Annotated in this window: 54 protein-coding genes (1 of these 54 cut by a window edge); 15 read left to right on the forward strand and 39 right to left on the reverse strand. The window is 69.2% G+C overall.

What is annotated here, in order from left to right; translation table 11 throughout:
• Window positions 1-101: 101 nt before the first annotated feature.
• The 4 genes from AC1RTC_RS04530 to hisD form a co-directional block, all read right to left on the reverse strand.
• Window positions 102-389 carry a GIY-YIG nuclease family protein gene (locus AC1RTC_RS04530; protein WP_493154284.1) on the reverse strand — a complete coding sequence of 96 codons (288 nt, stop codon included), beginning with the start codon at window positions 387-389 and terminating at the stop codon, window positions 102-104.
• A 186-nt stretch (window positions 390-575) separates the two neighbouring features.
• A complete protein-coding gene (locus tag AC1RTC_RS04535; RefSeq protein WP_493154773.1) occupies window positions 576-1,583 on the reverse strand; it encodes a quinone-dependent dihydroorotate dehydrogenase in 1,008 nt (335 codons plus the stop codon).
• A 2-nt stretch (window positions 1,584-1,585) separates the two neighbouring features.
• Window positions 1,586-2,059 (reverse strand): transcriptional regulator NrdR, encoded by a 474-nt coding sequence (gene nrdR / locus AC1RTC_RS04540; RefSeq protein ID WP_493154285.1) that lies wholly within the window; start codon window positions 2,057-2,059, stop codon window positions 1,586-1,588.
• 20 nt (window positions 2,060-2,079) lie between these two features.
• Window positions 2,080-3,387 carry a histidinol dehydrogenase gene (gene hisD, locus AC1RTC_RS04545; RefSeq protein WP_493154286.1) on the reverse strand — a complete coding sequence of 436 codons (1,308 nt, stop codon included), beginning with the start codon at window positions 3,385-3,387 and terminating at the stop codon, window positions 2,080-2,082.
• A 69-nt stretch (window positions 3,388-3,456) separates the two neighbouring features.
• On the opposite strand from hisD, the gene AC1RTC_RS04550 reads away from it, so the two are divergent.
• Entirely contained in the window at window positions 3,457-3,966 is a 510-nt protein-coding gene (locus AC1RTC_RS04550) for a flavin reductase family protein (protein WP_493154287.1), read from the forward strand.
• Here the strand turns inward: AC1RTC_RS04550 and dnaE are convergent, their stop codons facing one another.
• The 19 genes from dnaE to AC1RTC_RS04645 form a co-directional block, all read right to left on the reverse strand.
• Window positions 3,967-7,500 carry a DNA polymerase III subunit alpha gene (gene dnaE, locus AC1RTC_RS04555; protein WP_493154288.1) on the reverse strand — a complete coding sequence of 1,178 codons (3,534 nt, stop codon included), beginning with the start codon at window positions 7,498-7,500 and terminating at the stop codon, window positions 3,967-3,969.
• A 73-nt stretch (window positions 7,501-7,573) separates the two neighbouring features.
• Window positions 7,574-8,494, reverse strand: coding sequence for an RluA family pseudouridine synthase (locus AC1RTC_RS04560; protein WP_493154289.1), 921 nt, complete (start codon window positions 8,492-8,494; stop codon window positions 7,574-7,576).
• Between the two features lie 81 nt (window positions 8,495-8,575).
• On the reverse strand, window positions 8,576-9,382 hold the full coding sequence (locus AC1RTC_RS04565; protein WP_493154290.1) for a DivIVA domain-containing protein: 807 nt from the start codon (window positions 9,380-9,382) through the stop codon (window positions 8,576-8,578).
• Between the two features lie 141 nt (window positions 9,383-9,523).
• Entirely contained in the window at window positions 9,524-9,832 is a 309-nt protein-coding gene (locus tag AC1RTC_RS04570) for a YggT family protein (RefSeq protein WP_493154291.1), read from the reverse strand.
• Between the two features lie 43 nt (window positions 9,833-9,875).
• Complete coding sequence (locus AC1RTC_RS04575; protein ID WP_493154292.1) at window positions 9,876-10,340, reverse strand: cell division protein SepF; 465 nt, start codon at window positions 10,338-10,340, stop codon at window positions 9,876-9,878.
• Window positions 10,341-10,373: 33 nt separating this feature from the next.
• Window positions 10,374-11,042, reverse strand: a complete 669-nt coding sequence (locus tag AC1RTC_RS04580) for a YggS family pyridoxal phosphate-dependent enzyme (RefSeq protein ID WP_493154293.1) — start codon at window positions 11,040-11,042, stop codon at window positions 10,374-10,376.
• Window positions 11,039-12,184 (reverse strand): cell division protein FtsZ, encoded by a 1,146-nt coding sequence (gene ftsZ / locus AC1RTC_RS04585; protein ID WP_493154294.1) that lies wholly within the window; start codon window positions 12,182-12,184, stop codon window positions 11,039-11,041. The genes AC1RTC_RS04580 and ftsZ overlap by 4 nt, the downstream gene beginning before the upstream one ends.
• A gap of 177 nt (window positions 12,185-12,361) precedes the next feature.
• On the reverse strand, window positions 12,362-13,390 hold the full coding sequence (locus AC1RTC_RS04590) for an FtsQ-type POTRA domain-containing protein (RefSeq protein ID WP_493154295.1): 1,029 nt from the start codon (window positions 13,388-13,390) through the stop codon (window positions 12,362-12,364).
• 5 nt (window positions 13,391-13,395) lie between these two features.
• Window positions 13,396-14,832, reverse strand: coding sequence for a UDP-N-acetylmuramate--L-alanine ligase (murC, locus tag AC1RTC_RS04595; protein WP_493154296.1), 1,437 nt, complete (start codon window positions 14,830-14,832; stop codon window positions 13,396-13,398).
• Complete coding sequence (gene murG, locus AC1RTC_RS04600; protein ID WP_493154297.1) at window positions 14,829-15,941, reverse strand: undecaprenyldiphospho-muramoylpentapeptide beta-N-acetylglucosaminyltransferase; 1,113 nt, start codon at window positions 15,939-15,941, stop codon at window positions 14,829-14,831. The genes murC and murG overlap by 4 nt, the downstream gene beginning before the upstream one ends.
• The gene (gene ftsW / locus AC1RTC_RS04605) at window positions 15,938-17,302 is read right to left on the reverse strand and encodes a putative lipid II flippase FtsW (protein ID WP_493154298.1); all 1,365 of its coding nucleotides are present in this window, start codon (window positions 17,300-17,302) and stop codon (window positions 15,938-15,940) included. Before ftsW ends, murG begins: the two co-directional genes overlap by 4 nt.
• Complete coding sequence (murD, locus tag AC1RTC_RS04610) at window positions 17,241-18,785, reverse strand: UDP-N-acetylmuramoyl-L-alanine--D-glutamate ligase (RefSeq protein WP_493154299.1); 1,545 nt, start codon at window positions 18,783-18,785, stop codon at window positions 17,241-17,243. The genes ftsW and murD overlap by 62 nt, the downstream gene beginning before the upstream one ends.
• Before the next feature lie 2 nt (window positions 18,786-18,787).
• Entirely contained in the window at window positions 18,788-19,924 is a 1,137-nt protein-coding gene (mraY, locus tag AC1RTC_RS04615) for a phospho-N-acetylmuramoyl-pentapeptide-transferase (RefSeq protein ID WP_493154300.1), read from the reverse strand.
• Window positions 19,921-21,327, reverse strand: coding sequence for a UDP-N-acetylmuramoyl-tripeptide--D-alanyl-D-alanine ligase (locus AC1RTC_RS04620; RefSeq protein ID WP_493154301.1), 1,407 nt, complete (start codon window positions 21,325-21,327; stop codon window positions 19,921-19,923). Before AC1RTC_RS04620 ends, mraY begins: the two co-directional genes overlap by 4 nt.
• Window positions 21,328-21,364: 37 nt before the next feature.
• Window positions 21,365-23,098 (reverse strand): peptidoglycan D,D-transpeptidase FtsI family protein, encoded by a 1,734-nt coding sequence (locus tag AC1RTC_RS04625; RefSeq protein ID WP_493154302.1) that lies wholly within the window; start codon window positions 23,096-23,098, stop codon window positions 21,365-21,367.
• 21 nt (window positions 23,099-23,119) lie between these two features.
• The gene (gene ftsL / locus AC1RTC_RS04630; protein WP_493154303.1) at window positions 23,120-23,710 is read right to left on the reverse strand and encodes a cell division protein FtsL; all 591 of its coding nucleotides are present in this window, start codon (window positions 23,708-23,710) and stop codon (window positions 23,120-23,122) included.
• A complete protein-coding gene (gene rsmH / locus AC1RTC_RS04635; RefSeq protein WP_493154304.1) occupies window positions 23,707-24,663 on the reverse strand; it encodes a 16S rRNA (cytosine(1402)-N(4))-methyltransferase RsmH in 957 nt (318 codons plus the stop codon). Before rsmH ends, ftsL begins: the two co-directional genes overlap by 4 nt.
• 100 nt (window positions 24,664-24,763) lie before the next feature.
• Window positions 24,764-25,195 (reverse strand): division/cell wall cluster transcriptional repressor MraZ, encoded by a 432-nt coding sequence (gene mraZ, locus AC1RTC_RS04640; RefSeq protein ID WP_493154305.1) that lies wholly within the window; start codon window positions 25,193-25,195, stop codon window positions 24,764-24,766.
• A 223-nt stretch (window positions 25,196-25,418) separates the two neighbouring features.
• Window positions 25,419-25,808 carry an SCO2097 family morphological protein gene (locus AC1RTC_RS04645; protein WP_493154306.1) on the reverse strand — a complete coding sequence of 130 codons (390 nt, stop codon included), beginning with the start codon at window positions 25,806-25,808 and terminating at the stop codon, window positions 25,419-25,421.
• A 75-nt stretch (window positions 25,809-25,883) separates the two neighbouring features.
• Between AC1RTC_RS04645 and AC1RTC_RS04650 the strand changes: the two genes are divergently transcribed.
• On the forward strand, window positions 25,884-27,005 hold the full coding sequence (locus AC1RTC_RS04650; protein ID WP_493154307.1) for a polyprenyl synthetase family protein: 1,122 nt from the start codon (window positions 25,884-25,886) through the stop codon (window positions 27,003-27,005).
• Between the two features lie 28 nt (window positions 27,006-27,033).
• On the opposite strand, the gene AC1RTC_RS04655 is transcribed toward AC1RTC_RS04650, so the two are convergent.
• Window positions 27,034-27,375, reverse strand: coding sequence for an Rv2175c family DNA-binding protein (locus tag AC1RTC_RS04655; RefSeq protein ID WP_493154308.1), 342 nt, complete (start codon window positions 27,373-27,375; stop codon window positions 27,034-27,036).
• 188 nt (window positions 27,376-27,563) lie between these two features.
• On the opposite strand from AC1RTC_RS04655, the gene AC1RTC_RS04660 reads away from it, so the two are divergent.
• Both AC1RTC_RS04660 and pknB read left to right on the forward strand, forming a co-directional pair.
• Complete coding sequence (locus AC1RTC_RS04660; RefSeq protein ID WP_493154309.1) at window positions 27,564-28,952, forward strand: LysM peptidoglycan-binding domain-containing protein; 1,389 nt, start codon at window positions 27,564-27,566, stop codon at window positions 28,950-28,952.
• 74 nt (window positions 28,953-29,026) lie between these two features.
• Window positions 29,027-30,979: a Stk1 family PASTA domain-containing Ser/Thr kinase gene (gene pknB, locus AC1RTC_RS04665; protein ID WP_493154310.1), complete on the forward strand. Its 1,953-nt coding sequence runs from the start codon at window positions 29,027-29,029 to the stop codon at window positions 30,977-30,979.
• Here pknB and AC1RTC_RS04670 read toward each other — a convergent pair.
• Genes AC1RTC_RS04670 through AC1RTC_RS04685 form a run of 4 tightly spaced genes read right to left on the reverse strand, consistent with a single transcriptional unit; the run spans window position 30,963 to window position 34,527 of the window.
• Window positions 30,963-31,415, reverse strand: coding sequence for a hypothetical protein (locus AC1RTC_RS04670; RefSeq protein ID WP_493154311.1), 453 nt, complete (start codon window positions 31,413-31,415; stop codon window positions 30,963-30,965). The two genes, pknB and AC1RTC_RS04670, sit on opposite strands and share 17 nt — an antisense overlap.
• Window positions 31,416-31,443: 28 nt before the next feature.
• Window positions 31,444-32,814: a class II 3-deoxy-7-phosphoheptulonate synthase gene (locus tag AC1RTC_RS04675; protein WP_493154312.1), complete on the reverse strand. Its 1,371-nt coding sequence runs from the start codon at window positions 32,812-32,814 to the stop codon at window positions 31,444-31,446.
• Window positions 32,815-32,859: 45 nt separating this feature from the next.
• Window positions 32,860-33,549, reverse strand: a complete 690-nt coding sequence (locus tag AC1RTC_RS04680; protein ID WP_493154313.1) for a lysophospholipid acyltransferase family protein — start codon at window positions 33,547-33,549, stop codon at window positions 32,860-32,862.
• 30 nt (window positions 33,550-33,579) lie between these two features.
• Window positions 33,580-34,527: an ROK family glucokinase gene (locus AC1RTC_RS04685; RefSeq protein WP_493154314.1), complete on the reverse strand. Its 948-nt coding sequence runs from the start codon at window positions 34,525-34,527 to the stop codon at window positions 33,580-33,582.
• A 107-nt stretch (window positions 34,528-34,634) separates the two neighbouring features.
• On the opposite strand from AC1RTC_RS04685, the gene AC1RTC_RS04690 reads away from it, so the two are divergent.
• Window positions 34,635-36,461 (forward strand): AMP-dependent synthetase/ligase, encoded by a 1,827-nt coding sequence (locus AC1RTC_RS04690; RefSeq protein WP_493154315.1) that lies wholly within the window; start codon window positions 34,635-34,637, stop codon window positions 36,459-36,461.
• A gap of 5 nt (window positions 36,462-36,466) precedes the next feature.
• Here AC1RTC_RS04690 and AC1RTC_RS04695 read toward each other — a convergent pair whose 3' ends face one another.
• The 3 genes from AC1RTC_RS04695 to AC1RTC_RS04705 all read right to left on the reverse strand — a co-directional run bounded on the left by AC1RTC_RS04695 (window position 36,467) and on the right by AC1RTC_RS04705 (window position 41,717).
• Window positions 36,467-36,958: a peptide deformylase gene (locus AC1RTC_RS04695; RefSeq protein ID WP_493154316.1), complete on the reverse strand. Its 492-nt coding sequence runs from the start codon at window positions 36,956-36,958 to the stop codon at window positions 36,467-36,469.
• Between the two features lie 2 nt (window positions 36,959-36,960).
• The gene (locus AC1RTC_RS04700; protein WP_493154317.1) at window positions 36,961-38,244 is read right to left on the reverse strand and encodes a MinD/ParA family ATP-binding protein; all 1,284 of its coding nucleotides are present in this window, start codon (window positions 38,242-38,244) and stop codon (window positions 36,961-36,963) included.
• Between the two features lie 68 nt (window positions 38,245-38,312).
• Window positions 38,313-41,717, reverse strand: a complete 3,405-nt coding sequence (locus tag AC1RTC_RS04705) for a pyruvate carboxylase (RefSeq protein WP_493154318.1) — start codon at window positions 41,715-41,717, stop codon at window positions 38,313-38,315.
• Between the two features lie 134 nt (window positions 41,718-41,851).
• Here AC1RTC_RS04705 and AC1RTC_RS04710 point away from each other — a divergent pair, with 134 nt between their 5' ends.
• Window positions 41,852-42,661 (forward strand): ParA family protein, encoded by an 810-nt coding sequence (locus AC1RTC_RS04710; RefSeq protein ID WP_493154319.1) that lies wholly within the window; start codon window positions 41,852-41,854, stop codon window positions 42,659-42,661.
• 75 nt (window positions 42,662-42,736) lie between these two features.
• On the opposite strand, the gene AC1RTC_RS04715 is transcribed toward AC1RTC_RS04710, so the two are convergent.
• The 4 genes from AC1RTC_RS04715 to AC1RTC_RS04730 all read right to left on the reverse strand — a co-directional run bounded on the left by AC1RTC_RS04715 (window position 42,737) and on the right by AC1RTC_RS04730 (window position 45,243).
• Window positions 42,737-43,285: a MerR family transcriptional regulator gene (locus AC1RTC_RS04715; protein ID WP_493154320.1), complete on the reverse strand. Its 549-nt coding sequence runs from the start codon at window positions 43,283-43,285 to the stop codon at window positions 42,737-42,739.
• A 133-nt stretch (window positions 43,286-43,418) separates the two neighbouring features.
• Entirely contained in the window at window positions 43,419-44,117 is a 699-nt protein-coding gene (gene ftsR, locus AC1RTC_RS04720; protein WP_493154321.1) for a transcriptional regulator FtsR, read from the reverse strand.
• Entirely contained in the window at window positions 44,117-44,617 is a 501-nt protein-coding gene (locus AC1RTC_RS04725) for an FHA domain-containing protein (RefSeq protein WP_493154322.1), read from the reverse strand. Before AC1RTC_RS04725 ends, ftsR begins: the two co-directional genes overlap by 1 nt.
• Before the next feature lie 11 nt (window positions 44,618-44,628).
• Window positions 44,629-45,243: a CDP-alcohol phosphatidyltransferase family protein gene (locus AC1RTC_RS04730; protein WP_493154323.1), complete on the reverse strand. Its 615-nt coding sequence runs from the start codon at window positions 45,241-45,243 to the stop codon at window positions 44,629-44,631.
• A gap of 45 nt (window positions 45,244-45,288) precedes the next feature.
• Here AC1RTC_RS04730 and AC1RTC_RS04735 point away from each other — a divergent pair, with 45 nt between their 5' ends.
• The 4 genes from AC1RTC_RS04735 to AC1RTC_RS04750 are packed head-to-tail and all read left to right on the forward strand — an operon-like array spanning window position 45,289 to window position 48,101.
• Window positions 45,289-46,104, forward strand: a complete 816-nt coding sequence (locus tag AC1RTC_RS04735; RefSeq protein WP_493154324.1) for a DUF1295 domain-containing protein — start codon at window positions 45,289-45,291, stop codon at window positions 46,102-46,104.
• 9 nt (window positions 46,105-46,113) lie between these two features.
• Window positions 46,114-46,557: a hypothetical protein gene (locus AC1RTC_RS04740; protein WP_493154325.1), complete on the forward strand. Its 444-nt coding sequence runs from the start codon at window positions 46,114-46,116 to the stop codon at window positions 46,555-46,557.
• Window positions 46,558-46,609: 52 nt separating this feature from the next.
• The gene (locus tag AC1RTC_RS04745) at window positions 46,610-47,737 is read left to right on the forward strand and encodes an aggregation-promoting factor C-terminal-like domain-containing protein (protein ID WP_493154326.1); all 1,128 of its coding nucleotides are present in this window, start codon (window positions 46,610-46,612) and stop codon (window positions 47,735-47,737) included.
• Window positions 47,721-48,101, forward strand: a complete 381-nt coding sequence (locus AC1RTC_RS04750) for an RNA-binding S4 domain-containing protein (RefSeq protein ID WP_493154327.1) — start codon at window positions 47,721-47,723, stop codon at window positions 48,099-48,101. Before AC1RTC_RS04745 ends, AC1RTC_RS04750 begins: the two co-directional genes overlap by 17 nt.
• A 241-nt stretch (window positions 48,102-48,342) precedes the next feature.
• Here AC1RTC_RS04750 and AC1RTC_RS04755 read toward each other — a convergent pair whose 3' ends face one another.
• Both AC1RTC_RS04755 and AC1RTC_RS04760 read right to left on the reverse strand, forming a co-directional pair.
• Entirely contained in the window at window positions 48,343-49,857 is a 1,515-nt protein-coding gene (locus AC1RTC_RS04755) for an SPFH domain-containing protein (protein WP_493154328.1), read from the reverse strand.
• Window positions 49,858-49,880: 23 nt separating this feature from the next.
• The gene (locus tag AC1RTC_RS04760) at window positions 49,881-50,564 is read right to left on the reverse strand and encodes a Pr6Pr family membrane protein (RefSeq protein WP_493154329.1); all 684 of its coding nucleotides are present in this window, start codon (window positions 50,562-50,564) and stop codon (window positions 49,881-49,883) included.
• A 30-nt stretch (window positions 50,565-50,594) separates the two neighbouring features.
• On the opposite strand from AC1RTC_RS04760, the gene AC1RTC_RS04765 reads away from it, so the two are divergent.
• Window positions 50,595-51,536, forward strand: coding sequence for a cation diffusion facilitator family transporter (locus AC1RTC_RS04765; protein WP_493154330.1), 942 nt, complete (start codon window positions 50,595-50,597; stop codon window positions 51,534-51,536).
• Here the strand turns inward: AC1RTC_RS04765 and AC1RTC_RS04770 are convergent.
• Complete coding sequence (locus AC1RTC_RS04770) at window positions 51,533-52,117, reverse strand: HhH-GPD-type base excision DNA repair protein (protein ID WP_493154331.1); 585 nt, start codon at window positions 52,115-52,117, stop codon at window positions 51,533-51,535. The two genes, AC1RTC_RS04765 and AC1RTC_RS04770, sit on opposite strands and share 4 nt — an antisense overlap.
• Window positions 52,118-52,164: 47 nt before the next feature.
• Here AC1RTC_RS04770 and AC1RTC_RS04775 point away from each other — a divergent pair, with 47 nt between their 5' ends.
• From AC1RTC_RS04775 to AC1RTC_RS04790, 4 genes are all read left to right on the forward strand, one after another.
• Complete coding sequence (locus AC1RTC_RS04775) at window positions 52,165-52,524, forward strand: MerR family transcriptional regulator (protein WP_493154332.1); 360 nt, start codon at window positions 52,165-52,167, stop codon at window positions 52,522-52,524.
• Entirely contained in the window at window positions 52,521-52,835 is a 315-nt protein-coding gene (locus tag AC1RTC_RS04780) for a thioredoxin family protein (protein WP_493154333.1), read from the forward strand. Before AC1RTC_RS04775 ends, AC1RTC_RS04780 begins: the two co-directional genes overlap by 4 nt.
• A 141-nt stretch (window positions 52,836-52,976) precedes the next feature.
• Complete coding sequence (locus AC1RTC_RS04785) at window positions 52,977-55,610, forward strand: glycoside hydrolase family 97 N-terminal domain-containing protein (RefSeq protein ID WP_493154334.1); 2,634 nt, start codon at window positions 52,977-52,979, stop codon at window positions 55,608-55,610.
• Between the two features lie 76 nt (window positions 55,611-55,686).
• Window positions 55,687-56,766: a DNA glycosylase AlkZ-like family protein gene (locus AC1RTC_RS04790; RefSeq protein WP_493154335.1), complete on the forward strand. Its 1,080-nt coding sequence runs from the start codon at window positions 55,687-55,689 to the stop codon at window positions 56,764-56,766.
• Here AC1RTC_RS04790 and AC1RTC_RS04795 read toward each other — a convergent pair.
• Window positions 56,734-56,956 carry the 3' portion of a DUF2200 domain-containing protein gene (locus AC1RTC_RS04795; RefSeq protein WP_493154336.1) on the reverse strand. It continues 134 nt past the right edge of the window, so 223 of the gene's 357 nt are visible here — the last part of the coding sequence; its start codon lies off the right edge, out of view; its stop codon occupies window positions 56,734-56,736. The two genes, AC1RTC_RS04790 and AC1RTC_RS04795, sit on opposite strands and share 33 nt — an antisense overlap.

Below are 56,956 nucleotides of genomic sequence, written 5' to 3' on the forward strand. Positions count from 1 at the left end.
GGTTGAGTAAGGCGCTCTGGCGCCTGTATCGAAACCCGGTGGGTTGAGTAAGGCGCTCTGGCGCCTGTATCGAAACCATCGCACCGACGCCCCAGAGCCCCTCACTCCCTACGAAAGACCTTCTTACTCAACCGCGGCAGATCATTGAAACGCCCCTCGATGAGCGCTTTCCGCTTCGCGCGCGACCAGCCCTGGATGCGCTTCTCCATGAAGTACGCGTCGTCGATGCGATCGAACTCCTGCGCGAAGACCAGAGTCACAGGCATTCGCTTCGAGGTGTAGTCGCCGCCCTTGCCTGCGAGGTGCTGCGCCATGCGGTTGTCGAGGCTGCGGGCGCTACCGACGTAGTAGCTGCCGTCGGCGCAGTGCAGCATGTACACGAAGGGCATCGTGCGACGTTACGTCGCACGGCTCAGGTCTGGGCCGAAGGCGGGTGTTTCTGTGGAGGGGGTTTCGATACGCGCCCCAGAGGGCCCTACTCAACCCGCCGGTCTCGATACGCGCCCCAGAGGGCCCCACTCAACCCGCCGGTTTCGATACGCGCCCCAGAGTGCCCTACTCAACCCACCGGGGCCTTAGACGGTGCTACTCAACCCGCGGTTGATCGCGCGCGCCCACAGGGGGCCGCGGTAGAGGAACGCGGTGTAGCCCTGCACGAGCGTCGCACCGGCGGCGATCCGCTGGCGCACGTCGGCGGCGGTCTCCACTCCCCCGACCGAGATGACGCAGAAGTCCGCGGGGACCTCGGCCCGGATCAGCCGCAGCAGCTCGAGGGAACGCGCCGCGACGGGCGGGCCCGAGAGACCGCCGGCCCCGGCCGCCTCGACGACCTCGGCCGCAGTAGCCAGCCCCGCGCGCGACAGGGTCGTGTTCGTCGCGATGATCCCGTCGAGCAGCCCGGCGGCGAGCTGAGCGACCTTGCGCGCCTCGTCGTCCGTCAGGTCGGGGGCGATCTTCACGAGCACCGGCGTTGCGCCCGCGGCTTCCTTGACGGCGGTGAGGAGGGGCGTGAGCCTGTCGAGCTCCTGCAGCCCGCGAAGCCCGGGCGTGTTGGGCGAGCTCACGTTGACCACGAGGTAGTCGGCGAGCGGCGCCAGCGCACGGGTGCTCTCGAGGTAGTCGGGGATCGCGGCATCCACGTCGACCACCCGGGACTTGCCGATGTTCACACCGATGACGGGCCGGCGCTTCTTCGCCCTCGCGGCCGCGATGATCATGGCGGCGGCCGCTGCGCCGTGGTTGTTGAAGCCCATGCGGTTGATCACCGCGCGGTCGGGGATCAGCCGGAACAGACGCGGCTTCTCGTTGCCCGGCTGGGCCCGCGCGGTAATGGTGCCGACCTCGACGTGGCCGAATCCGAGAACGCCGAGGCCCCGGATGCCCGTGCCCTCCTTGTCGAACCCTGCAGCCACCCCGAACGGCGAGGAGAACTCGAGCCCCAGCGTGCTGACCCGGAGCGAGGCATCCGGACGGAAGAACCCCCGCAGGAAGCCGGGCAGGCGGCGGATGACGCCGAAGGCCAGGTGGTGGGCGCGCTCGGGGTCCATGCGCGCGAAGAACGTCCGGAAGATGAAGGCGTACAGCGCTAGTCCTGGGGCAGTTCGGCGGCGTGCTGGTGGTCCACGCGGAGCAGGGTGATGGCGGTCTCGAAGTCCTCGAGCGAGTCGAAGCCCTGGTAGACGCTCGCGAATCGCAGGTAGGCGACCTCGTCGAGCTCGCGCAGCGGGGTGAGGATCGCGAGGCCGATGTCGTTGGCCTCGACCTGGGCCGCGCCCGTCGCGCGGATGGTCTCCTCGACGCGCTGGGCGAGGACGGCGAGGTCGGTGTCCGTGACGGGACGCCCCTGGCACGCCTTGCGCACGCCCGAGACGATCTTCTCGCGGCTGAACGGCTCAACCACGCCGTTGCGCTTTATCACGCTCAACGACGCCGTCTCCGTCGTGGAGAAGCGGCGGCCGCACTCGGGGCACTGGCGGCGGCGGCGGATCGAGAGTCCGTCGTCACTGGTGCGGGAGTCGATGACGCGGCTGTCGGGGTGGCGGCAGAAGGGGCAGAACATGGTGCACCCAGCGTACGCCGCTACCGCGCGAAGCGTGCGGTGACGGCCGCGCCGTGTGCAGGAAGGTCCTCTGCGGCGCTGAGGGCGACGATCTGGGCCTCCACGGCCTGCAGCGCGGTGCGCGTGTAGTTGATGACCTGCTGGGGCCGCAGGAAGGTGTACGCCCCGAGGCCGGACGAGAAGCGCGACTGCCCGCCAGTGGGCAGCACGTGGTTCGAGCCTGCGAGGTAGTCGCCGAGGCTGACGGGCGAGTTCGCGCCGAGGAAGATCGCCCCGGCACTCTCGATGAGGTCGAGTACAGCGCCGGGCTCGGCGGTCTGGATCTCGAGGTGCTCCGGCCCGTAGGCGTTGCTGAACGCGGCGGCGGCCGCCAGGTCGGAGACGAGCACGGTCGCCGACTGCTGGCCGGAGAGCGCGGCGCGCACGCGCTCACCGTGGTGGGCGGATGCCGCGAGCTCCTCGACGCGCGCCGCGACCGCGTCCGCCAGCTCGGGCGAGTCGGTCACGAGCACCGCGGCCGCGAGCTCGTCGTGCTCCGCCTGGGACACGAGGTCGGCGGCGACCAGGCTGGCGTCGGCCGTGGCATCCGCGATCACCAGGATCTCGGTGGGCCCCGCCTCGGAGTCGATGCCCGCAACGCCGCGCACCAGCCGCTTGGCCGCCGCCACGTAGACGTTCCCGGGGCCCGTGATGATCTCGACCGGGTCGAGGCCTATGTCGGGGACGCCGTACGCGAAGGCGCCGATCGCGCCCGCACCGCCCATCGCATAGACCTCGTCGACGCCGAGGAGGCCCGCGGCGCCCAGGATCGTCGGGTGCACCGCTCCCCCGAACTGCTTCTGGGCCGGCGAGGCCAAGGCGACGGATGGCACTCCCGCAACCTGCGCCGGGACGACGTTCATGATCACGCTCGACGGGTAGACGGCCTTGCCGCCGGGCACGTAGAAACCGACACGGCTGACGGGCTGCCAGCGCTGGATGACCTCGGCTCCCGGGCCGAGCTGGGTGACCGTTCCGGCCGGAACCTGCGCCTGCGTCGCCGCCCGCACCCGCGAGATCGCCTCCTCGAGCGCGGCGCGCACCGCCGGGTCGAGAGCCTTCACGGCCTTGGAGATCTCGTCGGCGTGGATCCGGATGCGATCGGGCCGCACGCCGTCGAGGCGCTCCGCCTGATCGAGCAGCGCGAGCTCGCCGCGCGCGCGCACGTCGGCGATCAGGCCCTCGGCAGCCTCCGTGGCGACGGCGACATCGGTCGCCGCACGGGGAACGAGCTGTGCGAGCTCGGCGCGGGTGGACTGGCGGTCACGCAGATCGATCGTGTGCATCATGGCCTGACCAATGCTAGTTGGCCCGCCGAAGAGGAATATCGTGGTCCCGGCCACGATTGATACGGACGTATGAGCGAAACACCCGAAGAACAGCCCGTCGACAGCATCGACGCCTTCAAGAGCGCCTTCCGCAGGCACGCAGCGGGGGTCGCCATAGTGACGGCGCTCATGCCGGACGGCCGCCCCGCGGGATTCACCGCCACCTCGCTGGCCTCCCTCGCCGCGGTTCCGCCGCTCGCGACCTTCAACATGGCGCAGGTCTCGAGCAGCTGGCCCGCGATGACCGTCGGCAACCGCGTCGCGATCCACATGCTCGGCCCGCGCAGCCGCCACCAGGCGGAGCGCATGGCTGCCGCCAACCAGGTGCGCTTCGAGGGCGATCACTGGGCACCCGGACCGCACGGCGTGCCGATCCTCAACGACGTGACGGCGTGGATGCTCGCGCGCATCATCGAGGTGCACCCCGTGCACAACAACGCCGTGGTGGTGGTCGAGATCGAGAACGGCGCCCTCGGTGCCGAGGACGACGCGCTGCTCTACCACGAGCGCCGGTACTTCAAGCCCGGCGATACCGCGTAGCTAGCCCAGGCAGTTCGGGCCGAGCAGGGTCTTGAGCTCGCCGTACAGGTCGGCGGAGACCGTCACCGGGTACGGGATCTCGAACACCCTCGCCGTGCTGCCCTTGATGAGCTTGAGGCGCACCTCGTTGTCGCCCGCGTGCCGGATGAGCACGTCGTTCAGCGCCCCGACCACCTGGGTGGTGGCGCGCTGCTCCTGCAGGTGGATGACGAGCGGCCCCGTGCCGAGGCCCGGGCCGACATCGGGGGTGAACATGCTGACGGCGTGCAGGTTCATCCCGTCGTCGCGCAGGCTCACCCGGCCGCGCACGACCACGATCGCGTCGTTCGTGAGCGCGGGTGAGAACTCCTGGTAGGTCTTGCCGAGGAACATGACGCTCATCTCGCCGGCGAAGTCCTCGACGGTCACGATGCCGTACTGGTTGCCGCTGTTGCGGGCGATGCGGTGCTGGACGCTGGTCACGAGCCCCGCGATCGTGACGTGCTCCCCGTCGCCGGCGACGTCGCCGCCGAGTATCTCGGTGATGGAGGCCGTCATGTGCTTCGCGAGCTGGATCTCGAGTCCCGCGAGCGGGTGGTCGGAGACGTACAGGCCGAGCATCTCGCGCTCGAAGGCGAGCTTGTCGCGCTTCGCCCACTCGGGCCGCTCCGGCACGTGGTCGGCGGCCTCCGGCTCGTCCCAGAGGCTGTCGAAGTCGAAACCGACCTGGCCGTTCGCCTCGGCGCGCTTGACGCTCGAGGCGGAGTCGACCGCGTCTTCGTGGATCTCAATCAGTGAGCGCCGCGTCGCGCCGAGCGAGTCGAAGGCGCCGGCCTTGATCAGCGACTCGACGGTGCGCTTGTTCGCGACCTGGAGCGGCACCTTGCGCAGGAAGTCGTGGAAGGAGGTGAAGCGCCCCTTCTCGGTGCGCGCCCGCGAGATGAGCTCCACGACGTTGAAGCCGACGTTGCGCACGGCGCCGAGGCCGAACCGCACGTCGCCGCGGGTGCCCTCCGAGGGCACGGCGGTGAAGTCGACGCTCGACTCGTTGACGTCGGGCGCGAGAACCTTGATGCCCATGCGGCGGCACTCGCTCAGGTACATCCCGAGCTTGTCCTTGGAGTCGCCGACGCTCGTGAGGAGCGCCGCCATGTACTCGGCGGGGTGGTTCGCCTTCAGGTACGCGGTCCAGTAGCTGAGCACGCCGTAGCCTGCGCTGTGCGCTTTGTTGAAGGCGTAGTCGGCGAACGGCATCAGGGTGTCCCAGAGCACCTTCACGGCGTCTTTGCTGTAGCCGTTGGCGAGCATCCCGCCCTCGAAGTCCTCGAACTGCTTGTCGAGCTCGGACTTCTTCTTCTTGCCCATCGCGCGGCGGAGCACATCGGCCTGGCCGAGCGTGAACCCGGCGACCTTCTGCGCCACGGACATGACCTGCTCCTGGTACACGATGAGGCCGAACGTGGTGCCGAGGATCTCGCGCAGCGGCTCCTCCAGCTCGGGGTGGATCGCCTCGATCTGCTGCAGGCCGTTCTTGCGCAGCGCGTAGTTCGTGTGCGAGTTCATGCCCATGGGCCCCGGGCGGTACAGCGCGATGACCGCCGAGATGTCTTCGAAGTTGGTGGGCTTGAGCTGCTTGAGGAGCGCCCGCATGGCGCCGCCGTCGAGCTGGAAGACGCCGAGCGTGTCGCCGCGCGCGAGGAGGTCGTAGGTGGCGGGGTCGGCATCGAGGTCGAGGTCTTCGATGACCAGCCGCTTGCCGGTGTTCTTCTCGATCATCCGGAGCGCGTCTTCGATGATCGTCAGGTTGCGCAGCCCGAGGAAGTCCATCTTGATGAGCCCGAGGGACTCGAGAGGCGGCTGGTCGAACTGCGTGATGATCGCGCCGTCGTCCTCCCGCTTCATGATCGGCAGCACGTCGAGAAGGGGCTCCGCGGACATGATCACGCCCGCTGCGTGGACGCCCCACTGGCGCTTGAGGTTCTCGATGCCGAGGGCCGTCTCGAAGACCTTCGCGGCCTCCGCATCGGTCTCGATGATGCCGCGGAGGTCTGCGGCCTCCTTGTAGCGCTCGGCGGTCTTGTCCATGACGTCGCCGAGGGAGATGTCCTTCCCCATGATGGCCGGGGGCATCGCCTTGGTGAGCTTCTCCCCCACCGAGTAGGGCATGCCGAGCACGCGGGACGAGTCCTTGAGGGCCTGCTTCGCCTTGATCGTGCCGTACGTCACGATCTGCGCCACCCGGTCGTCGCCGTACTTGTCGGTGACGTACCGGATGACCTCCGGGCGCCGGCGGTCGTCGAAGTCGACGTCGACGTCGGGCATGGAGACGCGCTCGGGGTTGAGGAAGCGCTCGAAGATCAGCCCGTGAGCCAGCGGGTCGAGCTCGGTGATGCCCATGGCGTAGGACGCCATCGAGCCCGCAGCCGAGCCACGACCGGGACCGACCCGGATGCCCTGGCTCTTCGCCCACGCGATGAAGTCGGCCACGACCAGGAAGTAGCCGGGGAAGCCCATCTGCTTGATGACGTCGACCTCGTACTGCGCCTGCGCGAGGTGCGCCTCGTCGGGCGCGTCGTTGAAGCGGCGCTTCATGCCGACGGCGACCTCCTTCTCGAACCAGCTCGCCTCGGTCTCGCCCTCGGGCACCGGGAAGCGCGGCATGAGGTCGCGGTGCTCGAAATTGACCTCACAGCGCTCGGCGATGAGCAGGGTGTTGTCGCACGCCTCCGGGTAGTCGCGGAACAGCTCGCGCATCTGCGCCGCGCTCTTCAGGTAGAACTCGTCGGAGTCGAACTTGAAGCGGTTGGGGTCGTCGAGGGTCGACGCCGACTGCACGCACAGGAGGGCCGCGTGTGCCGTCGAGTCGTGCGCGTGCGTGTAGTGCAGGTCGTTGGTGGCGACGAGCGGCATGCTCAGCTCTTTCGCGAGCCGCAGCAGGTCCTGCATGGTCCGCTTCTCGATGTCGATGCCGTGGTCCATGATCTCGGCGAAGAAGTTCTCCCTGCCGAAGATGTCCTGGAAGTCGGCAGCGGCCTGACGCGCTTCGGCGTACTGGCCCAGGCGAAGGCGGGTCTGCACCTCGCCGCCGACGCAGCCGGTGGTCGCGATGATGCCCTTGGCATAGCGGCTCAGCAGCTCGCGGTCCATGCGCGGCTTGAAGTAGAAGCCCTCGATCGACGCGAGCGACGAGAGCTTGAAGAGGTTGTGCATCCCCTCGTTGTTCTCGGAGAGAAGCGTCATGTGCGTGTAGGCGCCCGACCCGCCGACGTCATCGCCGGACTGGCCGCTGCTGCCCCAGCGGACGCGGGTCTTGTCGCCCCGCGCGGTGCCCGGCGTGATGTAGGCCTCGGTGCCGATGATCGGCTTGATGCCGTTGGCCGTCGCCTGCTTCCAGAAGTCGTAGGCGCCGAACATATTGCCGTGGTCGGTCACCGCGATGGCGGGCATCCCCTGCTCCGCGGCGGCCTGCATGAGAGGCCCGACGCGAGCGGCGCCGTCGAGCATCGAGTACTCGCTGTGCACATGGAGGTGCACGAATGAGTCGCTGGATGCCACTGTTTCTCCGACTTGCTCGAGGGGGTTCCTCAACCCTAAGCCCGACCCCCGGCAGGAGATTCCCGCCGCGCTGCTAGTCGGCCCGAAGCACCTCAAGCGCGTGTTGAAGGTCGGCGGGATAGTCGCTCTCGAACTGCACGTACTCCCGTGTCGCCGGATGCTCGAACCCCAGCCGCTTCGCGTGGAGCCACTGCCGGGCGAGCCCCAGGCGGGCCGAGATGGTCGGGTCCGCGCCGTACATCGCATCGCCGACGCACGGGTGCCGCTGTGCGGCCATGTGCACCCGGATCTGGTGAGTCCTCCCCGTCTCCAGCTGGATCTCGAGCAGAGCGGCGGACGGGAACGCCTCGAGGGTCTCGTAGTGAGTCACACTCGGCTTGCCGTCGGCGACGATCGCGAACTTCCAGCTCGCGCCGGGGTGCCTGCCGAGAGGCGCGTCGATCGTGCCCGCCAGCGGGTCGGGATGCCCCTGCACGACGGCGTGATAGATCTTGTCGACCTCCCGGTCGTGGAAGGCGCGCTTGAGCGCGGTGTAGGCAGTCTCCGTCTTGGCGACGACCATGAGCCCGCTCGTCCCGACGTCGAGGCGGTGGACGATGCCCGCCCGCTCGGCAGCGCCCGAGGTCGCGACGCGGAAGCCCGCTCCCGCGAGGGCCCCGAGGACGGTCGGGCCCTCCCATCCGATCGACGGGTGCGCAGCGACGCCCGCCGGCTTGTCGACCACCACGATGTCGTCGTCGTCGTAGACGATGCCGAGGTCGGCGACCACGATCGGAACGATCACCGGCTCGGACTTCGAGACCCAGGAGACTTCGAGCCACCCGCCGGATGGCAGCCGGTCGGACTTCGACAGCTGCTTGCCGTCGAGCAGCACGCCCCCGGCCTCGATCACCTCCGCGGCGAAGGTGCGGGAGAACCCCAGCAGTTTCGCGATCGCGGAGTCGACGCGGTCGCCCGCGAGTCCGTCGGGCACGAAGAGGCTGCGGGATTCCACGGTCAGGCTTTCAGGGGCTGGACAGCAACGACGGCCGGCGGAGCGGGATACCCGCGCCCACCGGCCGTCGGCTGGATCGGACTAGTTGCCGGCGAAGCCGGGGTAGTTGGCCGGCGGCTGGGTGCCGGCAGGAGCGTTGAACTGCTGGGCGTCGTACGCGGCCGGCTGCTGCGAGTCGTACGAGGGCTGCTGTGTCTCGTAGGGCTGCGCGGCAGCAACCTCCGCGAACGCCGGGGCCGGTGCGGCGGCCGGGGCCGCGCTGGGGCCGGTGCTGAGGGCGCTCGGGGCGTCGAGCTCGCGCAGCTGGCCCTCGATGTAGCCCTTGAGCTTCTGGCGGTACTCGCGCTCGAAGGTGCGGAGCTCCTCGATCTTGTACTCGAGCTGCTGGCGCTCCTGGTCGAGCGAGCCGAGCTGGGCGCGCTGGCGGGTCTCGGCCTCGGCCACGACGCGTGCGGCGGTCGCATGGCCCTCGGCAATGAGTGCATCGCGCTTCTCGACGCCCTCGCGGACGTGCTCCTCGTGGAGTCGGCGAGCGAGCTGGAGAAGGTTGTTCGTGTTGCCCGGGTCCATCGGGTTCGCGTCGAGGCCGGCACCCGCGGCGGCGAAGGCCGGGGCTGCTGCAGGAGCGGGAACCGCGACGGGCTCGGGCTGCTGCGTGAACGCCTGCTGCTGGGGCTGGGCCTGCCCGGCGCCCGCGCGCTGGAGTTCGTTGATGCGGCCGTCGCTCGCGACGAGGCGCTGGCGCAGCTCCTCGTTCTCCTGGTTGAGACGGCGAAGCTCCACGACCACCTCGTCGAGGAAGTCGTCCACCTCGTCCTGGTCATACCCCTCACGGAACTTCGTGGGTTGGAACCGCTTGTTGACTACGTCTTCTGGAGTCAAAGCCATTGCCGTCACCTCAAACACTTTCTATAGCCGCACCGCCTGCCAGATGTTTTCGGAACATCGGGAAGACATTGAATTAACTTCCATCTCGCGGGTAGAACCAGTCGTCCCCACCAGACCTGAGTCCACAGTACAGCGAAGATGTCAGTTGACGAATCCCAGCGAGACAGAAATCAGGATGACAGTCACGAGCATCACGATCGTCCAGGCGAAGTCGAGAGCGGCTCCCCCGATGCGCAGCGGCGGAATCACGCGGCGCACGAGCTTGATGGGCGGGTCCGTCACGGCGAAGACGGCCTCGGCGAAGACCAGGCCGATTCCCCGGGGCCGCCAGTTGCGCGCGAAGGTGCGCACGAGGTCGAGGATGAACCGCGCCCACATCAGCACGAAGAAGATCGTCAGGGCGATGTAGACGACGATGGCGATGATCGAGACAGGCGAGACGAAGGACACCTCGAAAGACTAACCGGTGCGCGAAGCGGCGCCCGCCGCGCGGCTACTGCGCGAAGAACGAGGCGTCGACGTCGGACTCGACCTCGGCGTGGTCCCCGCTCACGGCGACGTGGGCCGGCGACAGCAGGAACACCTTGTTGGTGACCCGCTCGATCTTGCCGTAGAGCCCCTGAGACAGTCCGCTCGCGAAGTCGATGAGGCGGCGGGCATCCGGCTCGCTCATCTGAGAAAGGTTGATGATCACCGGGATGCCCTCGCGGAAGTTCTCGGCGATGAGCTGCGCGTCCTTGTACTGGCGCGGGTGAACGGTGAGGATCTCGTTCATCTCGGCCGCGGCGGGGCGGGCAGAGCTGGCGCGGCGCAGGGGCGTGACTGGCGCGCGGCCGGGCGCCTGGGCGGCCTGGTGGTGGGCGACGGGCGCGGCCGGAGCCGAGGGGCCCTGCTCGTACTCGTAGTCCTCGTCGGCGAGGCCGAGGTACACCATCGTCTTGCGCAGCGGATTTGCCATGTGATTCCCCTTACTGAAGCTTCCACCACGACATTAACCTTTGGCGGGTCTATTTCCGGTGATTGCCGTGCCGATTCTTAGGTGTGTCGCGCCCTCGAGGATCGCGTCGGCGTAGTCGCCCGACATCCCCATCGAGAGCGCGGTCGCGCCGGGCGCGGTGCGCACCAGCCGCTCAGAGAGCTCCCGCACGCGGGCGAAGGCCGCTCGGGGCTCCTCGCCCAGAGGCGCCACGGCCATCAGGCCGAGCACCTCGAGACCGCCCTCGAGGGCGAGTCCGGCAAGCCGCTCCAGGTCGGCGGGGGCCGCTCCCCCGCGATCCGCGTCGTCGGTGAGGTTGACCTGGATGAACACGCGCGAGCCCGCGAGGGGGCCGACCAGCCCGTCCCGGTCGAACGAGTGGACCACATCGGCGTACGCCGCCACCTGCTTCGCCTTCTTCGACTGCAGCTGGCCGATGAAGTGCCAGGTCGTCGGGTCGCCCAGTGCACCGAGGTCGGCGAGCTCCGCGAGCTTCGGCTGGGCCTCCTGGTGACGGCTCTCCCCGAAATCGCGCACCCCGAGCTCGTACAGGTCGCGCACGAGCTGGGCGGGGTGGAACTTGGTCACGACGATCGTGCTGATCGACCCCGGATCGCGCCCGGCTCGCGCCGCGGCATCCGCGACACCGGTCTGCACGGCCGCCAAGCGGTCGGCCAGGCTCATTTCAAGAAGTCAGGGATGTCCAGGTCGCCCTCGTCCTCGTCGAAGCTGCGGTCGACGGGGGTGTGAACGAGGCTCGGCTCCGGGGTCCAGGCCTGGGTGTCGGCGAGGGTCGAGTCGGTCTGCGCCGGGGCGCTCGCCGGGGCGTCCGGCACGACGTAGTTGGTGCGGCGGCCCTCGCGCACGCGGGTCACGGGCTCGCCGCCGTCGAAGCCCGCGGCGATCACCGTGACGCGCACCTCGTCGCCGAGGGTGTCGTCGATAACCGCGCCGAAGATGATGTTGGCCTCGGGATGCACGGCCTCCTGCACGAGGCGGGCCGCATCGTTGATCTCGAAGATGCCCAGGTTCGATCCGCCCTGGATGGAGAGCAGCACGCCGTGCGCACCGTCGATCGACGCCTCGAGCAGCGGACTCGCCACGGCGAGCTCGGCAGCCTTGATGGCGCGGTCAGCGCCGCGCGCGGAGCCGATGCCCATGAGCGCGGAGCCGGCACCCTGCATGACCGACTTGACGTCGGCGAAGTCGAGGTTGATGAGGCCGGGTGTGGTGATGAGGTCGGTGATGCCCTGCACACCGGCGACGAGCACCTGGTCGGCGGTCGCGAACGCCTCCAGCATGCTGATGCCCCGGTCGCTGATCTCGAGGAGTCGGTCGTTGGGGACGACGATGAGCGTGTCGACCTCGTTCTTGAGGTTGACGACGCCGATCTCGGCCTGGGCCGAGCGGCGCTTGCCCTCGAACCCGAAGGGCTTGGTGACGACGCCGATGGTGAGCGCGCCGATCGACTTGGCGATGCGCGCCACGACGGGAGCGCCGCCGGTGCCGGTGCCGCCGCCCTCGCCTGCTGTGACGAAGACCATGTCGGCGCCCGCGAGGGCCTCCTCGATCTCCTCCGCGTGGTCCTCCGCTGCGCGGCGGCCGACCTCGGGGTCCGCGCCGGCGCCGAGGCCGCGGGTGAGCTCACGGCCCACGTCGAGCTTCACGTCGGCGTCGCTCATGAGCAGCGCCTGGGCATCCGTGTTGATGGCGATGAATTCGACGCCGCGCAGGCCGAGCTCGATCATGCGGTTGACGGCGTTCACGCCGCCGCCACCGATGCCGACTACCTTGATCACTGCGAGGTAGTTCTGGTTTGACGTCACTTCCGGCCTCCGCTGCCTGTTGCAGAAATGGTGCGTGCCGGAGCCAACCTTCAACCTCTACCTGAGGTATAAAGTAATGCCCGGTATGCATTTCTTGTGTTGAGGGTAGGTCGGCCGCTCCCCCAGTGCTCGCAACGGAGCCAGCGTGTCGGATTGCCGCGCTGTGTGGATGCTGCATCAGCTCGGGCGGAACACGCCGTTTCCCGGAGCCGACACGTCGAACGTCCCGGGCGCCGCTGAATCGGTGACCGAGATCAGCCCCGCCAGGAGCGCCGCCTTCTTGTCGGACTGGTCGGCGCTGCCCCAGTGCACGGCCTGCCCGACGCCGGTCAGGACGAAGGTGACGTCGTCCTTCGAGCGCGCCTTGATGGTGTCCACCTGCGCGAGCAGGTCGGGCGGGAGCGCGAGCAGCACCTCCACGACCGCCGTGAACGCCGGGCTCGTCAGGTCGGCGCCGCCGAGGTCGATGAGCGGCACACCCGCCACGCGCTCCGCCGACTGCTGCACGACGATGCCCGCGGGGTCGACGAGGTCGAAGCCCGCGGACGAGGCGATGCTCCCGACGGGCTGGCGCTCCGTCACGTGGATGATCAGGCGGTCGGGCGGCACGATCTCGGTCACGTAGCTGCGGATGAGCGGGAACACCGAGAGGTCGCGCGTCAGCTGGTCGTAGTCGAGAAGGGCGAGCGGCGTGCCGAGCTGGTCGTCGGCGGCCGCGGTGATCTCGGCGGGGTCGATGCGCGACGCGCCCTCCACGCTGATGCTGCGCAGTGCGAGGAGGGGCGAGTACACCGCTGTCACGACGAGCAGCGCCATGGTCAGGAGGAGCCCGCCCACCGCCGCGATCGCGATCCTGCGGTTGCGCGCGCGACGGGTGAACCGCTTGACCTCCGCGCGCTCGAACCTGCGTCGCTCCCGCGCGGCCCTGCGGAGATCCGAGCGGGCGGCCGCGTCGGGCCGCGGGCTGCGGCTCGGGATGCCCGTCGCCCGCGCTCTCGCCGGTGCTGGCTTCGCGGACGGCTGCCTCGGCTGACGCACCGGCTGCGGGGGCTGGGAGCGCTGCGGCGTGGCGGCGGGCTGGGAGCGCTGCGGCTGCACCGGCTGCTGCACCCGCGGCTTCTGGACCGGCGGCTGGGACGCCGCCCTAGTAGGCCGGCGGGGCGGCTGTGCCGCCCCGGGCGGGTCGAACCCCTCGGGGCGCTTCATCGGACTTAGTCGCCTTCGCCCGCGCCCGTGCCCGTGCCCGTGCCCGTGCCCGTGCCCGTGCCGAGAGACGCGAGCACCTGCGGCACGATGCGGTAGACGTCGCCGCAGCTCAGGGTCATGATGATGTCGCCGTCTCGCGCTATCGCGGCTGCGCGGTCAGCGGCCCGCTGCCAGTCGGGCAGGTAGTCCACCCGCGACGCGTCCTCGAAGCGGTCGGCCACGAGTGCGCCGGTGACTCCGGGCACCGGGTCCTCACGCGCGCCGAAGACGTCGAGGACGATGGTGTGGTCGGCGAGCCCCTCGTAGGTGCGGGCGAACTCCCCGGCCATCGCCTGGGTGCGGCTGTACAGGTGGGGCTGGTGCACCGCGATGATGCGCCCGTTCCCCACCACGCTGCGCGCGGCCCGCAGGGCGGCGTCCACCTCGGTCGGGTGGTGGGCGTAGTCGTCGTAGACGCTCACGCCGCGGACGACCCCGTGCAGCTCGAAGCGCCGCTCGGTGCCGCCGAACTCCGCGATGCCGTCGAGCGCCGCGCGAGGGTCGAGCCCGAGCCCGACGAGGACGGCGAACGCGCCGGCCGCGTTGAGGGCGTTGTGGTGTCCGGGCACGCGGAGGGTGGCGGCGTAGTCGGCGCCGCGCCAGGACAGGGCGAAGGAGACGGGGCCCTCGGTGACGACGGAGTGGACGCGGACGTCGGCCGCGGCATCCTCGCCGAAGGTGATGACGTTGGGGTGCGTGAGCGCCGATGTCACGCGCACCGCGCCGGGGTCGTCGCTCGAGATCACGACGAGCTCGGAGGCGCGGTTCGCGAACTCGACGAAAGCCGCGTCGAACGCGTCGTGGTCGCCGTAGTGGTCGAGGTGGTCGGCGTCGACGTTGGTCACGAGCGCGACCGCGGTGTCGTAGAGCAGGAAGGAGCCGTCGGACTCGTCGGCCTCGACCACGAACAGGTCGTCCTTGCCGAAGCCCGAGCTCACGCCCAGGGACTGGATGACGCCGCCGTTGACGAAGCTCGGATCGGCCCCGAGCGCGCGAAGTCCGGTGACGACCATGCCGGTCGAGGTGGTCTTGCCGTGCGCCCCGGCGACCGCCACGAGCCGCTTGCGGTTGATGAGCCAGGCGAGCGCCTGGGAGCGGTGCAGCACCGGGATGCCCCTGCGCACGGCCTCGAGGTACTCGGGGTTGTCCGGCCAGAGCGCGCCGGTGTACACGAGCGCGTCGGCGTCGGCCACGTTCGCGGCGTCGTGGCCGATGGACACGGTGGCGCCCAGCGCCCGCAGGTCCTCCGTGTTGTGGTTCTCCGAGCGGTCCGACCCCGTCACGCGGTGCCCCGACGCGAGGAACAGCCGCGCGATGCCGCTCATGCCGGATCCGCCGATCCCGACGAAGTGCACGGCGCCGAGCTCGGCGGGCAGGGGCATGGAGAGGTCGGGCTTGATCATTGGATCGATTTTACGCGGGCGGCGCCGTCGGGGCCGTCGGAGCGGGCCGAGTCGATGAGGTCGACCATCCGGTCGGTGCCGTCGAGCGTGCCGACCGTCGCGATCCGGGCCGCCATGTCGGCGATTCGCGCGCGGTTGCGCAGCAGGGGCACGAGCTCGGCCGCCACCCATTCGGGAGTGAACGCGGAGTCGTTGACGATCACCGCTCCCCCGGCCTCGACGGCGCCGCGCGCGTTGAAGCGCTGCTCGCCGTTGCCGACCGCGTAGGGCACGAAGACGGCCGGGATGCCCAGCGCCGACAGTTCGGCGACGGTGGCCGTGCCGGCCCGCGAGAGCGAGAGGTCGGCCACGGCGAGGGCGAGGTCCATGCGGTCCGCGTACTTCAGGACGAGGTATCCCGCAAGCTTGGGGTCTGCGACGGCATCGCGGTACTCGCCCGTGACGTGGATCACCTGCCAGCCCGCGCCGAGGATGCGGGTGACGGACTGCGAGACGGTGTCGTTGATGCGCTTCGCCCCCGAGGAGCCGCCCGTGACGAGGAGGGTGGGCTTCGTGTCGTCCAGCCCGAAGTACCGCACGCCCTCGCGGCGGCCCTCGAAGCGGTCGAGGGACTCGATCTCGCGCCGCAGCGGCATGCCCACGACCTGGCCGCCGCGGATCCGGGTGCCCGGGAAGGCTGTGCCGACGAACCGCGTGAACCGCGCCCCGAGCCGGTTGGCAATGCCCGGCCGCGCGTTCGCCTCGTGGATGGCGTACGGCACGTGCTCGGCCCGAGCTGCGAGGTACGCGGGTGCGGCGACGTAGCCGCCGAAGCCCACGACCACGTCGACGCCACGGTCGCGGATGATGGCGCGCACGGCGTCGATCGTGCCGCGGAGGCGGGACGGGAACTGCAGGGCCGCGCGATTGGGCCGGCGCGGCAGCGGCACCCTGTCGATCGTGAGCAGCTCGTAGCCGCGGTCGGGTACGAGGCGCGCCTCAAGCCCTTCCTTGGTGCCGAGCACGAGCACGGTGGCATCCGGGTGGCGCTCTCGGAGGCGGTCGGCCACGGCGAGCAGGGGGTTGACGTGGCCGGCGGTGCCGCCGCCCGCCAGGAGGTACGTGGTCATGCGCGCGAGCGTACCCGCTGTTCGGCGAGAAGGCGCGATCGCTCGGCGGGCGACTGCACGACCTCGTCCACCGGATCGGCCGAGCTGGTGCGCGCGAACGACAGCACCACCCCGATCCCGAGCAGCGTCGCAATGAGCGCGGAGCCGCCCGCGGAGATGAGCGGGAGCGGCACGCCGAGCACCGGGAGGACGCCCAGCACCACCGCGATGTTCACGAAGGCCTGGCCGATGACCCACACCATGACGCCCGCCGTCGTGATGCGGGCGAAGGTGTCGCGCGTGGTGCGGATGATACGCACGAACGCGATGGTCAGCACCACGAACAGGGCGAGCACGACCACGGCGCCGATCAGGCCGAGCTCCTCGCCGATGATGGCGAAGATGTAGTCACTGGATGCCTCGGGCAGCCAGTTCCACTTGGCCACCGAGTTGCCCAGCCCCTTGCCGAACAGGCCGCCCGCCGCGAGGGCCCAGTTCGCGTGCTCGGGCTGCCAGCAGTAGCCGGAGTAGTCATCGGCGGTGCAGCCGTTGAGCCAGGCGGAGATGCGCTCGGTGCGCGACGAGCTCGTCATCGCGAACATCGTCGCCACGAGCGCGAGGCCGGTGACCGCCACCGCGAGGAACTTGATCCGCACCCCGGCGAAGAACAAGCAGCCGAGCACGATGATGAGCATCACCGACGCCGTGCCGAGGTCGTTGCCCACGAGCACGAGCAGGATGGCAAGACCGGCGACCGGGGCGATCGGAAGCGCGACGTGCTTCCAGTCGGCAAGCAGATCCTGCTTGGTCGTCAGCACCCACGCGACCCAGACGATGAGCGCGATCTTGACGAACTCGGAGGGCTGGGCCGTGAAGCTGCCCACCCGGATCCAGTTGTTGTTCCCGCCGTAGCCCAGGCCGATGCCGGGCACGAAGACGAGCATCTGAAGCGCGCCGCCGAACAGCAGTGCCGGCCACGCCCAGCGCTTCCAGAACGTCGGCGGCATGCGCGATGCGAGGAGCATGAGCGGGATTCCCACCACTGCGAACAGCCCCTGGCGCACGAACCTCCCGAAGAAGCCCTCGTCGTCGTTGAACGACTCGATGGTCGACGACGACAGCACCATCACGAGGCCGAAGATGACGAGGAAGAGCGTCACACCCAGCAGCAGGAAGTAGTTGGTCTGGGCGGCCGAGAACAGCTTGCGGACCGGGATGACGGCCACGGCCGGCCGCGGGTCCCGCGCTTGCTGCGGCGCACCCGCACGGGTCGCGCGGGGCTGCGGGGGCACGGCCCTCGCCGCCCTCGCCTGCGCGGCCTTAGCCTGCTGCGCCGCCCTCGCCCGCTGGGCCTGGGTCGGAGGGGTGCGCGTCGAGGTCACTGCCTGCCCCTCCCAAGTACTCTTCGACGGCTCTGGCGAATCGATCGCCCCGGTCCGCATAGTCGGTGAATTGGTCCATGGATGCCGCGGCCGGCGCCATGAGCACGGTGTCCCCCTGAGACGCCATTCCCCCGGCGACCCGCACCGCGTGCGGCATCACCTCGCCAGTGTCCGTCGCGTCGACTTCGATGAGCGGGACTTCCGGGGCGTGTCGCCCAAATGCTTCAACCACAGGTTGACGGTTAACCCCGATGACGACGGCTCCCTTGAGCCGCCGAGCGTGCTGCTGCACGAGGGGCGCGATGTCGACGCCCTTGAGCAGGCCGCCCACGATCCACACCACGGAAGGGAACGACTTCAACGCTGCGTCCGCCGCGTGCGGGTTCGTCGCTTTCGAGTCGTCGACCCAGGTGACACCGGATGCCTCGGCCACCGTCTCGGTGCGGTGGTGGTCGACACGGAAGGTTGCGAGCCCGGAGCGCACGCTCTCGGCGTTCATCCCGACCGCGCGGACGAGCGCCGCGGCCGCGAGGACGTTCGCCACCATGTGCGGGCTCGCCAGCCCCGCCTCGGCGAGCTCGCCGTGCGTCGTGAGCTCCAGAGCAGCCTTGTGCCGGTCCGGCAGGAACGCCCGGTCGACGATGATGTCCCCGACCATCCCGAGGTCGCTCGGGCCCGGGGTGTCGAGGCCGAAGCTGATCGCGCGGCAGCCCTCCTGCACCTCTGCCTCCTCGACGAGGTGCATGGTCGCCTCGTCCGCGCGGTTGTAGACGCACGCGAGCCGAGTGTTCCAGTAGACGGTGCCCTTCGCCTCGGCGTACGCCTCGCGCGAGCCGTGGAAGTCGAGGTGGTCGTCCGCGATGTTGAGCACGGCACTCGCGGCGGGGGCGATCGCGCCCGGGCCGGTGCGCGGCATCCAGTGCAGCTGGAAGCTCGAGAGCTCGACGACGAAGACGTCGAAGCCCGCCGGGTAGCGGATCGCGTCCAGTACCGGGACGCCGATGTTGCCCACGGCCGCCGCGCGCAACCCGCTCGACGCGAGCAGGTGGGTGACGAGCTGCACCGTCGTGGTCTTGCCGTTGGTGCCCGTGACGGCGATCCAGTCGGCGGGGTCGCCGAGCTTGTCCCGCACGCGCCAGGCGAGCTCGATATCGCCCCAGACGGGAACGCTCCGGGCCTGGGCCCACCGCAGCAGTGAGTGGTCGAGCGGGTAGCCCGGGGAGGCGATGACGAGCTCGGGGGCGAAGGCCTCGACGCTCGGCGGCACCACGTCGGCATCCGGCTGCAGTACCAGGGATGCCCCGATGACCTCGAGCATCGCGGTGCGCTCCTCGGTGGCCCCCGTGGCGACGACGAGAACCGTGGCGCCGAGCTCCGCGAGAGTGTCGGCGACGGAGAATCCGGTGACACCGAGCCCGAGCACGACGACTCGCAGCCCGCGCCAGTCGGCGTGCCAGCTGGTCAGAGCGTCCAGATCTCGCACGGTCAGCGCGTTACCCACTCGAGGTAGAAGATGCCGACCCCGACGGCGACGAACAGCGCGGCGATGAGCCAGAACCGCACGACGATGGTGATCTCCGCCCAGCCCTTCAGCTCGAAGTGGTGCTGCAAGGGGCTCATGAGGAAGATCCGCCTGCCCTGGCCGAACCGCCACTTCGTGAGCTTGAAGTACCCGCGCTGCAGGATCACCGAGCCGGTGACGATGAGGAACAGGCCTCCGATGAGAACCAGCAGCAGCTCGGTGCGCGACAGGATCGCCAGCGCGGCCAGCGCACCGCCGAGGCCGAGCGAGCCGGTGTCGCCCATGAAGATCTGGGCGGGCGAGGTGTTGTACCAGAGGAAGCCGATGAGAGCACCGGCGATGGCGGCGGCGATCACCGCGAGGTCCAGGGGGTCGCGCACCGTGTAGCAGTACAGCTTGTCTTCGACTTGCAAGCGGTCGCTGTAGCACGCCTGGTTGTTCTGCCAGAAGCCGATGAAGATGTAGGCCGAGATAGCGAAGATCGAGGCTCCCGTGGCCAGGCCGTCGAGGCCGTCGGCCACGTTCACACCGTTCGACGCGCTGACGATGATGAGCGTGGTCCAGATCGCGAAGATGATCCCGCCGCCGATGAGCCCGAAACTCGCGAAGTCCAACCAGGTGATGTCACGAACGCCCGAGATGTACGTGTGGCGCACCCCGTCGATGATTGTCGAGGCCGGCGTGAGGTTGTGCTCATCGGGAAAGCTCAGCGCGATCACCGCGAACACCGCAGCGACGATCACCTGCCCGGCGATCTTCTGCCAGCCGCCGAGCCCGAGGCTGCGCTGCTTGCGCGTCTTGAGGAAGTCGTCGATGAAGCCGACAAGGCCCATGCCGCCCATGAGGAAGATCACCAGGACGCCGACGAGGGTCATGTCCGTGCCGCCGACAAGATGGCCCACGACGTAGCCGATGGTCGCGCCCAGGATGAAGATGATGCCGCCCATCGTGGGCGTGCCGCGCTTGGTGTGGTGCGACTCCGGGCCGTCGTCGCGGATGAACTGGCCCCACTTGAGGCGCTTGAACAGCTTGATGAAGAGCGGCGTGAGGAAGAGGGTGAACGCGAGGGAGAACCCGCCGGCGACGAGGAGGGCGATCACGAGGCGACCCCTGCGAGGCGGTCGCCGAGGAGCCTGAGCCCGGCCGACTTGGAGGATTTCACGAGAACGACATCCCCTTCGCGCATTCGGTCACTCAGCAAATCGTATGCCTCCTCAGGGGTGTCCACGAGCACCGACTCCCCGTCCCACGACCCCTCGAGGCCCGCGGCGTTGTGGATGTGCCGCGCGTTGTGGCCCACGACGATGAGCTGCCGCACGTTGAGGCGCACGACGAGCCGCCCGATGCGGTCGTGCTCGTCGTCGGCGAAGTCTCCGAGCTCGGCCATCTCGCCCAGCACGGCGATGGAGCGGTGCGCGTCGCCGCGCGTGATCTGCGCCAGAGTCTTGAGGGCGGCGGCCGTCGAGTCGGGGCTGGCGTTGTAGGCGTCGTTGATGATGACGATGCCGTCCGGCCGCTCGAGCACCTCCATGCGCCATCGCTCGGCGCGGACGAGCTGCTCGAGGGCCGCAGCCGAACGGACGACCGGCACACCGAGGGCCCGTGCGGCGGTGATGGCCGCGAGGGCGTTCATGGCGTGGTGCTCGCCCAGGATCCTGAGCTGCACCGGGGTGCGCTCCCCGTCCGCGACGACGGTGAAGGCGGTGCCGGAGGCCGTGGCCTCGATGTCCTCCGCGCGCACGTCCGCCGCATCGGACAGGCCGAACCACTGCACTGCCGCGCTCGTGCGCTGCGCCATCCGGACTACGCGGGGGTCGTCGCGGTTGAGCACCGCCACAGCGTCTGCCCGAAGGTCGTCGACCATCTCGCCCTTGGCCTGCTCGATCGCATCGGCCGAGCCGAACTTGCCGATGTGCGCGAGGCCCACGGTGAGGACGATCCCGACATCGGGCTTGGCGACGGAGACGAGCTTGGCGATGTCGCCGACGCCGTCAGCACCCATCTCGACGACCAGGAATCGAGTGTCGTGCTCGATGCCGAGCATGGAGATCGGCGCTCCGACCTCGTTGTTGAACGAGCCCGTCGGTGCGACGGTCTTGCCCTCTGCGCCGAAGATCGCCCGCATCATGTTCTTGGTGGTGGTCTTGCCGTTCGAGCCGGTTACGGCGACAACCTTCAGCTGACCGCCGGCCCGGACGCGCGCCACGACCTCGCGCGCAAGATCGGAGAGAGCCACGACGCCGTCCGGGACGACGAGCTGCGGCACCGCGGTGTCGAGCTCGCGCTCGACGACGAGGAGGGCCGCGCCGTTCGCCACGGCGGCGGGGGCGAACAGGTGCCCGTCCGTGGTCTCCCCCGGCAGGGCGAAGAACACGTCGCCGGGGGTGACGCTCCGGGAGTCGGTGTGCACGTCGCCCGAGACCACGGCTGCCGCGGCATCCGGGGTCCCGACGAGCCTGCCGCCGATCGCGCGCGCCATATCGGCGATGCTGAGTTCGATCACGCTGTCGTGCTCCTGGGTGTGAGAGTGCCGCGTCAGCTCACCAGTAGACGGGCAGGTCCGGAGCCGACGAGGTCGACGGCGGGACCCGGAAAGTGGTGAGCGTCTGGGCCATGACATCGCGCCATACCGGGGCGATGAGGCCCGAGTACACACTATCGGGGATGCCCGCGGTCACGACCACGGCGTACTGGGGGTTGTCGGCCGGGGCGACTCCGGCGTAGGAGATGACCACCTTGTCGCCGTACTCGCCGTTCTCAGCGACCTCGGCCGTGCCGCTCTTGACCGCCGTGCGGTAGCCCGGGATCTGCAGGTTCGGGGCGGAGCCGCTCTTGTTCGCGACCTGCTCCATCATCGCGACGGTCTGGTGGGCCGTGTCCTCCTTGATGACCTGCCGGCCCTCCGTGGGCGGGGTGTCGGTCACGGTTCCGTCGGGCCACTCGCAGCCCTCGACCAGGGTGACGGGCATCCGGAGCCCGCCGTTGCCGATGGTCTGGAAGATGCTCGCGACCTGCACCGACGTCGCGGAGATGCCCTGGCCGTACTGCACCGAGTAGTTGCTGCGGCCGAACCACTGGTCGGCGTCGGGCAGGTCGCCCGCGGACTCGCCGAGGAAGCCGACCTCGGTCTTCTCCCCCAGTCCGAACGCGGCCATGTAGTCGTGGCGCTGCGGTGCCGGCAGCAGGTCGGAGAACTTGGAGACCGCCACGTTCGACGACTCGACGAGCGCACCGGCGAGGGTCAGGTTCTCGGTGTCGTGGTAGAACGCGTCGTGGATCGAACTGCCGTCGGGCTGCTCGAGGCTGTAGGGCACGACGACTCCCGATTCGGGATTCGCCACTCCCGCATCGACGAGGGATGCCGCGGTCAGCGCCTTGATAGTCGAGCCGGGCTCGTACGGCGTGCTGAACGCACGAGATCCCGTCGCCTGCCCGGTCGGACCGTCGTGCACCGTGTTGGGATCGATGGTCGGCCAGTCCGCGACCGACATGAGATGCCCGTCCTTGATACGGATGACGACGGCTGTCGCCCACGTCGCACCGAGGTCGCTCGCCGCCTGCTGCATGCGCTCCTGCACGTAGAACTGCAGATCGCGGTCGATGGTGAGCCTGAGCGTCCCGCCGTCCTTGGTCTCCTGGGTCGTCACGACGCTGCCGGGCAGCTGCGTGCCGTCCTCGGCGCTCTCGTAGGTGGCGGTGCCGTTCGTGCTCGCGAGGCAGTCGTCCTCGCTGAGCTCGAGACCGGCCTGCGCGCCGTCCACGTTCGTGAACCCCACGAGGTTGCCGGCGATCTGGCCGTTCGGGTAGGTGCGCTCGGGGTGGCGTGTCGCCATCACCCACGAGATGCCGAGCGCGTCGATCTTCTGGTACATGTCCAGGGTCACGCTCTTGACGATGTAGGCGAAGTCGGAGGCGGGGTCTGAGGCGAACGCGGTGTACATCGCGGCCGGGTCCTGCCCCGTCAGAGCGGCGATCCGGCCGAGCGCATCGGGTACGGAGGTCGCGGCATCCTTGCGGCTCAGCGCTACCTTCGGCGAGGCGATGATGTCGTAGCGCAGCACGCTGTCGGCGAGCACGGCCCCGTTGGTGTCGACGATGTCGCCGCGCGTGCCGTAGGTCACCAGGGTGCGGGCGCGCTTGTCCTGCGACTCGGCGTTCAGCTCGTCGGCCCGCACGATCTGGATGTCGACGAGCCGCACCACGAAGACCACGATGACGAGGAACACCCCGACTACTGCAAGGGAGATGCGCGCCCGGCTGCGTCGCGTTCTCATGCCTGTCTCCGCTGCTGTCGTCTAGTGGGTCACGGGCGCGGGGATCGAGTCCACGGGCGCCTGTTCAGTCTGCGTGGCGGCGGCGGGCGGCGCGGCAGCCCCGTCGGCGTGTCCCGTCGTCGTCGCGGGCGCGTTCGGATCGACCATCTGGACGCCGGCGAGCTGCGAGTTGGTGATCAGGTTGCACTTCCCGCCGCATCCGGCCGGGTCGGCGCTACCGGGGAGGCCGTAGACCCGCCCCGTGCCGAGGTCGATCGCGTACGGCGCGCTGTTGGGCACCATGCCCAGGTGCGCGGCCTGCGCGCTGAGGTTCTGGGTGGAGTCGAGCACGTTGAGCTTCTCCGTCAGCGCGTCCTCGGTGCGCAGCAGGTCCTTCTGCTCGTCCTGCAGGGCGGACACCTGGTAGGCGCCGTCCGAGACGACGATGCTGAGCAGAAGTTGGGCGGCGAAGATCGTGAAGAGGCTGGCGATTGTCACGACGGCGTACGCGAGCTTCGGGCGCGCACGGCGCTGGGCGCGCGTGGCCACGATCTCGATGTGGCGGGGGTGCTGGCGCGGGTCGTCGAGCGGGACCGGGCGCTCGCGGCGCGGCGCGTAGGCGAGGTTGCTCATGCGACGTCCCTCAGCCGCTCGACCGCGCGCAGGCGCACTGAAGTCGCCCGCGGGTTGGCCGCGCGCTCCTCTTCGGAAGCCTGCTCGGCGCCGCGCACGAGCAGCCTGAGCTCAGGCTTGTGCTCGGGGAGCTCGACCGGGAGGCCGCGGGGCGCGGTCGACGTGGAGCGCGCCTGGAACACCCGCTTCACGATGCGGTCCTCCAGTGACTGGAAGGAAAGGACGACCATGCGCCCGTGCACCTCGAGCGCGTCGACGGCGTCCGGGACGGCGCGCTCGATCACGGCCAGCTCCTGGTTGACCTCGATGCGGAGGGCCTGGAACACCCGCTTCGCCGGGTGGCCCGCCCGCTGAGCGGCGGCCGGGGTCGCGGCGATGATCAGGTCGACGAGTTGCGCGGACGTCTCGAGCGGCTCGTCCTCGCGGCGCTGGACGATACGGCTCGCGTACCGCGGGGCGAGCTTCTCGTCGCCGTACTCGTAGAAGATGCGGCGCAGCTCGTGCTCGCTGTAGGTGGCCAGGATCAGGGCCGCCGTGCGCTCGCTCGTGGCATCCATGCGCATGTCGAGCGGGGCGTCCTTGGAGTACGAGAACCCGCGCTCGACGCGGTCGAGCTGCAGTGACGAGACGCCGAGGTCGAAGAGCACTCCCGAGACGCGCGGGACGCCGAAGTCGGCGAGCACGCGCGTGATCTCGTCGTTGACCGCGTGGGCGAACCTCACCCGGTCGCCGAACGGCGCCAGTCGCTCGCGGGCGATGGCGAGGGCATCCGGGTCGCGGTCGATGCCGATGAGCGAGAGTCGGGGGAATCGGCCGAGGAACGCCTCGGCGTGGCCGCCCATCCCCAGGGTGCCGTCCACGAGGACGGCGCCCTGGTGGTCGAGTGCGGGAGCCAGGAGCTCGATGGTGCGCTCGAGCATCACGGAGGTGTGGATCTGGTTGTTGTCTGCCATGGGTGCAGGGCGCTGCATCCTCGGTGCTGATCCCCATCCGGTGCGACCTGGCATCGGGGAAGAAAGCCAGGGCGTACGGCTGGGAGTCAGCGTCGAGGAGTCAGAAGAGGCCCGGGATCACCTCCTCCGTGGTGTTCACGAAGTCGGACTCGGCGCTCTCGTAGTAGGTGTTCCACGCCTCGGTGTCCCAGATCTCCGCACGGTTGCCCGCGCCGATGACGGTGAGGTCCTTGCCGAGGCCGGCGTACTCACGCAGGTTCGCGGGGATCGTCACGCGGTTCTGGTTGTCGGGGACCTCCTGGTTGGCGCCGGAGAGGAAGAGGCGGAGGAAGTCGCGGTTCTGCTTGCTCGTGATCGAGGCCTGGCGGATCTTGCCGTGGATCTCCTCGAACTCGCGCTGGCTGAAGACGTAGAGGCAGCGCTCCTGGCCGCGCGTGACGACGAGGCCGCTCGAGAGCTCCTCCCGGAACTTCGCCGGGAGGATGACGCGCCCCTTGTCGTCGAGCTTGGGGGCATAGGTGCCAAGGAACACGGATGCCTCCCCTCATTCTCCGGCCCGGATCAGGTATCCCCCACTTTACTCCACTTTCCACCACCAATCCTAGAAATTGGCCGCAAAATCGCAGCTTTGTACCCCGAGTGCCCCGGAATCATGCGGATCGCGAGGGTGGAGGGAAGTGGAGCAACTTGCCCCAAAAGAACGCAAAAAAGGGGCCAGCCCGAAGGCTGGCCCCTAAAAGAGGTGCAGGAAGTGCTTAGTCCCGGCCGTCCTGGCGGCGGTCCCAGCGGTCGTTGAGACCCTGCATGAAGGAGTTGGAGCGCGGCTTGCCCGAGGCGCGGGGAATGTCCTGCGCGGGGAACGAGCCCGACGTGCGCGACCGGGTGCTCCGCGGCGGCGCTACCGCGAGCAGGACGCCCACGAACATGATCGCGAAGCCGAGAACGCCCACGAGCGGCTGGCGGATGATCACGCCGGCGACGAGGGTGGCGATGCCGAGCAGCGCGATCAGCACGCCGACGACGAGCACCGTGTAGTTCGGCCGGCCCCGGCGAGGATTGACTGTCGCAACGAAGTCAGCATCGTTCTGATAGAGGCTGCGCTCCATCTCTTCCAGGAGGCGCTGCTCCTGCTCAGAAAGTGGCATCCTGTTCCCCTCGTCCCTCGGGATCGACGCTTGAACCTTCATAGTACGCCCCGCCGCGGTAGCTAGGCTAGAAGGGTGGCTGAGAGTAACCGGTTAGTTGACCTCGTTCAACTGGGAATCGACGACTTCCTCGCCGAGCGCGCGACCGAATTCGGCGCCATTGCGCCCGAGCTGGTGCGCTTCACCGATCTCGCAGCCTCCTTCCTCGCCGGCGGGAAGCGCTTCAGGGCCCTCTTCCTCTACTGGGGGTGGCAGTCGGCGAGCGGCGTTCCGCAGGGCTTCGACCCGCTTCCGGATGACTCGGTCTCCTCAGACCTCCCCGGCATCGTGCTGGCGGCCTCCGCGCTCGAGGTGTTCCACGCCGCAGCGCTCGTCCACGACGACATCATGGACAGGTCCGACACCCGCCGGGGCGCCCTCGCCGCCCACCGGCGCTTCGAGGCGATGCACGCCGACGAGGGCTGGACCGGCGACGCAGCGCAGTTCGGACTCTCGTCGGCGCTGCTGCTCGGCGACCTGCTCCTGGGCTGGAGCGACGAGCTCTTCGACGCGGGCACGTCGCGTCTCGCCGAGCGGTCCGCCGGCCGCGCGGGCCGAGCCGAGTTCACCCGGATGCGCACGGAGGTCACGGCCGGGCAGTACCTCGACATCCTGGAAGAGAGCGCCTGGACGCAGCATCCCGAGTCGGAGGCCCTGAGCCGAGCACATCGCGTGATCGTCTACAAGTCCGCGAAGTACAGCGTCGAGGCGCCGCTCGCCATCGGCGCCGCGCTGGGCGGGGCCAGCATCGAGCAGCTCACGGCCCTGCGCGCCTTCGGCCTGCCCCTCGGCATCGCCTACCAGCTGCGCGACGACCTGCTCGGCGTGTTCGGCGACCCCGCGGTGACGGGCAAGCCCGCCGGCGACGACCTCCGCGAGGGCAAGCGGACGGTGCTCATCGCGCTCGCTCGCCAGCACCTGTCGAGCCAGGCGCGCACGCTCATGGACGAACTGCTCGGCGACCCCGACCTCGACGCCCAGCAGGTCGACATCATGCGCAACACCCTGCGCGAGTGCGGGGCGGTCGACGAGGTCGAGCGGATGATCGACCGCAACGTCGCCCTGGCCAAAGAGGCGCTCCGGGATGCCCCGCTCGCCGCATCGGCCCGGGCGCAGCTGCTCGAACTCGCCGACACGGTGACGCGTCGGGCGTACTGAGGCTCATCGGCCTCGAGAGCTCGTCGTCCTAGAACGCGAGCGACTGCGCGACTCGACGCACCTCTGCCTTGCGGCCCGCCTTGAGCGCGTCGATCGGAGAGACGCCCAGGCTCTCCTCGGGCGCGAGAAGCCAGTTCATAGCCTCGTCATCACTGAAGCCGCTGTCGCCGAGCAGGATGATCGTTCCGCGGAGCTCGTGCATCGGCTCGCCGTCCACGATGAACGGCGCCGGGACCTTCCACACCCCGTCGATGCGGCTCGCGAGCAGGGAGCGGTCCTCGATGAGTCGGCGGACCTGGCTCACCTTGAGCCCGAGCATCTCAGTGAGGTCGGGAATCGTGAGCCAGTCGATGGCGGGCGTTTCGGTCACAGCATAAGCGTGCCACGGGCTCCGGCAAACAGTCGGTGACGCCTCCGGAACCTGAATGTTTCCGGCAGGTAAATTCAATCAACAATAATCACATTGGTTGACACTGCATAACAGGTGTGTCACGGTGGTAGCGATGCCGTCCCTGCGGGCGCATCGACCTTCTCGGGGTGGGGAGAGAACGGAAGATCATGGACAAGTACGTGGATGACGCCCAAGGCGTCGCTCGATCGGTGTTCGCGGGGCTCGCTCCGCGCCTTCCCGTCGAGCCGGAAGAACCAGCTCGCAGCCTGGCGTCGCGCAGCCGGATGGCCAAGGGCGCGTTCGCGACGGGCTCCGTGATTCTTGCCGGATCCATGGCCGCCATGGGCCTGACCGGGCCGGTGAGCGCCGTCGAGGCGCGGCCGCTCCCGAAGCCCCGCGGCAACAACTTCGAGCTCGGCAAGACGCTGCGTGAGGCCGTCACCGCCGCGAGCTCCGCCATCACTACCGCGGCGCGCGCCGCGGTAGCCCCCGCGCCGGCCCTGTACCGGGTCGCCCCGGGCGACACGGTGAGCAGCATTGCCGGGCAGTTCGGCCTGTCGACTGCGTCTGTGCTCGCCCTCAACGGGCTGGGCTGGTCGTCGATCATCTTCCCCGGCCAGGAGCTCAAGCTCTCCGCGTCCGGCGCGGTCCCCTCGGTCGAGCCGACGCCCGACGCGACGCCCAGCGGCCGGTACACGATCGTCGCGGGCGACACCATCAGCGCCATCGCGGAGCGGTTCGGCGTCTCCACCCTCTCCGTCCTCACCGCCAACGGGCTCGGCTGGTCGAGCATCATCTACCCCGGTCAGACGATCGCCATTCCTGGTCTCGTCGGCCCGGGAACGCCCGAGGCCGAAGCTATCGTGCCCGTGGTCTTCACGGCGCCGATCGAGGAGGCCGTCGCGCCGGTGGCCGAGACCCCCGAGGTCGTGGCTCCCCCCGCGCCCGTCGAGGCACCGGCCCCCGCGCCGGTGGTCACGACCACCTACACGATCGTCTCGGGCGACACGGTGAGCACCATCGCCGCCCGCTTCGGGATCACCACCCAGGCCCTTTTCGACGCGAACGGCCTTGACTGGTCGAGCGTCATCTACACGGGCCACACCCTGACCATCCCCGGCGGCGGCACGGTCGCCCCTGCCGCCGCTTCCACCTCCGGCAGCACCATGAACGACGAGATGCGGGCGAATGCCGCGGTTATCGTGCAGGTGGGCCGCGACCTCGGGGTCTCCGACTACGGCATCGTCATCGCGCTCGCGACCGCGATGCAGGAGTCGAGCCTGCGCAACCTCTCCTGGGGCGACCGCGACTCGGTCGGCCTCTTCCAGCAGCGGCCGAGCTCCGGCTGGGGCACGGTCGAGGAGCTCACCGACCCCGCCACCGCCGCTCATCTCTTCTACGAGGGCCGCTCCGGCTACACCCGCGGCCTGCTCGACATCTCGGGCTGGGAGTCGATGCCGCTCACCGAGGCCGCTCAGCGCGTGCAGATCTCGGCCTACCCCGACGCCTACGCCAAGTGGGAGTCTGCAGCTCGAGGGTGGCTGGCGGAGCTCTGATCCCCGCCAAGCAGGTATGCCGCCGAGCCGTGTCCCGGCGGCATCCGCACAGGCTCGAACTTTAGACTCGGGTGGTGAGCGTCAACAGCACGGATCCCATGATCGGGCGTCTTCTCGACGGCCGGTACCAGATCCGCTCCCGCATCGCTCGCGGCGGGATGGCGACGGTGTACCTCGCCACCGACCTCCGGCTCGAGCGCCGCGTCGCGATCAAGGTCATGCACGGGCACCTCGCCGACGACAGCAAGTTCAAGGAGCGCTTCATCCAGGAGGCCCGCTCCGCCGCCCGCCTCGCACACCCGAACGTGGTCAACGTCTTCGACCAGGGCCAGGACAGCGACATGGCGTACCTGGTGATGGAATACCTGCCCGGCATCACGCTCCGCGACCTCCTGCAGGAGCACAAGGTGCTCACGACCGAGCAGACCCTGGACATCATGGAGGCGGTGCTCGCCGGCCTGGCCGCCGCCCACAAGGCCGGCATCGTGCACCGCGACCTCAAGCCGGAGAACGTGCTGCTGGCCGACGACGGGCGTATCAAGATCGGCGACTTCGGCCTCGCCCGTGCGGCGAGCTCGCAGACCGCCACGGGCGCAGCCCTGCTCGGTACGATCGCCTACCTCTCGCCGGAGCTGGTGACGCGCGGCATCGCGGACACCCGCAGCGACATCTACGCCGTCGGCATCATGATGTACGAGATGCTCGTCGGCGAGCAGCCCTTCAAGGGCGACCAGCCCATGCAGATCGCGTACCAGCACGCCAACGACGCCGTGCCCGCGCCGAGCCGCAAGAACCCGCGGGTCCCGGCGGAGCTCGACGACCTCGTGGCCTGGGCCACGGAGCGCGACCCCGAGGACCGCCCGCGCGACGCGCGCGCGATGCTCGATCAGCTGTACGAGACGCACAGCGCCCTCATGACCTCCCTCCCCTCCAGCGCGGCGACGTCCGCCCAGCGCACTATGGTGATGCCCACGGCCACGCCGGCGCCCCACCCGAGCGCCACCGCGGAGACGCAGGTGATCGGACCGCTGCGCCCTCGCGGCGGCCAGGGCACCGTCGCGGTCCCGGACAACGCGGCAGCCCTCGCGGCCCGCACTCGGAAGAAGCGCGGCCGGGGCTGGATCCTCGCGGGGGTCGTCGCCCTGCTCGTCGCCATCGCGGCGACGCTGGGCTGGTACTTCGGCGTAGGACCCGGTTCCAAGGTCGAGATCCCGAAGGACATCGCGGGCATGTCGGTCGAGGATGCCACAAAAGCCCTCACGGCCCTGGGCCTGGAGCTGAATCCGAAGAACGGGGAGACCGACTCCCCCACCATCGCCGTCGGCCTCGTCGCCGACACCGATCCCGCGGTGGGCTCGTTCGTCGCGCACGGAGGCACGGTCCAGCTGCTGATCTCGACCGGCCCGAAACTGATCACCGTTCCGGTCTTCGCGGGCATGACCGAGGACCAGGCGAAGGACGCGATTACGTCCGCCCCGTTCACTCTTGCGGATCCGACGATCCGGCAGTTCGACCCCGAGATCGCGTCGGGCACCGTCATCGACGCACTCGCGGCCGACGGGACCTCCCTTACCGGCGTCGCGACGTACGGCGAGCTGCAGCCCGTCACGCTCGTCGTCTCCGCGGGCCCGCTTCCGGACGTGAAGGGCATGTCCGTCGACGACGCGACCGCGGCCCTCGAGGCAGCGGGGCTCGAGGCCGGTGCCGTTCGCGAGGAGGTCTACGACGACGACGTTCCCGAGGGCAACGCCATCAAACTGCAGATCGGCGACGGCAGCGGTCCGGTCCGCGTGGGCGACACGGTGGACATCATCACGTCGATGGGCATCGAGCAAGTCGAGATCCCGGATGTCGTCGGCGAGACCTGGGACACCGCGAAGCAGAAGCTGCTCGACGCAGGCTTCCAGCTCGACTACAACATCTTCGCGGACGCGGGACCGCAGTTCTTCACCGTCTCCAAACTCAGCCCCGACGGCGGTACCACCGCCGACAAGGGCAGCACCGTGAAGGTCAGCTTCTCCTCGTGAACTCCATCACCCAGTTGCATTCCCACGTCTGACCCCCGTCAGCCGAGAACTCCTGCTGCCAGCGCGCCGACGCCGGCGTGATGTCGGACCACGTGAAATGGGCACGGATGGGGTTGCCCTCGTGCGTGTCATCCCCGTAGAAATGCCCGACGCCGCTCTCGAACCTGCCGGCCACCGGCGGGAAGAGGCGCCCCGTCGTGCTGTCAGCCCAGTAGATCGACCACTCGCCCGTCTGCTGGTCCTGCAGCCGGATCGTGGCACCGGAGAAGCCCTCGCTCGGGCAGTCCATCTCATCGACATTGCCGACTCCGCCGAGGAGCGGCTGCGCCCACGACGTGGCCTCGAACTCGTACCACTCGTCACTACCGGCGAACAGCTCGCGCAGCCGCCGGTTGTGAACAGTCCACTCGCCGTACAGGAAATCGAAATCGCTCATGCGCAGAGCATGGCGCAGGGCACTGACGTTAGAACGCCGTGAGCTCCTCCGCCACGAGGAACGCGAGCTCAAGCGACTGCATGTGGTTGAGCCGCGGGTCGCACAGCGACTCGTAGCGCGTCGCGAGGGTCGCCTCGTCGATCTGCTCGGAGCCGCCGAGGCACTCGGTGACGTCGTCGCCGGTGAGCTCGATGTGGATGCCGCCCGGGTAGGTTCCCGCGGCGCGGTGCGCCTCGAAGAATCCCTTGACCTCGTCCACGACATCGTCGAACCGTCGCGTCTTGTAGCCGTTGGGGGTGGTGAGCCCGTTGCCGTGCATCGGGTCGCTGACCCACAGGGGCGTGGCGTCCATGCCCTTGATCGCCTCGAGCAACGGCGGCAGCGCGTCGCGCACCTTCCCGGCGCCCATGCGCGTGATGAAGGTCAGGCGGCCGGGCTCGCGGTTCGGGTCGAGCTTGTCGATGATGCCCTTGAGCGTCTCCGGCGTGGTCGACGGCCCCAGCTTCACGCCGATGGGGTTCCGCACGCGGGAGAAGTAGTCCATGTGGGCGCCGTCGAGGTCGCGGGTGCGCTCCCCGATCCAGAGGAAGTGCGCGCTCGTGTTGTACGGCGTGCCGGTGCGCGAGTCGATGCGCGTCATAGGGCGCTCGTAGTCCATGAGCAGGCCCTCGTGGCTCGAGTAGAACTCGACGCGCTTGAGCTCGTCGAAGTCCGCGCCGGCGGCCTCCATGAACTTGATGGCCTTGTCGATCTCGCCGGCGACCTTCTCGTAGCGGTGGTTCGCGGGGTTGGCCGCGAAGCCCTTGTTCCACGAGTGCACCTGGCGCAGGTCGGCGAAACCGCCCTGCGTGAAAGCACGGACGAGATTGAGGGTGGATGCCGCGGCGTGGTAGCCCTCGACGAGCCTCGACGGGTCCGCCTCGCGGGACTCCGGGGTGAAGTCGTAGCCGTTCACGATGTCGCCGCGGTACGCGGGCAGAGTGACGTCTCCGCGGGTCTCGGTGTCGCTCGACCGCGGCTTCGCGAACTGACCGGCCATGCGGCCCATCTTGATGATGGGCTTCGAGGCGCCGTAGGTGAGCACGACCGCCATCTGGAGGATCGTCTTGACGCGGTCGCGGATGTTCTGAGCGTTGGTGCCCGCGAACGTCTCCGCGCAGTCGCCGCCCTGGAGCAGGAACGCCTCACCCCGGGCCGCCTTCGCCAGGCGGTCGCGCAGCACGTCGGCCTCGCCGGCGAAGATGAGCGGCGGGAGGGTCGCGATCTTCGCGGACGCGGCGCCCACGGCGTCCGCATCCGGCCAGTCGGGCTGCTGCTTGATGGGAAGGGTCCGCCAATAGTCGAGACCGGCGATCACTTCGGGATCGGCATCGACAACGGGTTCGGACGGGTCAACCACGAGGGAGTTCCTTTGGTGCTTGCTGTGCGGGCAGGAAGTTCTAGGCTACCGGCTCCGGGAACCCATCTTGTCCTTCACCGAGCTCGCATAGACGTCCACGTATTCCTGGCCGCTGATGCGGCTCAGCTCGTACATGATCTCGTCGGTGATCGCGCGCAGGATGAACCTGTCGCCCTCGAGCCCCTCGAACCGCGAGAAGTCGAGCGGCTCGCCGAAGATGACGCCGATGCGGCGGACCTTGGGGAGCTTGCTGCCGATGGGCATGACCTTCTCGGTGTCGACCATCGCGACCGGGACCACCGGGACGTGGCCCTCGAGGATCATGCGCGCGACGCCGGTGCGGCCGCGGTACATCTTGCCGTCGGGGCTCCGGGTGCCCTCGGGGTAGATGCCGAGGACGTTCCCCTTCGCCACGACGTCGAGGCCCGTGTTGAGGGATGCCTCGGAGGCCTTGCCGCCCGAACGGTCGATGGGGAGCATCCCGGTGCCGAGCAGGAAGTGCTTGACCGCCCAGTTCTTGAGGCCCTTGCCGGTGAAGTAGTCGCTCTTCGCGAGGAAGTAGATGCGGCGGTCGATGAGCAGCGGCAGGAATATCGAGTCGATGAACGACAGGTGGTTGCTCGCCAGGATGACGCCGCCGGTCTTCGGGATGTTGTCGAGGCCGGTCACCCAGGGCCGGAACACCGTCTTGAGCAACGGGCCCGCCACGAGGTTCTTCATGAACCAGTAGAACATCGCGCTACCTCCGGCCGGGAAATCTCTAGCTTAACTCTGTTGGGCGTGGATGCGGGCGAGGTCGGCAGCACCGACGACCCCGGCGTTGTTGACGAGCTCGGCGATCACGAAGTCGGGCTCGGGGTGGTAGCCCCGCGCCGGCACGTTCTGACGGTAGGACTCGCGGATCGGGTCGAGCAGCAGATCGCCGGCGATCGACACTCCCCCGCCGAAGACGAAGACCTCCGGGTCGAGCACGGCGCTCAGCGAGGCGCACGCCTGGCCGAGCCAGTGCCCGAGCTGCTCGAGGGCGTGGACTGCTCCCGGGTCGTTCGCGGCGATCAGGGTGCCGACGATCGCGCCGTCGAGCTCGCCGTGCTCGCGGCGCGCGTCGGCCAGGGCGAGGCCGATACCGCCCACGTCGGCGATCTCGTTGGCCATGCGCAGAAGGGCGCGCCCCGAGCCGTACTGCTCGATGCAGCCCCGCGCGCCGCAGCCGCAGGGCAGACCGTCGGGCACGACGCGAAGGTGGCCGAGCTCGGCGCCGGTGCCGAATCCGCCGCGGAACAGCCGGCCCTGGCTCACGATGGCTCCCCCGACGCCCGTGCCGATGGTGAGCATCGTCATGTCGTTGAGGTTGCGGCCGGCGCCGAAGCGATACTCGGCCCAGCCGGCGGCGTTGGCGTCGTTGTCGATCGTGATGTCGAGGTTGAGCCGCTGAAGGAGGCGCTCGCGCAGGGGCTCGTTTCGCCAGTTGATGTTCGGCGTGTAGTAGACGGTGGACTGCTTCGCGTCGATGAACCCGGGCGCGGCGACCCCGGCGGCGGTGACCGCGCGGCCGAGGGCGAGGCGCTCGATCATCCCGACGACGGCGTCGATGATCGCCTCAGAATCACCGGCCTGGGTGGCGACCCGCTCCTCGACGAGGATCTCGCCGGTCTCGGAGACCACAGCTCCCGCGATCTTGGTTCCGCCGATGTCGATTCCGATGGCATGCACGAGGAACGAGCTTACCGAGGGTGGGAGTGCTCCGAATACCCGGTGAGGGGCGGAATCGCCCGGGTAGGATGGCTGAAATGACCCCGACCGGTGCCAAAGGAGTTGCCGTGAAACAGATCGATGTTCCCGCCCTTGTGAAAGCCGACCCAGAGGCCAATGCGACCGACCTGCTCGTCGAGCGGGTCAAGGCCACGCCCGACCGCGCGCTGTTCGCGCTCCCCACTGCGGACGGAGGCTGGACCGACCTCACGGCGGCCGACTTCCAGAAGAAGGTGATCGCCCTCGCGAAGGGCTTCGTCGCCGCCGGCATCCAGCCCGGCGACAAGATCGGCATGATGTGCAAGACCCGCTTCGAGTGGACGCTCATCGACTTCGCGGTCTGGTACGCCGGCGCCGTACTGGTGCCGATCTACGAGACCTCGGCGCCGAGCCAGATCCTGTGGAACCTCACCGATTCCGGCGCCATCGGCATCATCACCGAGACCGCCGAGCACTTCGCGCGCTTCGACGAGATCGCCGCGGATGTCCCGGCCGTCACCCACACCTGGAAGATCGAGCTCGGCGATCTCGACAAGCTGGCCAAGGCCGGCGTCGACGTGACGGACGAGGAGATCGAGCGCCGCCGCAACCTGGCCAAGGGCTCCGACCTCGCCACGCTCATCTACACCTCGGGCACCACGGGCAAGCCGAAGGGCTGCATCCTGACGCACTCGAACTTCGTCGAGCTGAGCCGCAATGCCCAGAAGGCGATCCCCGAGGTCGTCAACCCCGACTCGAGCACACTGCTCTTCATCACGATGGCGCACGTGTTCGCGCGCTTCATCGCGGTCCTGGGCGTGCACGGCGGCGTGAAGGTCGGCCACCAGGCCGACACGAAGCTCCTGCTGCCCTCGCTGCAGTCCTTCCGGCCGACCTTCCTCCTCGCGGTCCCCCGCGTGTTCGAGAAGGTCTACAACTCGTCGGAGCAGAAGGCGGAGACGGGCGGGAAGGGCAAGATCTTCCGCAAGGCCGCCGAGGTCGCGATCGCGCACTCCAAGGCCGTCGACGCCGGCCACGTCCCGCTGGGCATGAAGCTGCAGTTCGCGGTGCTCGACCGCCTCGTGCTCAGCAAGATCCGCGCGGCGATGGGCGGCCGCGTGAAGTACGCGGTGTCGGGCTCGGCGCCGCTGGGCCTGCGCCTCGGCCACTTCTACCGCAGCCTCGGCCTCACGATCCTCGAGGGCTACGGCCTCACCGAGACCACGGCGCCGATCTCGGTCAACCTCGCCTCCAACTTCAAGATCGGCAAGGTCGGCCCGCCCCTGCCCGGCGTCTCGGTGCGCATCGCCGACGACGGCGAGATCCAAGCCAAGGGCGTCGACATCTTCGCCGGCTACTGGAACAACAAGGAGGCCACCGACGACGCGTTCGACGACGGCTGGTTCCGCACGGGCGACATCGGCGTCATCGACGAGGACGGCTACCTCGGGATCACCGGCCGCAAGAAGGAGATCATCGTCACCGCCGGTGGCAAGAACGTCGCTCCGGCCGCCTTGGAAGACCCGATCCGCGCCAACCCGATCGTCGGTCAGGTCATCGTCGTGGGCGACCAGAAGCCGTTCATCTCCGCCCTCGTCACTCTCGACGAGGAGATGCTGCCCACCTGGCTGAAGAACAACGGCCTCGACGAGTCGATGTCCGTGGATGCCGCGGCGAAGAACCCCAAGGTCCTCGCCGAGGTCCAGAAGGCGGTGGATGTCGCGAACGCAACAGTCTCGCGAGCAGAGTCGATCCGCAAGTTCGTGATCCTCGATGCCGAGCTCACGGAGGCGAGCGGACACCTCACGCCGAAGCTCAGCATCAAGCGCAACGTGATCCTGAAGGACTTCGCCAACGAGATCGAGGGCATGTACAACGCCGCCCCCGCTACCGAGGGCGTGTCACTCAACCACTAGGAGAACTAGTACCAGGGGGCCATGCGGATCAACCGCATGGCCTCCTTCTTCGTTGCGGGCTCGAGCTCCTCGATGTAGAGGTGCCCGTCCAGGTGGTCCGTCTCGTGCTGGAGCGCCTGGGCCATGAGCCCCTCACCCACCAGCTCGACGGGGTTGCCGTCGAGGTCGACGCCGGTCACGCGCGCCCAGGGGTGCCGCAGGCGCGGGAAGTAGAAGCCGGGCACCGAGAGGCAGCCCTCGTCCACGAGCTCGACCTCGCCGCGCACCTCCGCGAGTACCGGGTTGATGATGTACCCGACGACGTCGTCCACGTTGTAGCTGAACGCCCGCATGCTGACGCCGATCTGGTTGGCGGCGAGGCCGGCGCGGCCCGGCAGCTGCACGGTCTCGAGGAGGTCCTCGACGAGCTGCGCGGCGCGCGGGTCGCCCACGCGGATCGGGTCGCACGCGGAGCGCAGCACAGGGTCGCCGAAGAGGCGGATGGGGCGTTCTGCCACTCTCAGGCGGTCCTCTCCTGCGGCAGTCCGTCGACGACCTGAGCGGCGAGCTCGCGGGCGGCGGCGCGGGTGAGCGGGCGCACCTCGTCGAACCGGATGAGCGAGCCCGTGGCCAGCGCGGGGTCGTACGGGATGCGCACGATATCGCGGACGCGCGACTGGAAGTGCGCCTCGATCTCCTCGAGCTTCACCAGGTTCGTGCCCTGCGTGGCCGTGTTGAGGGCGACGACGGCGTTCTTCACAAGACCTTCGTAGCCGTTCGACTCGAGCCAGGTCAGCGTCTCCGACGCGAGGCGCGACTCGTCGACGCTTCCGCCGCAGACGACCACGACGGAGTCGGCGCGCTGAAGCGTCGCCTTCATGGCGGAATGGAGCATGCCCGTGCCGCAGTCCGTCACGACGACGGAGTAGAAGCGCTCGGCCATGTCGGCGACCACGTTGTAGTCGTCCTCGTCGAAGGCCTCGGCGACGGTCGGATCCGTGTCGGAGGCGAGCACATCCAGGCGGGTGACGTCGCGCGAGACGAGCGTCTGGAACTCCGTGAACGTGCTGAGCGTCGCCGCACGAGTCACGACATCGCGCACGGTCGCGCGGGTGCTCTTGATGATGCGCTCGGCGAGCGTGCCGCGGTCGGGGTTGGCGTCGATCGCGATGACGCGGTCCTCGCGCACGTCCGCCAGGGCCATGCCCAGCAGGGTCGAGATCGTGGTCTTGCCGACGCCGCCCTTGCGGGTGAGCACCGCGACGAAGCGCGTGCCGCCCTCGAAGGGCTTGCCGATGCGGGCGTCGAGGGCCTTGCGCTCGCGCACCCGGTACGAGTCGCCGACGTTGACGAGGCGGAATGTCGCGTCGTAGAGCAGGCGCTGCAGGAACCCCTCCGGCGCCGGTTTGCGCTTGCGCTTCGGCGTGTGGATGAGGCGCTCGGGGGTGAGCATGGTCGCGGGCTCCGGCGTCGCGGAGACCTCCGGGCGGGGCCGTCCGCGCCTCGCGTACACGTCGTCGGGCTCGGGGAGGGCCGGGATCACGGGCTCCTCCTCCGGGGGCGGCATGATGGCGACATCCTCGGCCACCAGCTGGATGGTCGTGGTGGCCGGTCCCGCGGTCGCCAGGTAGTCGGGGTTGATGGCGACGTCGTCGATGCTGACCGCCGCTTCGTCCTCGGGCGTCTCGTGCACCTGCACGGGAAGCGCGACGGTGAAGGTCATGCTCTCCGTGGGTACGGCGACGTCGGTGGGGATGCTGCTGCCCTCGGCGGGCTCGTCTTTAGTGCTGCGTCTAGTTGCCAATGGGTACTACTCCTTCGGTGCAAACACTCCAGTTTAGCCGAAGCACCCCACCCCCGTTCGGGAGGTTGCTACCCGGCCTCGATCTCGAGCAGGAGATCGCCGGCATCCACCTGCTGGGTCTTCGGGATGGCGAGTCGCTTGACCGTTCCGGCGACGGCGGCCGTGATGGCGGCCTCCATCTTCATGGCCTCGATGGATGCCACGGTCTGCCCGGCCTCGACCACGGAGCCCTCCTCGACCTGCAGCGTCACCACTCCCGAGAACGGCGCGGCGACGTGCCCAGGGCGCGCGGCATCCGCCTTCTCGGCGGCCTTGATGTCGACCTTGACCGAGTTGTCGCGCACGGTCACCGGTCGCAGCTGGCCGTTGAGCGTGGCCATGACAGTGCGCATGCCCTTCTCGTCCACCTCGCCGATCGCCTCCAGGCCGACGAGCAGGCTCACGCCCTTCTCGATCTCGACGGTGTGCTCCACGCCCTGGTGCAGGCCGTAGAGGTAGTCCACGGTCTCGAGCACGGACAGGTCGCCGTAGGTGTCGCGGCCCTGCTCGAAGATCTTGGTCGGGCCGGCGAACAGCAGGCGGTTGAGTGTGCTGCGGCGCTCCTCCGACGTGCCGTCGAGGGCCTTCTGGTCGTCGTCGGAGATGGGCTCCACGCCGATCTTCACGGTCCGGCCCTTGAGTACCTTCGTGCGGAACGGCTCAGGCCAGCCGCCGGGCAGCTCGCCCAGCTCGCCCGCCATGAACCCGATCACCGAGTCCGGGATGTCGTACTTGTCCGGGTTCTGCTCGAAGTCGGCCGGGTCGGCGTCCGCCGCAGCGAGGGCGAGGGCGAGGTCGCCCACGACCTTTGACGAGGGCGTGACCTTCGGCGGGCGGCCGAGGATGCGGTTGGCCGCGGCGTAGAGGTCCTCGATCTTCTCGAAGTGGTCGGCGAGGCCGAGGGCGATCGCCTGCTGGCGCAGGTTCGACAGCTGGCCGCCCGGGATCTCGTGCTTGTACACGCGGCCGGTCGGGCCCGGAAGCCCCGACTCGAACGGCTTGTACACGTGGCGCACGGCCTCCCAGTACGGCTCGAGGTCGGAGACCGCCTGCAGCGAGATGCCCGTGTCGCGGTCGGTGTGTGCCAGGGCCGCTACGAGGGCGGAGGCACTCGGCTGGCTCGTGGTTCCCGCCATCGGAGCGCTCGCGACGTCGACCGCGTCCGCTCCGGCGCGGGACGCGGCGAGCAGTGTCGCGAGCTGTCCGCCCGCGGTGTCGTGGGTGTGCACGTGCACCGGGAGGTCGAAGCGCTCGCGCAGTGCCGAGACCAGCTGGAACGCGGCATCCGCCCGAAGGAGTCCCGCCATGTCCTTGATGGCCAGGATGTGCGCGCCGGCCCCGACCATCTGGTCGGCCAGCTTGAGGTAGTAGTCGAGCGTGTAGAGCTTCTCGTCGGGGTCGAGGAGGTCGGCCGTGTAGCACAGCGCCACCTCGGCGACGGCGGTGCCCGTCTCGAGCACAGCGTCGATCGCGGGCCGCATCTGGTCCACGTCGTTGAGCGCGTCGAAGATGCGGAAGATGTCGACGCCGCTCGCGGCGGCCTCCTTGACGAAGGCGTCGGTGACCGCTGTCGGGTACGGCGTGTACCCGACGGTGTTGCGGCCGCGCAGGAGCATCTGGATCGCGATGTTCGGCAGGGCCTCCCGCATGGTCGAGAGGCGCTCCCACGGGTCCTCCCCGAGGAACCGCAGGGCGACGTCGTACGTCGCGCCACCCCAGGCCTCCACGGAGAGCAGGCCGGGCGTGAGTCGCGCGACGTGCGGCAGCACGGCGGCGAGGTCGCGGGTGCGCACCCGTGTCGCGAGCAGCGACTGGTGGGCGTCGCGGAAGGTGGTCTCGGTCACGGCGAGCGGGGTCTGCGCGCGCAGTGCGGCGGCGAACCCGACCGGGCCCAGCTCGAGCAGGCGCTGGCGCGATCCTGCGGGTGCCGGGGCGTCGAGATCGACGACCGGGAGCTTGAGGCCCGGGTTGATGAGGCCCGTGCCCGTGCCGTTGGGCTGGTTGACCGTCACATCGGCGAGCCAGTTGAGGATCTTCGTGCCGCGGTCCTTCGACTGGTGGCCGCGCACGAGCCACGGCCGCTCCTCGATGAACGAGGTGCTGAGATCGCCGGCGATGAAGTCGGGGTCCTCCAGCACGGCCTGCAGGAACGGGATGTTCGTGGTGACGCCGCGCAGGCGGAACTCCGCGAGACCACGGCGCGCGCGCACGACGGCGGCGGCGAAGTCCCGCCCGCGGCACGTCATCTTCACGAGCATCGAGTCGAAGTACGGGCTCACCTGGGCGCCCGCCGCGACCGTGCCGCCGTCGAGGCGGATGCCCGCGCCGCCGGGCGAGCGGTAGGTGGTGATCTTGCCGGTGTCCGGGCGGAAGCCCGCCGCCGGGTCCTCGGTGGTGATGCGGCACTGCAGCGCCGCGCCGCGCAGGTGCAGGTTCTCCTGCTGCAGGCCGAGCTCGGCGAGGGTCTCCCCCGCCGCGATGCGCATCTGCGACTGCACGAGGTCGACGTCGGTGACCTCCTCGGTCACGGTGTGCTCGACCTGGATGCGCGGGTTCATCTCGATGAAGAAGTGCTGGCCCTTGCGTGCGCCGACGGTGTCGAGCAGGAACTCGACGGTGCCCGCGTTGGCGTAGTTGATCGACTTCGCGAAGGCGATCGCGTCGCGGTACATCGCCTGCCGGATGCCCTCGTCGAGGTTCGGCGCGGGCGCGATCTCCACGACCTTCTGGTGGCGGCGCTGCACAGAGCAGTCGCGCTCGAAGAGGTGGACCGTCTCCCCCGCGCCGTCCGCGAGGATCTGCACCTCGATGTGGCGCGGCCGCACCACGGCCTGCTCCAGGAACATCGTGGGGTCGCCGAACGCGCTGTCGGCCTCGCGCATGGCCTCCTCGAGAGCCCCGCGCAGGTCCTCCTTGTTCTCCACGCGGCGCATGCCGCGGCCGCCGCCGCCGGCAACGGCCTTCGCGAAGATGGGGAAGCCGATCTCGTCGGCACCGGCGAGGAGCTCGTCGAGGTTGCGGGACGCGGGCGTGGACTTCAGCACGGGGACGCCCGCCGCGATGGCGTGCTCCTTCGCCGTGACCTTGTTGCCGGCCATCTCGAGCACTCGTGTGGGCGGGCCGATGAAGGTGATGCCCGCCTCGGCGGCGGCCTGGGCCAGATCCGGATTCTCGGAGAGGAAGCCGTAGCCCGGGTAGATCGCGTCCGCACCCGACTCCTTCGCGACGCGGATGATCTCGTCGACGTCGAGGTAGGCCTTGACGGGATGCCCCTTCTCGCCGATCTGGTAGGCCTCGTCGGCCTTCAACCGGTGCATGGAGTTCCGGTCCTCGTAGGGGAAGACCGCGACGGTCTTCGCCCCGAGCTCGAACGCAGCGCGCATCGCGCGGATGGCGATCTCACCTCGGTTGGCTACGAGAATCTTCCTGAACATCCGGTCCCTTCGACATCCACACTTTTCTTAGACCAAGCCTAGGGCTGCGGAACACTGGCAATTTGCTCCGCAGGTCGCCCCACACGCCTCAAGATTTAGGTTCTTTAACTGTAGTGAAGGTATCGTCGTTACTCGTGCATGTACTCAGCGTCAGCTCCCTCAAGGGGGGCGTGGGAAAGACCACAGTGACGCTCGGGCTGGCCTCCGCCGCCTTCGCGCGCGGCCTCCGAACCCTCGTCGTCGACCTCGACCCGCAGTCGGACGTGTCCACGGGCATGGACATCGACGTGGGCGGCCACCTCAACATCGCCGACGTGCTCGCCTCGCCGAAGGAGAAGATCGTGCGGGCCGCGATCGCTCCCAGCGGCTGGACGAAGGGGCGCCCCGGCAAGATCGACGTGCTCATCGGCTCGCCCTCGGCGATCAACTTCGACGGGCCGCATCCGAGCATCCGCGACATCTGGAAGCTCGAGGAGGCGCTCGCCAACGTCGAGGCCGACTACGACCTCGTCCTCATCGACTGCGCGCCCTCGCTCAACGCCCTGACCCGCACGGCCTGGGCCGCCTCTGACCGCGTCACCATCGTCACCGAGCCCGGGCTGTTCTCCGTCGCCGCCGCCGACCGCGCGCTGCGGGCGATCGAGGAGATCCGCCGCGGGCTCTCTCCACGGCTCCAGCCGCTCGGCATCATCGTGAACCGGCTGCGGTCTCAGTCCCTCGAGCACCAGTTCCGCATCAAGGAGCTCCGCGACATGTTCGGTCCACTGGTGCTCTCGCCCCAGCTGCCGGAGCGCACCTCGCTGCAGCAGGCACAGGGTGCCGCGAAGCCGCTGCACGTGTGGCCCGGCGAGAGCGCCCAGGAGATGGCGCGCAACTTCGACCAGCTGCTCGAGCGCGTGATGCGCACGGCGCGCATCGGCGACTTCGCGAACGAGCCTGTCTAGTCTCGATTCCAGCGCTGCTCGATACGAGTTGGTTTCGATACGAGCGCCAGAGCGCCCTACTCAACCAGCGGGCGACTAGGAGGCCTTGACCGCGCGGCGCTTGGCGAGCTCGTCCATGGGGTCCTCGCCCTTGACGGAGTCGAGCTCGACGAGGTCGTGCTCCACCTCGCGGAGCACCTTGCCCACGGCGATGCCGAACACGCCCTGGCCGCGGCTCACGAGGTCGATCACCTCGTCGTTGGAGGTGCACAGGTACACGCTCGCGCCGTCGCTCATGAGAGTCGTCTGGGCGAGGTCGTTGATGCCGGACTCGCGCAGCTGGTTGACCGCCACACGGATCTGCTGCAGTGAGATGCCGGTGTCGAGAAGTCGCTTGACGAGCTTGAGGACGAGGATGTCGCGGAAGCCGTAGAGGCGCTGCGAGCCCGAGCCTGCCGCGCCGCGCACCGTCGGCTCGACGAGCTGCGTGCGGGCCCAGTAGTCCAGCTGGCGGTAGCTGATGCCGGCCGCGCGGGCTGCGATCGCGCCACGGTAGCCTGCGTCGTCGTCGAGCTCGGGCATCCCGTCGGTGAAGAGCAGGCCGAGATCGTAGCGGGATTCCTCACTACGGTTGAGATCTCGCATGCTTTTCCCCTTTTACTTGCCCCGTCACTCAAACCTTCAGGTTTAAGTTGACACTTAATGTTCGTTGACTCCACGGTACCCACCCGACCGCGGTGATCGCCGACACCGCTCAGGCGTGTCGGATTCGACGGTACTACGAATCGAGGCGCGTGAGGGCGGATCGGATGAGACTGCTCCGCACAATCTCGAGCTGACCGGCGATCTCGCGCGCCATCTCGGCGGCGCGCGCCCGGCTCGACGAGTCCTTGCGGCGCGCGACCGGCATGAGCGCGTTCTCGATCAGGCCCAGCTCGCGCTCGGCCGCCGCGCGGAAGCCGCGCAGGTGGCGCGGCTCGATGCCGGAGCGCTGGAGCTCCACGAGGGACTTGAGGACGGCGAGCACGTCCTCGCCGAAGTGGTCGGCGGGCACGATGAGGGACGCGGAGATCGCGTCGCCGAGCAGCATCGCGTTGGCACCGGCCTCGCGGATGAGCTCGTCGCGGCTGAAGCGGCGCTCCGACGACAGCATCGACGGTGCGGCGGAACCACCGCCCGGGAGCTCGGGTGTGCGCCCGGCATCCATCTCGGCGAGATAGCCGCGGATGACCTTGAGCGGGAGGTAGTGGTCGCGCTGCATCGTGAGGACGAAGCGCAGCCGGTCCATGTCGGTGGACGAGAACTTTCGGTAGCCCGACTCTGTGCGGGCCGGCGACACGAGCTGCCGCTCCTCGAGGAACCGCAGCTTCGAGGGGGTGAGGTCGGGGAACTCCGGGTTCAGCTTCGCCAGCACCTGCCCGATGCTGAGAAGGGGGGAACTCCCAGGCACTCGGGCCTGGGAGGCAACGCCTGCCACTAACGTCCGGCCAGGTGGGCGAGATCGAGGCGCGAGGCGTAGAAGGTGAGTCGGAACTTGCCGACCTGCACCTCCGCACCATCACTGAGCAGAGCAGTATCGATGCGCACCCCGTCGAAGTACGTGCCGTTGAGCGAGCCGAGGTCCTTGACCTCGAAGGCCGTGCCGTGGCGGAGGAACTCCGCGTGGCGGCGCGAGACCGTCACGTCGTCGAGGAAGATGTCGGCCTCCGGGTGGCGGCCGACCGTCGTGAGGTCTGCGTCGAGGAGGAAGCGCGCACCCACGTTGGGGCCGCGGCGCACCACCAGGAGGGCTGAGCCGGAGGGCAGTGCGGCAATCGCATCAAGCTCCTCGGGCGAGGCGTCGTTGTCGAGCGCTGCCAGCTGTGCGGCGAACTCATCCCCATAGGTGACCGTCGCGTCGTCGCGGTGAGGCGCCCCTGCGGGCGTCTCGGAGGCAGCGCCCTCAGCGGCGGTGCCTTGTTCGTCGTGCTCCGTCATGGTGTCCCTCCCTAGCGTTCCAGAGTAGCCGATACCGAGGGGTCCTCGTCCCGGAGAATTCCGACGAGACGGATGGTCTGGCGCGCGTAGATCACTCCGCCCCACCAGTACAGGAAGACGCCCCAGAGCGCGAAGGCCCACCCGACGGGGTTGGCGATGTCCGTGGCATCCGGGAACGCCTGCCCGATCATGAGGATGGGGAGGGCGTAGAACAGGCACAGTGTTCCGGCCTTGCCGAGGTGGTGCACGGGCAGCGGTCCGTAGCCGTGATTGGCGAGCACCAGGCCGAGCACGACGAGCATCAGGTCGCGCGCGACGATGGCGACGAACAGCCACCACGGGATGACCCCGCGCACGGCCAGGCCGATGAGGGCCGCGAAGATGAACGCGCGGTCCGCCGCGGGGTCGAGCAGCTGGCCGAGGCGCGAGATCTGCCGGAACCGCCGGGCGATGACGCCGTCGAGGTAGTCGCTCACGCTGGAGACCACGAGCACGAGAAGCGCGAGGCCGTCTTTGCCGGCGATGATCAGCACGAGGAAGACAGGGACGAGAGCGAGCCGGATGAAGCTCAGGACGTTGGGCACCGTGAGGATCCGGCCACTCACCTCGCCCGCCCGTTGCTCCACGATCGACGAGTCTAGCGAGCCGCATCCCAGGAATAGGATTTCCCCATGAACCCGCTCCAGACCGTGCTCCTCCTCGCCGCCCTCGTCGTGCTCGGAGTGTGGATCGCATCCCTCATCACCCACGACCACTCGTGGGTCGACCGCATCTGGTCGATCGTGCCCGCCGTCTACGTGTGGGTGTTCGCGGGATACGCGGGGCTGGCCGACCCGCGCCTCAACGTCATGGCGGTGCTCGTGACGCTCTGGGCCGCGCGCCTCACTTTCAACTTCGCGCGCAAGGGCGGGTACACCGGCACGGAGGACTACCGCTGGCCGATCCTGCGCGCCCGGATGAACCGCTGGCAGTTCGAGATCTTCAACTTCTTCTTCATCTCCCTGTACCAGAACGTCATCCTGCTGCTCATCACGCTGCCCGCCCTCACCGCCTACGAGCACCGCTCGACGCCGTTCGGCGTGCTCGACGCCGTGATCGCCGTCGTCTTCCTCGGGCTGCTCGTGGGCGAGACCGTCTCCGACCAGCAGCAGTGGAACTTCCACAAGGCGAAGAAGGCAGGCGGCCCCGAGTTCCGCCCGCGCTTCCTGCAGTCGGGACTGTGGAAGTTCTCCCGCCACCCGAACTTCTTCTTCGAGCAGGCGCAGTGGTGGGCGCTCTTCTTCTTCGGCGCGGTCGCGGCCGGCTCGCTGCTGCAGTGGACGGTGCTCGGCGCGGTGCTGCTCACGACCCTGTTCATCGGGTCGACGATCTTCACCGAGAGCATCACGAAGAGCAAGTACCCCGAGTACGCCGACTACCAGGCCACGACCTCCCCGATCGTGCCCTGGCCGCCGCGTCGCGCGTCGAAGGTCTCTGCTCCGGCGTAGCGTGATCGCATGTCGTGCATCCGCTTCAACACCCCCGCGCAACGTGCCCAGATGAAGGCGATGGCGCCCGTCATGCTGACGTCCGAGCAGGCGGCGGCGCTGCATCCCGCGCCCGAGGTCACGGAGAGCAAGATCCAGCGCCTGAGGCTGCTTGCTGCTGACGCGAATCCGAAGATCCGCGAGAGCGCGGCAAGCAGCTACCACACCCCGGAGGACGTCTTCGAGACGCTCGCGAAAGACCCTGACGAGGGCGTGCGCGCGTGCGTCGCCCGCAACGAGTCGGCGCCGTGCGACGTGCTCCGCTCGCTCGCGAACGACACGTCCGAGAGGGTCCGGGGATTCCTCGCGCTCAACTTCTTCGTCCCCCAGGACGCCATGGAGCTCCTCGCGGCCGACCGCAGTGCCACGGTGCGCGGCCTCGTGTCGTGGAAGCGCGAGCTGGCGGACGCCTAGTCACACCAGTCACACCGTTCACTTTCGTCACAGCAGGCCGTAGCCTGTAGCAATGGGTATTCGCGGGATGCGCTCTGGCGTGCTCGCGGGCGCGCTGGCGCTGGCGCTGGCGGTCGCCGTGCTCTCCCCCGCGACCGCCGCCCAGCGCGACGACTACCCCTCGTGGGACGAGGTCGAGGCCGCCCGGGGCAACCAGGCGCAGACCGAGGCGACCATCGCACGGATCGACACGCTGCTCGCCGGTCTCGAGGCCGACGCCGCGCGGCTCGGCGACGCCGCCGTCGCCCGCAGCGCCGAGGCCGACGCCGCGCGTGCCGCGCTCGCACGGGCAACCCGGGAGGCCGACTCGCTGTCAGCGCGAGCGGATGCCGCGGCAGCCCTCGCGGCGCAGTCCGCAAGCCGCGCCGCCCAGGTGGCCGCCGCCCTCTACCGGTCGGGCGGAACCGACCTCACCGGCACCCTCCTGCTCACCTCCGGCGACACCGCCGACGACCTCCTCGAGCGCCTCGGCAGCCTCGACCGGCTCGGGCAGCGGCTCGAGCTCGCCGTGCAGCGGGCCGACGCCGACCGGAACCAGTCGTCAGCCCTCAGCGCGCAGGCGGCGGTCGCCCGGGCAGGGCGCGCCGCGGCATCCGCCACCGCCCAGTCGACCGCCGCCGCTGCTGCCGCCGCATCGCAGGCCGCTGACGCCGCCGTCGCGACCCAGCAGGCGGGGCTCACGCGGCTCTACGACCAGCTCGCGGCCCTGAAGAACACCACAGCCGCGCTCGAACAGCAGTACCGCGCGGGGCAGCAGGCATCGAACGACCCGGGCGGCAACAGCGGCGGCGGCGATGACGGCGGCGAGGTGGTCGTGCCCGGCGGCGAGGTCAACGATGTCGCCGCCGCGCGCTCGTACGCCTTCGGCCAGCTCGCGGCGGCGGGACTGGGCTCCGGTCAGGCGGACTGCCTGCTGTGGCTGTGGAACCGCGAGTCCGGGTGGCGGACCAACGCCTACAACGCGTCGAGCGGGGCGTACGGCATCCCGCAGTCGCTGCCCGGGAGCAAGATGGCGGTCATGGGCGCCGACTGGCGCACCAACTACACGACCCAGGTGAACTGGGGCCTCGCCTACATCTACTCGCGGTACGACACCCCCTGCGGCGCTTGGGCGCACTCCGAAGATGTGGGCTGGTACTGACGTGGCCGTGCGGGTGGACAGCTGGCTGTGGTCGGTGCGCGCGTTCAAGACGCGGTCGTTGGCCACGGCCGCGTGCCGCTCCGGCCACGTGAAGGTGAACGGCGAGCGGGCGAAGGCGGCACAGCCGGTGAAGGTCGGCGACGAGGTCCGGATTCGCGTGGCGGGGTTCGACCGGATCCTCGAGGTGCGCGAGACGCTCGTCAAGCGGGTCGGCGCCGCGGTCGCCGCTGAGGCGTTCGTGGACAACAGCCCGCCGCTGCCGACCCCGGAGGAGACGGCCCTGCTCCCCCGCCGCGACCGCGGCGCGGGTCGGCCCACCAAGCGGGAGCGCCGGGAGATCGAGAAGTTGCTCGGTCGGGACTAACCTCGGCTTAGGACCATCCGCATACTTCCGAGGAGGAACCTATGGCAGACAAGTCGCCCAAGAAGAACACCGCCAAGACGACGGCGAGCAAATCTCTCAAGGAGAAGCGCGCCGAGAAGAAGGACAAGGCAGCCAGCAAGCGCAAGGACTGAGCTGCTCGAGCGGGTTGAGTAACGCGCTGCGGCGCGGGCATCGAGACCGGGACGTCATCCGGCCCGGTCTCGATACGGCCGAAGGCGGCCTACTCGACCCGCTTCGGCGTTTGCGCCTTCTTCGCGGGCGCAGCCGCCGCGGTGCCGATAGCCGTTCCCGTGGCCCGGCCCGTGACGATCTCGGAGATGTCGATTCCCACCAGGTCCTTGAGGATCTGGTTCACGGTGGTCAGCTGCGAGGCCACATTCTGTCCGACCTGCTCAGTGCCCGATCCGTCGGACGAGATGACGGTCATGCTGCCGATCGCTGAGAGCGGCTCGGATGCCGCGCGCACGATGTCCGGAAGCTGCGCGATCACCTGCTGGCGCAGCAGGTCGCCCGCTCCCGCCGCCAGCGCGTCCGCCTTCGAGCGGGTCGCGTCGGCCTCGGCGTTGCCCCGGGCGCGGATCGACGCGGCCTCGGCCTCGCCCTCCGCGGTGAGTGCGTCGGCGGCGGCGATGCGGCGGTTCTTCTCCGCGACGCCCTCGGCCTCGAGCGCCTCGGCCGCGCTGCGGCGGCGGTTGCGCTCCGCGAGGCCCTCCGCCTCGAGGGCTTCTGCGCTCGACCGGCGAGAGTCGCGGTCGGCGTTGGCCGCGGCGACGGCGGCGGCGGCATCCGCCTGGGCCTTCTTCTCCATGGCGTAGGCCTCGGCGTCGGCGACCGCGCGGATCTCGGCGTCAAGCTCCTGCTTGCGGAGGCCGACGCGCTTGCCCGCGGTCAGCTCCTGCTGGGCGACGACCTCCTGCTGCGCGATGGCCTCGGCGAGCGGGGCTGCGGCGGCGGCCTCGGCGCGGGCCTTGTCGGTCTCCTTCTGGATCTCCGCGTTGCGCAGGTCGAGCTTGCGCTGCGACTCGGCGACCGCCTGGTCGGCGGCGATGCGCGCCTCCTCGGAAGCCTGACGGGAGACGGACTCCGCGATCTCGGCGACCTGCTTCACCCGGGCGGCCTCGGCGCGGCCGAGGTCCTTGATGTAGCCGTTGTCGTCGTCGATCTCCTTGATCTGGAGAGTGTCGATGGTGAGGCCCTGAACGTCGAGCGACTCCCGCACCGCCTCGAGCACCTGGCCCTGAAGCGCAGAGCGGTTGGTGATGATCTCGGTGACGGTGAGCTGGCCCACGATGGAGCGGACCGAACCGCTCAGCACTTCCTCGGTGGAGGTCTCGATCTGGTCCTGCTGGTTGAGGAAGCGCTGGGCGGCGGCGCGCACCATCGACTCGGAGCCGCCGACCTTCACCACCGCGACAGCGTTCACACGGATGGTGATGGCGTCCTTGGTCTGAGCCGTGGCCTGCACGTTGAGCTGCCTGCTGCGCAGGCTGAGCTTGAAGTAGGCCTCGACGATCGGCTTGACGAAGACACGCGAGCCGAAGACGACGCGCTGGCCGGCGTTCTCGGTCTCGACCTGCCCCGTCTTGAGCGGCTTCTGGCGCGACGTGACGATGATGGCCTCGTCGGGCTTGGCGACCTTGATGCCGCTGAGCAGGACGATCACGACGATGAGGGCGATCACGACGATCGCCACGATCACGATAACGAGCGTGGGGTCGGGGATGAAGGGGATCATGCCCCGACCCTATCGGTTGAGCTTTACTCGGCGGTGACGGCCCTCTTGCGACGGGACACCCAGACGACCCCCGCGGCCGTGATCCCGATGACCACCGCGATGAGGATGATGTAGAAGGCGACCGAGAGGTAGCCGTTCGGCGAGATGTTCGGGTTGAGGAAGGGGTACGGGTACCAGTAGTCCTTGCCCTGCATCTCGTCTGGCGTGAGCGGTCCGCGGATGAGCGTGTAGATGCCCCACACGAGCGGGAAGATCACGATGAAGAGGATGGACTTCCACGCGAGCGCAAGCCGGCCCGAGACGAGCAGCCAGTCGAGGAGCATCCAGAGCGGCCCGACCACGTGCAGAATCTCGTTCGACCACGGCACCGTGGTGCCCTGGGGAAGCTCGACGTTTCGCAGCAGCAGGTTGTAGACGACACCCGTGACGACCATGTACGTGACGATCGCGGCGCGGAGGCCGTTGAACCAAGCAGGGTCAGCCGCGCCCTTGCGGGTGAGAAGGAAGAACGCCCCGATCAGGCACACGACCACGGTGGCGACGTTCGACTCGATCGTGAAGAAGCTGAAGAAGTTCGTGAAGGTGATCCCGAAGTTGGTGACGCCGGCGGCCGTCCAGTTGGCAACGCTCTGGTTGAGCTGGGCGACGATGGCGGCCACGATCGCGACGGCGACAGCGACACGGATAACCGCGAAAAGGATTCTCATGGCACGACAGTAGCGGTCTAGCGTGGAGAAGTGACACAGGCCACTGAGCAACCCGCCAAGCTGCGCACCGTCGTCATCGCCTTCGTCGCGAATCTCCTGGTCGCGGGGGCCAAGACCGCGGCTGCGGTGGTGACCGGCTCCGCGTCGATGCTCGCCGAGGCCGCGCACTCCTGGGCAGACGCGGGCAACGAGGTCTTCCTCCTGATCGCCGAGCGCTCGAGTGCGCGAAAGCCGGACTCGGGGCATCCCCTCGGCTACGGCCGCGATGCCTACGTGTGGTCGCTCTTCGCAGCTGTCGGCCTGTTCACCGCGGGCGCCGTGGTCTCGGTGCAGCACGGCATCTCGGAGCTGCTCGACCCGGAACCCGCGAGCGACTACCTCGTGGGCTACATCGTGCTCGCGATCGCGGCAGTGCTCGAAGGGATCTCCTTCCTCCAGTCGGTCGTCCAGGTGCGGCAGGGCGCGCGCAGGTTCAACCGCGGCGCGCTCGACTACGCCCTCAACGGGTCCAACCCGACGCTGCGTGCGGTTCTTGCCGAGGATGCCGCGGCGCTGGCCGGGCTGGTCATCGCGTTCCTCGGCATCCTCCTGCACCAGCTCACGGGCAACCCCGCGTACGACGCGGCCGGGTCCCTCGCGATCGGAGTGCTGCTCGGCGTGGTCGCCGTGGTGCTGATCGGGCGCAACCGAAGGTTCCTCGTCGGCGCCGTGCCGAGCCCCGTCGTGCGGGCCGCCGTCGGGCAGGCGCTCGCGGAGCATCCCGAGATCGAGCGCGTGACGTACCTGCACCTGGAGTTCGTGGGCCCCGCAAGGCTGTTCGTGGTCGCCGCCGTCGACCTCACCGGCGACCGCCGCGAGGAGGACGTCGCCCGTCAGCTGCGCACCCTTGAGCGCGCCATCGAGGAGAACGAGCTCGTGCAGAAGGTCGTGCTGACGCTGTCGGTCAGCGACGAGCCGACCATACGGTTCTAGGCCATCTTCGCCGCGGCCTTCGCTGCCTGCTTCGTCGCGCGTACCTTGAGCAGCGACTCGGGGTCCACGATGTCGGCGACGGACCGGTAGGAGCCGGCTTCGCCGTAGGCCCCCGCCGCAGTCTCCCAGCCCGGGGCCGTGAGCCCGCGGCGCTTGCCGAGCAGTGCGAGGAAGATCTTCGCCTTCTGCTCGCCGAAGCCGGGCAGCGCGGTGAGCCGCCTCAGGATCTCTGTGCCGTCCGGAGCGCCCTCGGTCCAGATCTTCTCGGCGCTGCCGCCCCACTCCGATACGACGGCGGCGCACAGTGCCTGAACCCGGCCGGCCATCGAGCCGGGGAACCGGTGCACGGCGGGCGACTGCCTCATGGCCTCGGCGAACGCCTCGGGCTCGTAGTCCGCGATGGTTGCCGCATCGAACGACCCCAGCCGGGTCTTCAACTTGGCAGGGCCCGCGAACGCGGTCTCCATGGGCACCTGCTGGTCGAGGAGCATGCCGACCAGGAGCGCCAGCGGGTCGGAGGAGAGCAGGGCGTCGGCATCGACATCGCCGGTGATGTGGAGTTCGTGGGACATGCGATCCATCGTGCCACTTGACCTTGCCCCGTGGGTCAGGGTTTAGCGTTGCGGGCATGAGGATCGGAGAGCTCGCGCGCAGCGCGGGAGTGACAACGAAGGCAGTGCGGTACTACGAGTCGGTGGGGCTGCTCGACGCCGACCGGCTGCCCAACGGCTACCGCGACTACGACGAGTACGACGTCCGGCTCGTGCGCGAGGTGCGGAGCCTCGCGACCCTCGGGATCAGGGTGGAGCAGGCGAAGCCCTTCCTCGAGTGCCTGGTCTCGGGCCGCGAGAAGGGCGACGACTGTGCGGCACCGCTGGCGGTGTACCGCTCGGTGATCGGAGAGCTGGACGAGCGGATCGCCGACCTCTCCCGCCGCCGGGACTCGGTGGCCGTCGCACTCGCGGAAGCGGAGGGCAGGAGCGCGTGAGCCTGCTGGAGGTCACCGATGAGACGTTCGAGAGAGAAGTGCTCCGGGCATCCGGGCCCGTTCTGGTCGAGTTCTGGGCGGAGTGGTGCCCGCCGTGCCGGGTGCTCACGCCGATCCTCGAGCGGATCGCCGACGCGCACCCCGGCCTCACCGTCGTCAAGGTCAACGCCGACGACCCGGTGACCGCGATGACGTACCGAGCGCTCTCGCTGCCGACCATGAAGGTGTTCGATAGCGGCGAGGTGGTGCGGACCATGGTCGGCGCCAAGCCCCAGGGAACGCTCGAGGCGGATCTCGCCGCATACCTCTAGCGGTCAGGAATTTCGCAGGAATGTCCATGCCGCCGACCGGAAAGCGCATTCGCACAGCCCAGCGCCGTCTCTACGCTCGGAGTCACCCGGGCGCCACCCCGGTGCCCGAGCGCTCGAAAACCTTCGACAGCAAGGGACATCATGACGAACACAATGGGACGACGGCGTCCCAGGCAGTTGGCGCTCGCAGCGCTGGCTGCGCTGGTGCTCAGCCTGCCTCTCCTCTCCGCGAGCCCCGCTGCGGCGCTCGTGACCCACACCCTCACCTCCCCGAACGGGCTGATCCAGTTCATCGTGACGGACCAGCCCAGCGGCAACCTCACCTATACGGTGACCGCAAGCGGAACCACCATCTTCAACGACTCACCGCTCGGTATCGCTACGAGCTCGACTGATCTGACGACCGGGCTCACGTATGCGAGCGAGGTCCGCACGGTGATCACCGAGACCTACTCCTTGCCCGCAGGCACGGACCCCAGCTACCTCAACGACGGCCGGGAGATGGCGCTCACCTACACGAAGGGCGGCGTGACGATGAAGCTCGTCGTGCGCGCCTACAACGACGGTGTGGCGTTCCGGTACCAGCTCCCCGGCAGCGGTTCGGTGAGCATCACCGGCGAGACGAGCGGGTTCCGCATCCCCGTCGCCTCGGGCGGCTGGGCAGCGCCGTGGAACTCGAACTACGAGCAGGACTACATCTACCGGAACGCGGCCGGACTGAACTCCGGCACCGACCTCACGATGCCGGCCCTCATCTCGATCAACAACAACGCGTTCTACACGCTCATCAGCGAAGCGAACGTCTACAACTCCGGCGCGAGCTTCGCCCCCGCGATGCTCGAGGGCGACGGCCTCGGCACCGGGCTGCTGAAAGTGTCGAGGACGCCCGACCAGGCGTTCCCGATGTCAGCGGCCTATCCGTTCCAGACCCCGTGGCGGTTCGCGATCATCGCGTCCAACCTCGACATCCTCTACAACTCCGATCTCGCTCAGAACCTGAACCCGCCGGCGGCGAGCACGCCGTCCTGGGTGAAGCCGGGCCGTGCGGCGTGGTCGTGGTACTCGGATGAGGACAGCGCCTCCGACCTCGACAAGCAGAAGCAGATGGTGGACTTCGCGGCCTCCATGGGCTTCGAGTACGTCACGGTCGACTGCTGCTACACGCCCTCGACCGACCTGCCCGCGATCTCGGCATACGCGGCACAGCGCGGCGTGAAGGTGTTCGCGTGGGTGACGGCGTCGCCCTTCGCGACCCCGGCACTCGCCGACGCGCTCATGGCGCAGCACGCGGCCTACGGAGTGGCAGGCCTCAAGGTCGACTTCTTCCTGAGCGACTCGCAGGCAGTGCAGGCCTGGTATCAGGCCATCGGTGACTCCGCCGGCTCGCACAACCTCATGCTCGACCTGCACGGCAGCACCAAGCCGGGCGGCGAGAACCGCACCTGGCCGTGGGTGCTCACCTCGGAGGCCGTGGCCGGCACCGAGCACTACAAGTACCCGCCGCCCACGACCGCCGCCGCCGACGTGACCTACCCCTTCACCCGCGGGCCGCTCGGCAGCATGGACTACACGCCCGCGATGATCTCGCAGAACGCGTCCGTGCTCACCCAGGCCCACACACTCGCCCAGGCGATCGTCTTCACCTCCGGGATGATCAACTACGCCGACTCCGCGGCGGCGTACGAGCAGTGGCCCGGTCGGCACCTCATGCGCGCGATCCCGACCACCTGGGACGAGTCCAAGGTCGTCGAGGGGTTCCCGGGCGACCACATCACCGTCGCGCGGCGCTCGGGCACCGACTGGTTCATCGGCGCGATGACCTCGCCCGCACGGACCGGATCCGTTCCGCTGTCCTTCCTCGGGTCGGGCAGCTACACCGCGACGATCTTCGCCGATGACGCCTTCGGGCGGCTGGTGACATCCACGCAGACCGTCACGAGCGCGACGACCCTGTCGCTGCCGATGATCGCGACCGGTGGGGTCTCGGTTCACATCTCGAAGACGCCGCTGGCCCAGATCGGCTCCGGCGACACCCGGTACGAGGCCGAGGCCGCGGGCAACACCCTCGCGGGCGGCGCCTCGGCGTCGGGCTGCAAGGGCTGCTCGACGGGCTGGAAGGTCGGCAACGTCGGCTCGGGAGGCGCGGTCACGTTCAACGGCGTGACGGCGACCACGGCGGGAACCCACAAGATGACGTTCACCTACACCTCGGCCGACCCCAGGTCGGTGCGGATCACGGTGAACGGCACGGTGCTCACCACCGCCGCCCTGCCCGATTCGGGCGGCTGGGAGTTCGTCAACAAGTGGACTGTGGACGTGCCGCTCGTCGCCGGCTCGAACACGATCAAGTTCGACAACCCGAGCGCGTTCGCCCCGGACATCGACGCGCTCACGATCGCGCGTCTGACCGAGGCCGAGGCTGCGGGCAACACGCTGTCGGGCGGCGCCGCGACAGGCAGTTGCGCGGGATGCTCGGGCGGGACGTTCGTCACGTCCCTCAACAGCACGGGCAAGCTCGACGTCAACGCGCTCACCGTCGGTGCGGCGGGAAACCACACTGTGCGGATCGACTACGCGAGCGCGACGGCCCAGACCGTCCAGCTCCAGGTGAACGGCGGCACGGCCATCACCGTGAGCCTGCCCGCGACCGGGTCGGCCACCGCCGTGGCGACGAAGACGCTCGGGCTCTCGCTCACGTCCGGGAGCAACGTGATCCGCATCTCGGGAGCCACGTCTGCCGCCGTCGGCATCGACCGAGTGGCGGTGGTTCGCTAGTCGGCAGAGACCGGGGCCGCACCTCCCTACGGGTGGGAGGTGCGGCTCCACCTCTTCGCGAGGTAGCCTCGCCAGCGTGACCCACGTCCTGTCGCGCGACGAGGCCCGGCGCATCGCGGTGCGGGCCCAGCTGCTGGATGCCCGCCGCCCCGCCGACCTCGTCGACACCGTGCGGCAGCTGACGTTCGTCCAGCTCGAGCCCACGGCAGCGGTCGCCCCCACCGCCGACCTCGTGCTGTGGAGCCGCCTCGGCCAGGGCTACGAGCCGGCCGACCTGACCACGGCGCTCGAGGTCGACAACTCGCTCTTCGAGCTCGCGCTGCTCGTGCGGCCCATGGACGACCTGCCGCTGTTCCGCGCGGAGATGGCCGGGCCGCCCAAGTACGAGCAGACCGCGCGCTGGCTCGACGACAACGTCGAGTTCCGGCAGGACATCCTCGACCGGCTCGAGGTCGAGGGGCCGCTGATCGCCCGCGAGATCCCCGACACCAGCATCGTCTCCTGGCCGTCGAGCGGGTGGAACAACAACCGCAATGTGATGATGATGCTCGAGTGCATGATGATGCGCGGTGACATCGCGGTGGCCAAGCGCGAGGGCCGCGACCGCGTGTGGGATCTCGCCGAGCGCGTCTACCACTCGGACACGCCGACAGTCCCGCTCGACGAGGCGCTGCGGATCCGGGCATCCCGCAGGCTCACCGCGCAGGGGCTCGTGCCGACCAGGACGCCCGACCTGCCCGTGGAGACCACGCGCGTCGGCGAGGCGGGGGTGCCCGCCACGATCCAGGGGGTGAAGGGCGCCTACCGGCTCGACCCGGCCGCGCTCGACCTGCCGTTCGAGGGACGCACGGCGCTGCTCTCCCCCTTCGACGGTCTCATCCGCGACCGCAAGCGCATGAAGGAGCTCTTCGAGTTCGAGTACGCGCTCGAGATGTACAAGCCCGCGGCCCAGCGGCAGTGGGGTTACTACGCGCTGCCGATCCTCCACGGCGACCGCCTGGTGGGCAAGGTGGATGCCACGGCCGACCGCGCCCGCGGCGCCCTCGTCGTCCGCGCCGTCCACGAGGACGCGCCGTTCTCGCGGGCCGACCTCGACGCGGAACTGCAGTCCCTCGCGGACTGGCTAGGGGTGGAGCTCGCCCGATCGGAGGATTGACTCCATCTTCTTGCCGCGCGCGAGCTCGTCCACGATCTTGTCGAGGTAGCGGATCTTCTGCATCAGCGGATCCTCGATCTCCTCGACCCGCACCCCGCAGATCACGCCCGTGATGAGCGCCGCGTGCGGGTTGAGGCGCGCCTCGGCGAAGAAGTCCGTGAACGTGGTGCCGGCGTCGAGATGCTTTTTC

Source organism: Rhodoglobus sp. GW821-FHT12B09 (genome assembly GCF_058809925.1).

Coding starts and splice junctions, on each gene's coding strand:
- AC1RTC_RS04530 (WP_493154284.1), bottom strand. CDS start 389: ATGCCCTTCGTGTACATGCTGCACTGCGCCGACGGCAGCTACTACGTC.
- nrdR (WP_493154285.1), bottom strand. CDS start 2,059: ATGTTCTGCCCCTTCTGCCGCCACCCCGACAGCCGCGTCATCGACTCC.
- hisD (WP_493154286.1), bottom strand. CDS start 3,387: ATGATGCACACGATCGATCTGCGTGACCGCCAGTCCACCCGCGCCGAG.
- AC1RTC_RS04550 (WP_493154287.1), top strand. CDS start 3,457: ATGAGCGAAACACCCGAAGAACAGCCCGTCGACAGCATCGACGCCTTC.
- AC1RTC_RS04565 (WP_493154290.1), bottom strand. CDS start 9,382: ATGGCTTTGACTCCAGAAGACGTAGTCAACAAGCGGTTCCAACCCACG.
- AC1RTC_RS04575 (WP_493154292.1), bottom strand. CDS start 10,340: ATGGCAAATCCGCTGCGCAAGACGATGGTGTACCTCGGCCTCGCCGAC.
- AC1RTC_RS04580 (WP_493154293.1), bottom strand. CDS start 11,042: ATGAGCCTGGCCGACCGCTTGGCGGCCGTGCAGACCGGTGTCGCGGAT.
- AC1RTC_RS04590 (WP_493154295.1), bottom strand. CDS start 13,390: ATGAAGCGCCCCGAGGGGTTCGACCCGCCCGGGGCGGCACAGCCGCCC.
- murC (WP_493154296.1), bottom strand. CDS start 14,832: ATGATCAAGCCCGACCTCTCCATGCCCCTGCCCGCCGAGCTCGGCGCC.
- murG (WP_493154297.1), bottom strand. CDS start 15,941: ATGACCACGTACCTCCTGGCGGGCGGCGGCACCGCCGGCCACGTCAAC.
- AC1RTC_RS04625 (WP_493154302.1), bottom strand. CDS start 23,098: ATGAGAACGCGACGCAGCCGGGCGCGCATCTCCCTTGCAGTAGTCGGG.
- ftsL (WP_493154303.1), bottom strand. CDS start 23,710: ATGAGCAACCTCGCCTACGCGCCGCGCCGCGAGCGCCCGGTCCCGCTC.
- rsmH (WP_493154304.1), bottom strand. CDS start 24,663: ATGGCAGACAACAACCAGATCCACACCTCCGTGATGCTCGAGCGCACC.
- AC1RTC_RS04645 (WP_493154306.1), bottom strand. CDS start 25,808: ATGCCACTTTCTGAGCAGGAGCAGCGCCTCCTGGAAGAGATGGAGCGC.
- AC1RTC_RS04660 (WP_493154309.1), top strand. CDS start 27,564: ATGGACAAGTACGTGGATGACGCCCAAGGCGTCGCTCGATCGGTGTTC.
- AC1RTC_RS04670 (WP_493154311.1), bottom strand. CDS start 31,415: ATGAGCGATTTCGATTTCCTGTACGGCGAGTGGACTGTTCACAACCGG.
- AC1RTC_RS04680 (WP_493154313.1), bottom strand. CDS start 33,549: ATGTTCTACTGGTTCATGAAGAACCTCGTGGCGGGCCCGTTGCTCAAG.
- AC1RTC_RS04705 (WP_493154318.1), bottom strand. CDS start 41,717: ATGTTCAGGAAGATTCTCGTAGCCAACCGAGGTGAGATCGCCATCCGC.
- AC1RTC_RS04715 (WP_493154320.1), bottom strand. CDS start 43,285: ATGCGAGATCTCAACCGTAGTGAGGAATCCCGCTACGATCTCGGCCTG.
- AC1RTC_RS04725 (WP_493154322.1), bottom strand. CDS start 44,617: ATGACGGAGCACGACGAACAAGGCACCGCCGCTGAGGGCGCTGCCTCC.
- AC1RTC_RS04735 (WP_493154324.1), top strand. CDS start 45,289: ATGAACCCGCTCCAGACCGTGCTCCTCCTCGCCGCCCTCGTCGTGCTC.
- AC1RTC_RS04740 (WP_493154325.1), top strand. CDS start 46,114: ATGTCGTGCATCCGCTTCAACACCCCCGCGCAACGTGCCCAGATGAAG.
- AC1RTC_RS04745 (WP_493154326.1), top strand. CDS start 46,610: ATGGGTATTCGCGGGATGCGCTCTGGCGTGCTCGCGGGCGCGCTGGCG.
- AC1RTC_RS04750 (WP_493154327.1), top strand. CDS start 47,721: ATGTGGGCTGGTACTGACGTGGCCGTGCGGGTGGACAGCTGGCTGTGG.
- AC1RTC_RS04755 (WP_493154328.1), bottom strand. CDS start 49,857: ATGATCCCCTTCATCCCCGACCCCACGCTCGTTATCGTGATCGTGGCG.
- AC1RTC_RS04760 (WP_493154329.1), bottom strand. CDS start 50,564: ATGAGAATCCTTTTCGCGGTTATCCGTGTCGCTGTCGCCGTCGCGATC.
- AC1RTC_RS04770 (WP_493154331.1), bottom strand. CDS start 52,117: ATGGATCGCATGTCCCACGAACTCCACATCACCGGCGATGTCGATGCC.
- AC1RTC_RS04775 (WP_493154332.1), top strand. CDS start 52,165: ATGAGGATCGGAGAGCTCGCGCGCAGCGCGGGAGTGACAACGAAGGCA.
- AC1RTC_RS04785 (WP_493154334.1), top strand. CDS start 52,977: ATGACGAACACAATGGGACGACGGCGTCCCAGGCAGTTGGCGCTCGCA.